We start from the raw sequence: 40531 nt of genomic DNA on the forward strand, positions 1-40531 counted from the left end.
GGGAGGGGGCACGGGGCCCTGTATCTGTGCGGATCCGCACCGTGATCTTTGCCGCTGTGTCATCAATCGCCACAGGATGTTTCCGCTCCCGAACAACAGTGTCAGGATGATTCGCATCACGTCGACACCGGCGAGAGATGCCCGTCACATTCCTAGGAGGAACCATGAACGTCCCCCAGTCAGGGCCCGGCACCAGACCGCCACGGACGATGTCGCGGCGTGACCTGTTCAAGGGCCTCGGTGGCCTCGGGGGTCTCAGCCTGCTCGGGCTGGCGGCCTCGGCAGCCGGGTGCGCGCGCCCGGCGGCGGTGTCGGTCGACGGTCTCCCGTCGCAGACCGTCTGGGCGACCTACCCCACGGGCACGGGGACGTACAACGACGTCGCCGCCATCGCGAACATGGTGACCAACCGCAGCGGCTCCAAGGTCCGCATCATGGCGGGGGACACCGGCATCGCCCGTATCGGCCCGTTGATCGCCGGGACGGCGCAGTACTCCCGGGCGGGCGACGAGTACTACTACGCCTTCGAGGGGGAGGACGAGTACACGTCGGAGAACTGGGGTCCGCAGCCGATCCGGCAGATCTGGGCGCCGCCGGGGAACTACGGCGTGCTGGTGCGCCGGGACTCGGGTATCGAGACCGTCAGTGACCTGCGCGGAAAACGTTTCCCCCGGCTGCTGGCGTCGACGTCGATGAACTACAAGCTGAAGGCGATCCTCGACTTCGGTGGACTGTCCCTCGATGATGTCCGGCTGGTCGACATCGCCTACAGCGAGCAGGCCGAGGCGGTGAAGGCGGGCCACCTGGACGTGATGTACCAGAACGTTGTGGGCGCCACCGTGGAGGAACTTGACTCCCAGTATCCCGTCCGGTGGCTCGACCTGTCCGGGGGCACACCCGAGCAGTACAGCACGTGGGAGGATCTCGCCCCCATGGTGCTGCTCGGTGAGGCCACGCGCGGCGCAGGGCTGGCGGAGGGGGAGTCGGTGGTCAACATGCAGTACTCGATCCCGCTCACCACCACCAGGGACCGTCCGGAGGAGGAGGTGCGCGCGATGCTGGACCTGATCCACGAGAACTTCGACGACTTCAAGGACTCCACGCCGGACGCCCCGGCCTTCGCCGCGGACAAGGTGCTGCTCGCGCCCACCGTCCCGTTCCACGAGGGCGCGGTCAGCTTCTTCCGGGACATCGGACGGTGGACCCCCGAGCTCCAGGAGCGCAATGAGGCGCTCGTCGAGCGCGAGAGGCTGATGGAGGAGCACTGGCCGGACTTCTGGGACGAGCATTCCGACGACGGGGACGTCGTCCGGCTGTGGAAGCGGTGGAAGTCGGAGAACCTCCCCGCCATCGCCCCCATCTCCGAGATCACCGACACCGAGAGGTCGTGACAGGAACCATGACGAGCCCACCCCTGGACCGTGAGTCCACCACCGACTCCACCGACTCCACCGACACCACCGATTCCACCCTCCCGACCCTGACCATCGACGAGACGGCAGGTGAGCCGGTGAACCCCCGGCTGACCCTGCCGTGGAAGGTCGTCGTGGTCGTGCTGACCCTCACCGGGATCGGCACGACGATGAACCAGGTGTTCTTCTGGAACCTCTTCGGCGTCGCGCTGCCGACCAACTCCTTCCTCTACCTGATCTCGGCGTGTTTCCTGCCGCTGGTCATCGTCTTCAGCCCCGCGGCGCCGCGGAAGGCGGCGAAGACACCGCCGGACGAGGTCCGTTGCGGGGTGCCGTGGTACGACGTTCTGCTCATCGCGGTGTTCATCGCCTGCGCCCTGTGGTTCTGCGCCCGCGGCACGCAGATCGCGGAGTACGGCTGGGCGCTCGTCGCCCCGACCTCGGCGTCCGTCCTGAGCTTTGTCTACTGGGCACTCGTCGTCGAGGTGCTGCGGCGGGCGGCCGGGCCGATCGTGGCGGGACTGGCCTTCGCCGTCTCCCTGTACCCGCTGGTCGCGGACGTCATCCCGGTCGGTTTCCTGCAGGGGATCACCTATGACCCGGTCACCCTGGCGCAGACGCACGTCATGGGGTCGGACTCCATCAACGGTCTGCCCCTGGACACCGCGGCGACGATCCTGGTGGGCTTCATGCTGTTCGGCATCGTCCTGCAGCACACCGGCGGTGCGGCGTTCTTCAACGACCTCGCGATGTCGATCTTCGGCAAGTACCGGGGCGGCTCGGCGAAGGTGTCCGTCGGCAGCTCCGCGGCGATGGGCATGATGTCCGGGTCCGCGGTCTCCAACGTGCTGACCACCGGGCCGATGACGATCCCGGCGATGATCAAGTCCGGCTTCAGCCCGAAGACCGCCGGTGCAGTGGAGGCGACCGCGTCGTCCGGCGGGTCCATCACCCCGCCGGTCATGGGCACCGCCGCGTTCCTGATGGTCTCCTTCATCGGTGTGCCCTACACCGAGGTGCTCATCGCCGCGGCGCTGCCGGCGTTCCTCTACTTCCTGGGTATCTTCCTCCAGGTCGACGGCTACGCGGCGCGGCGCAGGCTCACCGGCACGCCGAAGGACCAGCTGCCTCGGTTCGGCCGGGCGCTGGTCGAGGGGTGGCCGTACATCACCTCCATCGCGCTGCTGACCCTGATGCTGGTGCTCACCCCGTCCGAGGCGCAGGTCCCGTACTGGATCACGGCGCTGCTGATCGGGATCGCCGTCGTGCGGCCCTCGATCCCCTTCGGGCCGAGGCAGGTCGTCGCCATGGTGCTCGACGCCGGGAAGTCGCTGGGGCAGATCATCGGCATCATCGCCGGCGTGGGTCTGATCCTGGGCGGTCTGTCCGCCACCGGTGTGGCGTTGTCCCTGTCCCGCGACCTGATCGTGCTGGTGGGGGAGAACCTGCTGCCCATCCTCATCGCCGGCGCGCTGGCCTGCTTCATCCTGGGGATGGGGCTGACGATCTCCGCCGCGTACGTCTTCCTGGCGATCGTCATGGCGCCGGCGGTGACCGCGCTGGGTGTGGAGCCGATCGCGGCCCACCTGTTCATCATCTACTGGGCGTCGGTCTCCTACATCACCCCGCCGGTCGGTCTGGCGGCCTTCGCCGCGGCGAGTATCTCGAAGGCCTCGCCGATGGGCACGTGTGTCGAGGCGATGAAGTTCGGCGCCGTGAAGTACGTGGTCCCCTTCGGGTTCGTCCTGAACCCGGCGATCGTCGCCCAGGGCAGTGTCGCGGAGATCGCGGTGGCGGCGGTGACGTCGGTGGTGGCGGTGTTCGCCCTGTCCGCGGCATTCTCGGGGTACCTCCAGTTCGTGGAGGCCCGGGTGGCCGTCCCGTTCCGGGTGCTGCTGGGTGCGGGCGGGTTCCTGGTGTTCCTCCCGCAGTGGCCGGTCACGCTGGCGGGGCTGGCGGCCGTGGCGGTCGCGGTGGCCGGGACGAAGCTCCTGGCGCGGCGGCGTCCCGACGACAGCACAGACAACACAGACAACGAGGAAAAGGAGACCGTCCGATGAGTGACGACAACACCCTGGTGGTCAGGGAGGACCGGGACGGTACCGCGGTGCTCACCGTGAACCGTCCGCGACAGCACAACGCGCTCAACCGCGGGGTCCAGGACGCGCTGCGCGGTCACCTCGCGGACATCGCCGGGGACGCCGGCGTGGGTGCGGTGGTCGTCACCGGGGCGGGGGAGGACGCTTTCGTCGCCGGTGCGGACATCAACGAACTGGCGCAGCGGACGCCGGTGGACGGGCTCGCGGGCCCGCTGCAGCGACTGTTCGACACCGTCGCGGCGTTCCCGAAGCCGACGATCGCGGCCGTCAACGGCTACGCCTTCGGCGGCGGCCATGAACTTGCCCTGGCCTGTGATGTCAGGGTGGGTTCCACCGCCGCCCAGTTCGCCTTCCCGGAGACCGGGCTGGGCATCATCCCGTCCGCGGGCGGCACCCGTCGGCTCGCGGAGGTCGTCGGCCAGGGCGCGGCCCTGGACATGATCCTCACCGGCCGCAGGCTGACCGCGGAGGAGGCGCTGCGGATGAACCTGGTCACCTACCTGGTGGAGCCGTCGGAGCTGCTGGAGACCGCGCTGGCGGTGGCCCGCCGCATCCGGCGGAAGGGGCCCCTGGCCACGAGCCTGGTCCGGGACCTGGTCAGGCGCTCGGGTTCGGTGGACCGTGAGTCCGGGATGCTGCTGGAGCGCCTGGCGCAGGCGGTCATCTACTCCTCGGAGGAGAAGCGGGAGGGCACGCGGGCCTTCCAGGAGAAGCGCCGTCCCGACTTCGATTCCGTCCGCCACGACGCACAGACACCGCACAGACCAGACACCGAAGAAACAGAGGAGAGTCCTTCATGAGCACACCAGAGGTCAACCACGTCACCGTGATCGGTTCGGGCACCATGGGCGCCCAGATCGGCATGGTCGCCGCACTGTCCGGCTACCGCACGTCCATCGTGGACATCGCCCGGGAGTCCCTCGACCGGGCGCAGGAGATGCTCCACTCCCGGATGGACCGGGACGTGGAGAAGGGGCGGCGGACGGCGGACCAGGTGGCCGAGGCGTTCGGGCGGCTGGAGTTCTCCCTGGACCGCGACGCCGTCGTGGCGCAGACCGACCTGGTCATCGAGGCCGCGGTCGAGGACCTGGAGGTCAAGCAGCGGCTCTTCCGTGAGCTCGACGCGGTGGCGCCGGCGCACACGGTCCTCACCACGAACTCCTCCAACATCGTCTCGTCCCGCCTGGCCGGTGCGGTGGGGCGTCCCGGCAAGGTGTGCAACATGCACTTCTTCAACCCTGCCCTGGTCATGGAGTGCGTGGAGGTCGTGCCGCACGAGGGTACCGACCGGGAGACCGTGGACACCGTCGTCCGGGTCGCCGAGTCTCTCGGCAAGCAGCCGGTGCTGCTGAGGAAGGAGGTCCCGGGGTTCGTGGCCAACAGGCTGCTCAACGCCCTCCGGCGTGAGGCGGTGGCCCTGTACGAGGACGGTGTCGCCGACTTCAGGGACATCGACGTGGCCGCGAAGACGGCCCTGCGGCACCCCATGGGGCCGTTCGAGCTGATGGACATGACCGGCCTCGACGTGGTCTACATGATCCGCATGGCGGAGTACGAGCAGACCGGTGACCCGGAGTCCCTGCCGGCGCAGTCGGTGAAGGAGCTCTACGAGAAGGGCGACTACGGCAGGAAGACGGGCAGGGGCTGGTACGACTACAGCTGATCCCGGGGGTCCGGCAGCATCTCCCGGACGGTGGAGAGGACGGGCCGCAGCGCCGGGTTGCGGTTCGTCCGCTTCCAGATCAGCTTGACCTCCAGGCGGGCGTCGAGGCCGTGGATGGGCCGGAACGCCACATTGGGGGAGGTGACGTTGTTGCGCACCGAGTCGAGGGTGAGGGCGCAGCCCATCTCCGCGCCGACGAGGGCGATCTGGGTCCAGGAGTCCGGTGTCTCCTCGAGGACCCTGGGCACGAACCCGGCGGCCATGCTGACGGAGTTCAGCCTGTTGTGCAGGATGGAGCCCGCCCCGCCGGGCAGGACCAGCCAGGACTCGTCGGCCAGGTCCGCCATCGACACCTGGGGGAAGTCGCTCGCCGGGTGGGAGGCGGGGAGTGCGACGAGGAGTTCCTCGACCCCGACGACGATGGAGGCGATCTCGGGCGGCAGGAAGTCCCACCGTCCGATGTTGGCGTCGAGTGTGCCTTCCAGGACGCGGGCCAGACCCTGGTTGGAGAACTGGGAGGAGTGCAGCTGCAGGGAGACCCCGGGGCTGTTCCGGCGCACCCGGCGGGAGATCTCGCCGACGCTCTCGTGTGTCGAGGCGCCGGCGAAGCCCAGGTGCACGGTGCCGGTGGTGCCGTTGACGGTCTCCCGGACGACCCGACGCACCGACTCCGAGGCCTCGACGAGTTCGCGTGCCGGCCCGATGACCGCTTCGCCGGCCACGGTGAGGTCCACCCTGCGGGTGCTGCGTTCGAAGAGCTCGGTGTGCAGGGACTGTTCGATCTGCTTGATCATGCGGCTGAGGTGCGGCTGGGTCACCCTGAGCCGTTCGGCGGCCTGCCCGAAGTGCAGTTCCTCCGCCACCGCCAGGAACGCCCTGGCCTGCTGCACCTCCATGTGTGCCTACCTCCTGTGTCGCCGTGTGCCCACGTCCCGGATCAATGCCCCTGAGGAATGGATCTCCCGCCAATTAAGTATTGGACAGATCACAATGCCGCTGGTTTCATGATTTATACCACCGAGTATTTGTGAACGAAAGGTCATGCGTGTTTCCCCACCACAGTTCCGGCCCACTGGACGGCCTCGTCGTCGCCGACTTCTCCCGGGTGCTGGCCGGCCCCTACGCCACCATGCTGCTCGCCGACCTGGGCGCCACCGTGATCAAGGTGGAGTCGCCCCAGGGCGACGACACCCGCTACTGGACCCCGCCCAGCAGGGACGGGGTGAGCACCTACTACCTGTCGGTCAACCGCAACAAGGACTCCGTGGTGCTCGACCTGACGGACCCGACGGACCTCGACACCGCCTACCGGATCATCGACCGGGCCGACGTCTTCGTCGAGAACTTCAAGGTCGGCGGACTGGCGAAGTTCGGGCTCGACCCGGACTCGGTGGCACGCCGCTGGCCGGGGCTGATCCACGCCTCGATCACCGGCTTCGGGATGGACGGAGGGGCGGACATGCCCGGCTACGACCTGCTTGTCCAGGCCATGTCCGGGATGATGCACGTCACCGGCAGCCAGCACGGCCCCCCGCAGCGCACCGGCGTGGCGATCTTCGACGTGGTCACCGGGATGCACGCCACGGTGGGGATCCTGGCGGCGGTGCGTGAGCGGGACGTCTCCGGCCGTGGCCAGCACGTCGTCCTCGACCTCTTCTCCTCGGCGCTGTCCAGCCTGGTCAACCAGACGACCGGCTACGCGGCCTGCGGAAACGAGCCGATGCGCATGGGCAACGAGCACCCCAGTCTCTTCCCCTACGGCCCGTTCGCGGCCCGCGACCGTGACCTCGTCATCTGCTGCGGCAACAACACCCAGTTCGCCCGCCTGGTCACGGAACTGGGGGTGGAGTGGGCGGCGCACGACCCCCGCTTCGCCACGGTGCACGACCGCAACACCAACCGTGCACCGCTGCGCGCCCTCATCGAGGAACAGCTCGGGACGCGGGACGCCGAGGAGTGGTTCGACGTGCTCCAGGCCGTCAACGTCCCCTGCGCACCGATCCTCAGCATCGGCGAGGGCATCGAGTTCGCCGACGGCCTGGGACTCGACCCCGTCGTGCAGGTCGGTGAGGGGGACGACGCCGTCCCGCTGGTGAAGAACCCGATCTCCTACTCGCGCACCGGGGTGACCTACCGCAAGGCGCCGCCGGCCCTCGGCGACGACCAGCAGGCCGTGCTCGACTGGATCCGCCGCACACCCGCCCGGTCGGCGGCAGGGTCAGAGGCTGGCTCGGCGGCTGGCTCGGCGGCTGGCTCGGCGGCTGGCTCGGTGGTCGGGGGTGGTCACGGTGGGTGAGACCCCAGCGGTGTTCGTCACCGAGATGGAGTTCCGCTGGTCGGACCAGGACCCCAACGGCCACGTCAACAACGCCCGCGCCGTCACCCAGATGGAGGAGGCGCGGGTCCGGGCGACGCGCAGCTGGTTGGGTACAGGTACCGGCACAGGTACCGGCATGGTCCGGGTGGTCCGCTCCCTGGACGCCGTCTTCGACCGGGAGCTGGTCTACGGGCCGGTCACCGGCCGGGTCTGGATCTCCCGCATCGGGACGACCTCGTACACCGTCAGCCACGAACTCATCCAGGACGGCGAGGTGCGGGCGCACGGCGACACCACCATCGTCGTCCTCGACCCCCGGACCCGCCGTCCGGCACCCCTGGACGGGGCCGTCCGTACGGCGCTCGGACGGGCCCTCGTCACATCCCCCTGATGAAAGGACACACCATGGGCGCAGTAGACGCCGACGATTTCCGGGACATCCTCGAGGCGGTGCGCGACTTCGTGCACTCCCGTGTGATCCCCCTGGAGGAGCAGATCGAGCAGGACGACCGGATCCCCGACGACCTCATCGCCGACTCCCGGCAGATGGGCCTGTTCGGGTGGGCGATCCCCGAGGAGTACGGCGGGCTGGGCCTCGACGCGGTGCAGGACGTGGAACTGGCGATGGAGCTGGGCTACACCACCCCGGCCTTCCGGTCACTGTTCGGCACCAACAACGGCATCGCCGGGCAGGTGCTGGTCAACTACGGCACCGAGGAGCAGAAGCGGCGGTGGCTGCCCCGGCTCGCCTCCGGCGAGGTCGTCGCCTCGTTCGCACTGACCGAGGACGGCGCGGGGTCGGACCCCGGCGGGATGCGCACCACCGCGGTGAAGGAGGGGGACACCTACCGGATCAACGGGTCGAAGCGTTTCATCACCAACGCCCAGCTGTCGCAGCTGCTGGTGGTGTTCGCCCGGACGGACCCGTCGGCGTCGGGCACCAGGGGCATCTCGGCGTTCCTCGTGGACACCGACGCCCCCGGCGTGACCGTGGGCCCGCACGACCGGAAGATGGGCCAGGAGGGCGCCTGGACCAGCGAACTCTTCTTCGACGACGTGGTCGTCGGGGAGGACCGGCTGATCGGCGGGCAGGAGGAGGGGGGCTTCCGGGCGGCGATGGCGTCGCTGGCGAAGGGCCGGCTGCACATCTCCGCCATCTGTGTGGGACAGGCGCAGCGCATCCTCGACGAGTCCGTCCGGCATGCGGCGACCGCCACCCAGGGCGGCCAGCCCATCGGGACGTTCCAGCTGGTCCAGGGGATGATCGGTGAATCCTACGCAGAGCTCCGCGCCGCCCGCGCGCTCGCCCTGGACGCCGCGCGTGACTACCGTGACGGCACCGACCGGAAGCTCGGCCCGTCCGCCTCGAAGCTCTACGCCAGCGAGATGCTCGGCCGTGTGGCCGACCGGGGCGTCCAGATCCACGGGGGCATGGGCTACATGCGCTCGGTCCCGGTGGAGCGGTTCTACCGGGCCGCGCGCCTGTTCCGCATCTACGAGGGGACCAGTGAGGTGCAGAAGCTGGTGCTGGCCCGCCAGCTGCTCAAGACCGCCCAGTGACCGGACGTCCTCCACGCAGGACGGCGGTGACCTGAAGGTCGGCGTCCAGGGCGACGAGGTCGGCCCGTCCGCCGACATGCAGGCCGACGGTGGGGAAGCCGACGGTGCGCGCCGGGTTCACCGAGGTGTGCCGGACGGCCTGCAGCAGGGCGGCGTCTGACCCGATGCCGCCGTTGGCGACGGCGAAGCGGAAGAGCTGGTCCATCGTGGCGGTGCTGCCGGCGATGGTGTCGGTGCCCGCCACGTGCGCCACGCCGTCGGACACGTCCACCCCGAGGGTGCCGAGCCGGTAGCTGCCGTCGGGCATGCCGGCGGCGGCCATGGCGTCGGTGACGAGGGTGACGCGGTCGGGGCCGACGAGTTCACAGACACCCCGGTAGAGCGAGGGGTGCAGGTGCACGCCGTCGCCGATCATCTCCACGGTGACCCGCGGGTCCTCGACCAGTGCGGTGACGGGGCCGGGTTCGCGGTGGTGGACCGGGCGCATCGCGTTGAACAGGTGGGTCCCCACCCGCGCGCCGGCGTCGACGGCGGCGAGGGTCTGTTCGTAGGACGCGTCGGTGTGGCCGACGGCGGCGACCGCACCGGCGTCGACGACCTGCCGGACGGCGTCCAGGGCACCGTCGAGTTCCGGTGCGAGGGTGACCATGCGCACCGTGCCGCGGGCGGCGTCGAGGACCCGGGCGAGTTCCCCGGCGTCCGGGTGCCCGGGGTGGCGCAGGGCGGTGGGGTCGTGGGCGCCCTTCCTTGACGGCGCCAACCAGGGGCCTTCCAGGTGGATCCCGGCGACGAGCCCGTCGTGGACGTGCCCGGAGAGGACGTCGACCTCGCGGAGCAGCTCGTCCGGGTGCGCGGAGACCAGCGAGGCCATGATGGTGGTCGTCCCGTGGGCGGCGTGCATCGCCACGGCGGTGGCGGTCTCCTCGTCGGTGGCGACGGGGAAGGCGCCGCCGCCCCCGCCGTGGACGTGCATGTCCACGAATCCGGGGACGACGGTGGCCCCGTCCAGGACGAGGTCGCCGTCGGTGGTGGGCCGGGGCGGTTCGCCACCGCCGAGGGCGGTGACGGTGCCGTCGGTGATCTCCACCCAGCCGGGGCGCAGCACCTCGTCGCCGGTGACGAGGACGTCTGCGGTGACGAGCGTGCCGGTCGGACCGGTCGGGCCTGCCGCGCCCGTCACAGCCCCTGCCAGACGGGCTTGGCGGCGTAGGTCTGCCGGTAGTAGTTCGCCAGCTGGAGCCGTCCGGCGGCGGCCTCGTCGACCAGCACGGAGACGTGCGGGTGGTGCTGCAGGACCGTGGCGGGCCACAGGGCGCTCACCCCGCCCTCGGCCAGCTGGTGCACGGCCTCGGCCTTGTTCTGGCCGGTGGCGACCAGCACGATGTGGCGGGCCTCCATGATCGTCCCGAGCCCCTGGGTGAGGCACTGGGTGGGGACCTGGTCGAGGTCGTCGTCGAAGAAGCGGGCGTTGTCGATGCGGGTCTGGCGGGTGAGGGTCTTGATGCGCGTGCGGGAGGCCAGGGAGGAGCCGGGCTCGTTGAAGGCGATGTGGCCGTCGGTGCCGATGCCCAGGATCTGCAGGTCCACCCCGCCGGCGGCGCGGATGGCGTCCTCGTAGCCCTGGCAGGCGGCGGGGATGTCGGTCGCCAGCCCGTCGGGGCCCTGGACGGCGCCGGGCCGGAAGTCCACCCGTGAGGTGAACTCGCGGTGGATGACGTTGGCGTACCGCTCCGGGTGGGAGGCGTCGAGGCCGACGTACTCGTCGAGGGTGAAGGCGCGGGCCTCGGCGAAGGAGACCTCCCCGGCGGCGTGGCGGGCGGCGAGGTTGTCGTAGATCGGCAGGGGGGAGGAGCCGGTCGCCAGGCCGAGGACGGCGTCGGGCTTGCGGTCGAGCAGTGCGGCGACGGCGTCGCCGGCGAGTTCACCGGCGGCGTCGGCGTCCGGGAGGATGATGATTTCCATGGGGGTCCCTACTTCTTCGTGTTCTTCGAGTTCTTCGTGACGGTGAACAGCGGGCGCATCGTCGACACCGGTGCGGAGGGCTCGACGAGGGGATCGACGGTGGCGCCGCGGGCGTCCATGACCACCACGGGGACGACGGTGGGGTAGCCGGTGGCTGCGACGGCGGCGACGTCGTAGGTGATCACCGGCTGTCCCTGGACCACCCGGTCACCCTTGGCGACGTGGGCGGTGAAGCCCTCGCCCTTGAGCTTCACGGTGTCCAGGCCGAGGTGCACCAGCACGGCGGTCTTGTCGTCGGTCATGATGGCGTAGGCGTGCGGCAGCAGCTGCATGACCTTGCCGGACACCGGGGCGACGGCCTCGACGACACCGTCGGCGCCCCCGTCGGGCTCGACGGCCAGGCCTGGGCCGACGGAACCGGCGGCGAAGGTCTTGTCCGGGACCTCGGACAGGTCGACGGTGCGGCCCTGGACCGGGGCGCGGACCAGCGTGGGCTCGGGGAGCGCGTCAGCTGCTTCGGTGGCAGCCTGGGTGGCTGCATCGGCGTCGACCGGCGCGACGACAGGTTCGGTGACAGGGGCGGGGGCCGTGGCCGGGGCGGCGCCGGCGAGGGCGACCTTGATCTCCTCCTTGAGGACGTCGGACTGGGTGCCGAAGACGGCCTGGACGTTGTTGCCGACCTCCATGACACCGGCGGCGCCGAGGGCCTGGAGTGCGCCCTTGTTGACGGCACCCTTGTCGGTGACCTCCATGCGCAGGCGGGTGATGCAGGCGTCGACGCCGACGAGGTTGTCGCGTCCGCCGAAGGCGGCGATGAGCTGCTCGGCACGCTCGGAGCCCACGGCGCCGTCGGAGTTCTGGGCGGCCTGGGAGGCCTCGAACTCGTCGTCGGGCAGGCGGCCCGGCAGGCGCAGGTTCCAGCGGGTGATCGCGAAGCGGAACAGCAGGTAGTAGACCACGGCGAAGACCAGTCCCTGGCCCACCAGCAGCAGGATGTTGTGCGCGGCGGGGGCGCGGCCGTAGAGCAGCAGGTCCACGAGTCCGGCGGAGAAGGAGAAGCCGAGGTGGATGTCGAGCACGTTCGCGACCGCCAGGGACAGGCCGGTCAGCAGGGCGTGGATCACGTACAGGGGGAACGCCAGGAACATGAAGGCGAACTCGAGGGGCTCGGTGATGCCGGTGATGAAGGCGGTGAGTCCGGCGGCGCCGAAGATGCCGACGGCCACGGTGCGCTGCCGTGGCTTGGCCACGTGGATCATCGCCAGGGCGGCGGCGGGCAGGCCGAACATCAGCACCGGGTAGAAACCGGAGGTCAGTGTGCCGGCGGAGGGGTCGCCGGCGGCGAAGCGGGTGAGCTCACCGCTGACCAGGCCGTTGGCGCCCTCGTAGTCGCCGTAGATGAACCAGATGAAGGTGTTGAGGATGTGGTGCAGGCCCAGCGGGATCAGCATGCGGTTGGCGAAACCGTAGACGAAGGCGCCCAGTGCCCCGGAGCCGGCGATGAACTCACCGACGGAGGTCAGGCCGCTGTTGAACAGCGGGTAGACCCAGGACATGGCGAAGCTGACGAAGAGCACCGCAAGGGAGACCACGATGGGGACGAAGCGGCGTCCGCCGAAGAACCCGAGGTAGGGCGGGAGTTCGATGTCGTGGTACCGGTCGAACAGCCAGGCGGTGATGAGGCCGACGATGATGCCGCCGAAGACGCTGTAGTCGATCATCGCCTGGTCGCCGGCGGCGTCGGTCACGCCTTCCAGGACGACCGGTGACATCGACGTGAAGACGGAGGTCATCACCAGGTAGCCGGCGACGGCGGCGAGGGCGGTGGAGCCGTCGGCCTTCTTCGCGAAGCCGATGGCGACGCCCACGGCGAAGAGGAAGGCCAGGCTGCTGAAGAGCGAGTCGCCGGCGGCGCTCATCGAGTCGAAGAACGGGCCGATGACGGGGATGTCGGTGCCGCCGAGCATGTCGTCCTGCCCGAGGCGGAGCAGGATGCCGGCGGCGGGCAGCAGGGCGATGGGCAGCATGAGGCTCTTGCCGAGCCGCTGCAGTTGGGCGAACCCGGGGATGCGCAGTCCCCTGCGCTTCCCGTTCTTCTTTCCGGCGGCGTCCGCCGGGCCGGGGTCCTGGGTGGTGTGTGGGGTGGTCACGTGAGGCTCCTCGCGTCAGTGGGGCCCGTACCGGGCCGGTACGCACAATATTGGACTAGACCAATTAACTGTGTCAAGGGTCACGCCGGCCCGCCGATTGTTTGGTCTACACCAATACCGGTACGGTGTAGCCATGAAGGTGCCCAAGTATTACCTGGTCAAGAACCAGATCCTCGAGCTCACCGCAGGTCTCGAGCCCGGCACCGCCGTGCCCACCGAGCGGGAGCTCGCCGAACGTTTCGGCACCTCCCGGACCACCGTGCGGCAGGCGATCGCCGAACTCGTCGCGGACGGGCGTCTCGAGCGCACACAGGGCAGGGGCACCTTCGTGGCGGCGCCGAAGATGCTGCTGCTTCCGCAGGTCTCGTTCTCCAGCAACGCGGTGTCGCAGGGCTGGCGTCCCGGTCGCGTGGTCGTCTCCGCCCGCTGCGAGGAGGCGTCCGACGTGGTGCGTGAGAACCTCCGGCTGGAGGACGGTGCGCAGGTCACCCGCTTCGAGGTGCTGCGCACCGTGGACGGGGAGCCACTGGCGCATGAGACGGTGCACCTGCCCGGTGACCTCACCGAACTGACCGGACGGCTGGAGGCGCAGGACTCGCTGTACCGGATGCTGGCCGCGGAGTACGACATGGCCGTCCGTGAGGTCGAGGACGTCGTGGAGACGATCCCGTGCGACCCGGTGCGGGCGGACCTGCTGGGGGTCAGCACCGGGCTGCCGCTGCTCCTGGTCCACCGCACCGGTTTCGGCGGGGACGGGCGTCCGGTGGAGTGGACGGAGTCCGCCTTCCGCGGCGACCGCTACCGCTTCGTCTCTCGACGGCAGCTGTAGGCGGTCAGTTCTCCCGGGACATCCGGTTGACGCGGAGTTTGGCGAGGATGCCGACGACCATCAGCAGCAGCCCGGCGACGAGGAACCTGTCCGGCAGTACGTTCAGCACACCGAGGACGACGATGAGCAGGCCGAGAAGCTCGGAGGTCCAGGCGAGGGCGTTCATCCGTCCGGTGGTCACGGTGTTTCTCCTGAGGTGGTGGTGTGTGCGGTCCGCAGGCGCTGCAGCCACTCCTGGAACAGCCGGGTCTCGGCGGCGCCGAGTACTTCCGGGTGCGCGGCGGCGAGTTCCGAGGTCGTTGAGAGCGCGCGGTCGGTCGACGCGTTCTGCCGGGGGCTGGTGCCGGTGATGGCGCTGATCACGCCTTCACGGACCGCCGCGGACAGCTCCGGGTCCGGTTCGCCCCGGATGATCTGCCGCAGGGTCACGCCGATGTTGGTGGCCAGGATGTGGGCCTTGGCCTGTTCCGGGGGGACGACGAGACGTCCCTGGTCGGCGGCCTGCGTGGTCAGTCCGAGCAGGATCTCGTCGGGCCGGGACTGGGCGGCGGGGGCGTGGTCGGGCTGGACCTTGCCGTACATCATCGCGTAGAAGCCCGGGTTCTCCAGGCCGAAGTCGACGTGGGCGTCCCACCCGGTGCGGATGTCCTGGACCGGGTCGCCGGTCCACTCCATCGCCTGTTTCCGGGAGACGTACATGTCGAAACCGTGCTCGACCACGGCGTCGGCCAGCCCCTGTTTGGATCCGAAGAAGTGGTACGCGGTCGGCAGGGTGACGCCGACGGTCTCGCAGACCGCGCGCAGCGAGAAGTCCTCGCCGGGGGAGCGGGCGATCATGTCCGCTGCTGCGGCGATCAGCTTCTCCCTCGTTCCTGTCGACACGTCCCTGGCCATGCTGCTACGGTAGCGCACATATCACCGATATATGAACACATGTCGGTGATAATGAGAACTGTCAGACACCCACGCACCACAGGAGGAATCCATGACCACACACTCACTCGAAGGAAAGAACGTCCTGGTCGCCGGCGGCGGCAAGAACCTCGGCGGGCTGGTGGCACGCCAGTCCGCCGAGGCCGGCGCCAACGTGGTGATCCACTACAACTCGGACTCCAGTCTCGGGGACGCGCAGGAGACCCTCGCCGCGGTCGAGGCGCAGGGCGTCCGGGCGGCACTCGTCCAGGCCGACCTGACCGTCCCGGAGAACGTCGCGACCCTCTTCGCCGAGGCGGAGCAGGCCGTGGGGCGCATCGACGTCGCGGTCAACACCGTGGGCAAGGTGCTGCGGAAGCCGATCGTGGACACCACCGAGGACGAGTACGACTCGATGCTCGACATCAACGCCAAGGCCGCCTACTTCTTCCTCAAGGAGGCCGGACGGCACCTGGCCGACGACGGCAAGGTCATCACCGTGGTCACCGCACTGCTCGCCGCCTTCACCGACGGCTACTCCACCTACGCCGGAGGCAAGGCCCCGGTGGAGCACTTCACCCGCGCCGCGGCCAAGGAGTTCGCCGACCGCGGGATCTCGGTGAACGCCGTCGCCCCCGGCCCGATGGACACGCCGTTCTTCTACGGGCAGGAGACCCCGGAGCGGGTCGAGTTCCACAAGTCCCAGGCCATGGGCAACCAGCTCACGCAGATCGAGGACATCGCGCCGATCATCCGCTTCCTGGCCACCGACGGCTGGTGGATCACCGGGCAGACGATCTTCGCCAACGGCGGCTACACCACGCGCTGAGCGTGCTGAGCGCCGGGCCTGTCCCGTTGGCCGCCGGACCGTGGTTCGTGGATGATGAGGACCATGGCAGATGAGATCCCCGTGTCGGTGATTCGTGGCGGTACCAGCCGTGGGGTGTTCCTGCGCCTGAGTGACCTGCCGAGGGACGGCGACGCCCGCGACGCACTCTGCGTGGGCCTGACCGGAGCACCGGACCCCCTCGCCGTCGACGGGTTGGGTGGCGGCGCGTCATCGAACTCGAAGGTGATGGCGGTCGGTGTGCCGTCGGACCTCGCGGGCCTGCCGTGGGAGGGGGCATGCCCCCGGGACGTCGACCTGGTCACCGTCTTCGCCCAGCCGGCGATCACGTCCACCACCGTGGACTGGACCGGGAACTGCGGCAACCTCAGCGCGGCGGTCGGTGTCTTCGCGCTGGACGAGGGCCTGGTGGAAGGCTGCGGGGAGCATGCGACGCTGCGGGTGTGGAACGCCAACACCGGGGCGAACTTCGTGGTGGAGCACGCGTCGGAGGGCGGGAAGGTCCCCCGCGTCGACCTGAGCTTCCTCGCCCCCGGAGGCGAGACCACCGGTGCGGTGTTCCCGTCCGGTGCCGTGACCACACTGGCCGGTGGCGTGGAGGCGACCGTGGTGGACGTGACGAACCCCCTTGTCATCGTCGACGCCCGCCGGGTCGGGGTCGACGTGGGGCTCACCCGGGACGAGCTCAACGCCGACGCCGGGCTGCTGGAGCGGATCGAGCTGCTGCGCCGCGACGCGGCCCGGCGCATCGGGATGCCGGAGAGTGCCGTCGTCCCGAAGGTGGCGTGCGTGGCCCCGGGGACGGACGGGGCCGACGTGGACGTGCGTGTGACCTCGCTGGGGGTCTTCCACCACGCCGTCCCGGTGACGGTGGCCCTCGCCCTCGGCTCGGCGGCGGTGTTGACCGGCACGGTCATGGACGCCGTCCTGCCCGGCCCGCCCGAGCGGGAGACCACCCTCCGGCACCCCAAGGGGACGGTGACCGTCCTGGCGGAGACCTCCGGCGGGGAACTGCTCTCCGCCGGGGTGGCCCGGACGGCCCGGGTCGTGATGAAGGGCACGGCCTACCTGCCGTAGCCCCCTCGGCAGGCGGCGGAAAAGGGGCGGTGTCCCGGTTACTTCTTCACCGAGAACAGGCGCTTGTTGACGAACTCGTCCATGCCCAGCGGCCCGAGCTCCCGGCCGTACCCGGAGCGCTTCACCCCGCCGAAAGGCATCTCCTCGGTCTCCGGGGCGGACTGGTTGACGCCCACCATGCCCGCCTCGAGGCCGTCGGCGAACTTCTCGGCGCGGCCCTCCTCGGTGGCGAAGACGGTGGAGCCCAGCCCGTACTGTGTGTTGTTCGCCAGCTCCAGGGCCTCCTCGTCCGACGAGACCTTGTACACCTGTACCACCGGGCCGAAGAACTCCTCGTAGTAGATGTCGGACCCGACCTCGATGTCGGTGATCACCGCAGGGGAGACGTAGAAACCGTCGGCGTACCCGCCGCCGACACGCTCGCCCCCGGTACGCAGCGTGGCACCGGACTCCACCGCCGCGGCGATCTGCGAGACGATCTTGTCCGCCGCACCCTCCGAGGACATCGGGCCGAAGGACTCGAGCACGTTGTCGACCTTCGCCGGGTCGGACGGCGTCAGCGCACCGACGATGTGGACCACCTCGTCGACGAACTCGTCGTAGACGTCCTCGTGGACGATGATGCGCTTGTTGGAGTTGCACGCCTGGCCGGTGTTCTCCAGACGGACCTCCAGTGCGTTACGCGCGGCGGCGCGGATGTCGTAACTGGACAGGATCACGTAGGGGTCGGACCCGCCGAGCTCCAGCACGGCCTTCTTCAGGGCAGAACCCGCCTGCGCGGCGATCGCCGCACCGGCACGCTCGGACCCGGTGAGCGACACCCCCTGGACCCGCGGGTCCGCGATGACCGTGGAGATCTGGTCGTGGGTGGCGAAGATGTTGGTGTACACGCCCTCCGGCACACCGGCCTCGGCCATGATCTTCTCGATGGCCAGGGCGGACTCCGGGACGCTCTCGGCGTGCTTGAGCAGGATGGTGTTGCCCAGCATCAGGTTCGGGGCGGCGAACCGGGCGACCTGGTAGTAGGGGTAGTTCCACGGCATGATGCCCAGCAGCGCCCCGACGGGACGCCGCTGCACCACCGTCCGCGACTCGGCGGTGTCCTCGATGACGAGGTCCTCGGTGAGCTTCCCGGCGTTGTCAGCGTAGTAGCGGAAGATGTCCCCGCTGAACTCGGCCTCGCCGGGCGCCTCGGCGACGGGCTTGCCCATCTCGCGGGTGATGATAGTCCCGAGCTCGTCCTGACGCTCCGCGAACAGGTCGGCGACCCGGCGGACGATCTCCGCACGCTCCTCGACGCTGGTGGCGCCCCAGGTCGCCGCGGCACCGTGCGCGGCGTCGAGCGCGGCGCTGATCTCGGCGTCGGTGGCGTGGGCGTGCTCGGACAGGACGGCGCCGGTGGCGACGTCGATGCTGCGGTAGGTGGGGTTGGTGGACTCGGACATGGTGTTCTCCTTGAGAGTTCGGGGAAGTCAGTTCTTGTCGGTGTAGTCAGCTGTCGAGGAGTACGCGCATTCCCCGAGAACGTAGGTGGCAAGGACCTCAGCTCCGAGGACATCACGGGGATCGACGTCGAGGGGGTTGACGTCCATTTCGATGAAGTTCGCCCGGAACCCGGGCCGAATCTGACCGGTGCTGTCCATATGTCCAGCGTAGGCACCTCCGGCAGTGAGTGCAGTGAGCGCCTCAGCGGGGGTGAATGCGCGCTCCGGGTGGTACGGCGGCAGGGAAGGTGACAGGGAGGAACCACCGGTCAGAGCGATATACAGATTAGGAAGTGCCTCGTGGGGTGCCGTCGGAGCATCGGTTCCCAGTGTCATCGGGATACCTGCCTCACGGAACTTGTGCCACGGGAAGCCGCGCTCCTGTCGTTCGTCTCCGAGGACGGCCTTCCAGTTGTCCAATATCGCCGGATCGCTGTGCACCGGCTGCATGGAGGCGACGGCGCCGAGCTCAGCCATCCGACGGATCGTGTCATCGGTGACACTCTCGAGGTGTTCGATACGGTGGCGGCGCGACCTGATGTCACCCTGGTTCTCCGTGGCGCAGTGCTCAAGGACCTCGATCGCTATCTCGCTGGTGCGGTCACCGATGGCGTGCATGGCGATCTGAAGGCCAGCGGCGTCCACCGCTGCGGCAACCGGTTTCATCCGTTCGGCCTCCCAGATGGGGTCGGCGTTCGATCCATCGGCGTACGGGCAGCACATTGTTGCCGTCTTGGCGTCGATCACTCCGTCCATGATGAACTTCACGCCGGCGATCCTGAACCATTCGGATTCGCCGCTGGCCTCGAGTTCCTCCCGCAACGCGATGACCCGGTCGACCTGGTCCAGGTTCGCCTGGGGATCACTTTCGGCGATCATCAGGACGTGCCCGGTGATGGGGAACGGCAGACGGCCGTCACGTTCGATGATGGTGCGTAGCCCGGACACCTCAGGTTCCGTCAGCGCCATGTCGGTGATTCCCGTGACCCCGGATTCCAGGTACGCGGAGAACGCCAGACGCAGCGAGCGGATCCTGTCCTCGGTGGTGGTGACCCTGTCGAGGAAGTCCCAGGCGTACTTGCGCCCGGCAGTCTCGTAGAGAAGACCGGTTGCCTCGCCCGAGTCGTCGCGGGCGATCTCTCCGCCGACAGGATCAGGGGTGTCCCGGTCAATGCCGGCCTCCCGGAGAGCAGCCGTGTTCAGCCAGGTGGAGTGGAGGTCGTTGGCGTCGAGGTAGACGGGGATGTCGGGGAGGACGTCGTCGAGCATCGCAGCGGTGGGGTGCGAATCACCGATGGCGTCAAACAACCAACTGACCCCCAGGACCCGGGGAGCATCCGGATTCTCCCGGCGCCAGTCAAGAAGACGTTGCTGGATCTCCTCCAGCGACCGGCAGTCACGCAGCTGTGCCTTGCCTAGGGCCGTGCCGAAAGAGGCCAGGTGGGTGTGCGAGTCGATGACACCGGGGGCGACAAAGCTCCCGTTCAGGTCGATCTCCTCGACCGGCGTTGTTGAGTCGGCGGAAGCGGTACGGACGTCGTCAAGAGACCCCACCGCAATGAAACGCCCGTCGTCAACCGCAAAGGCGGCGGCGGTGTTGCCGTCAGCGTTTGCGGTGAAGATGGTGGTGTTGTGGTAGATCGTGGTCATGTTCTGCTCCTAGAGGGAAGTCGGGTATTCGGTGGAGGCCCTGCGGAAGAGAAAGAAGTAGACTCCGGCGCTGACGAAGATGCCGACAGGGATCGAGAGGTCCATCCCAGTGAGGCCGGACACCGGGCCGACGAAGACGTCGGTGTCGATGCACAGCAGCGCAGCTAATCCGCCGACGGAGACACTGGTCAGACCGTTCCAGTTCCATCCGTTGCGGTACCAGAAGGGGCTGCCCGGGGCATCGTCGAGTAACATTCGGCCGTCATAGCGGTTCCGTCGCAGGATCACATCGGTGGCGAAGACGGTGATCAATGGTCCGGAGGCGATGACAATCAGCTGCAGGAGCAGCGACACTGAGGTGGTGAAGTCATAGACGGCCACGGAGACGATCGTCAGAAGTGTGCCGATGACGGTGATAATAAGTGTGGACGGGATGCGCTTGAGCGGAATACCGAGGGCCTGCAGCGAAAGGCTGGCACTGTAGATCGTCATGCCGTTGAGACCGATTGCGGCCACGATGACACCCAGGGTAAAGATGGGGAAGAACCAGGCGGGCATGGCGGTCTCGAAAGCTCCCAGAGGATCACCGATCATGTCGAATCCCGCGCCGGTGGCGATGAGGGCGCCGACCATGGTGAAGATGATGCCCGCGGTCGCACCGCCGCACCCGGTTGCCGCGGCGGTCTTCCATTTCGGTGTTGAACTCGGCAGGTAGCGGGCCATGTCCGGACTGTTGAAGAACGAGAGCGGCGCGGAAGCGAGGATGGCGATGCCCACGGTCATAGTCGCTGCGAGGGATGTGCCGGTGAGCTGCTCCGTCGGCTGGTAGCTCAGGTCGAAGTGGGGGATCATGAATGCCGCGGCGACGAGAAAAACCACGGCCAGGCCGTTGGCGACATAAGGATAGAGCCGGGTGATCAGTCCGTGACCGTAGATTCCGACGAGGGCGGTGACCGCAGAGATGAGGATTACTACAGTTACGTCGACAACGGCATTCGACGGCACCCCGAGCCGGGAGAGCAGTCCTACGCCGTTGACGGACGCCGCTGACCAGGTCAGTGACAGGTAGACAGCGGAGAGCAGCCAACCGTAGAGACCGACAATGAGTTTGTTGCCTCTGATCCCGTACATGGCCCGGGTGATAACGGAACCAGACGTACCTGCCGCCGGTCCGCTGACTGCGAGAATGCCGACGAGGATCCATCCGAGATTGGCGATCACAGTGACAGCGAGGGCCTGCCACAAGCTGAGCCCGAGCCCTGCGACAAGTACAGCACCCAGGGTGATGGTGAGGAAGCTGATATTCGGGGTGGCCCACACCCAGAACAGGGAGCCCGGACGGCCGAGGCGTTTATCTTCGGAGATGAACTCGATGCCACGGGTTTCGGGGCCATGTTCTGAAACTTCGGAGTCGGGTTTTTTATTCGTCGACATTCCCGGTGGAGCGCCTTGCCCAGGCTTTGGGGCTAGTGCAGTCATAACACTGACCTTTCGGTGGTGGAAGTGGTGTGTGGTGGTGTGCGTCTGGTTCCGCCCGGTGCGGTTGCTTCGATGTCGGCCCCGAGCTGGAGCAGACGGTTGTCGTCCCAGGCCCGTCCGGCGACCGTCAGCCCCACCGGCATCCCGGTGTCGGTCACCGTCCCCATCGGCACGGTGACCGTGGGGATCCCGAGGTGTCTGGGCACCAGGTTGCCGTTGGCGACCCAGACGCCGTTGCGCCACGCGAGGTCGGCGGAGTCCGGGTCGGTGTCGGCGTCGGCGGGGCCCACGTCGGCCATGGCGGGGAAGACGACAGCGTCGAGCGCCAGGTCGTCCATCCAGTCCTCCAGGTCGCGCCGTCGGGTCTCCTCCAGCCCACGGAGCCCCTCCGGCAGCAGCCGGAACACCGGGCCACCGGTGAGGTCGGACGGGCCGGAGTACCCGGTCTCCGCGACGAGCGCCGGGTAGGTGGCGATGTCGTCGTCGAAACCGTCGTACCGGTCGGGCAGCGCCCCGTCCGGGTGGGGGAAGATCCGTGCCCCGTCGACGTCGGCGAGCGAGTGCAGCGACGGGTCACCGTTGGCCTGCAGGAAGTCCTCCCAGGACCAGGCGGCGAGCACGCCGACCTCCAGGTCGAGGTAGTCCGCGCTGACCAGCCCCCGGGTGGAGACGGTCGGCGCCCCGGGACGGTCGCCCTCGTAGTTGGTGACCACGGGGAAGTCCACCTCGACGACGGTCGCCCCGGCCGCCTCGAGGTCCTCCCGCAGGGACCGCCACAGTGCGACGACCCCCTCGGAGGTCTCGATCCGGCGGCCCATCGGCCCGCCGACACCGGTGTCCGCGGTGCGGTCTCCGCCGGTACCCGCCTCCCCGTCGGCGTTGACGTACATCGCGGGGACGCCGAGACGCACCCCGGCCAGTCCCGGGGTGTCGTCGAGCAACGTCCGGTAGGACGCCGGCCGCACCGCCGAGGACGCCGGAACGTCCACCCACGGCTGCATCCTCCAGAAGTCGCCGCGGGTGGTGTGGTCGTCCGCGACGACGACGTCGAGCACCTCGGCCATGTCGGCCATGGAGCGGGTGTGGGGGACGACGACGTCCATGGTCGGCACCAGCGGCCAGTTGCCGCGGGTGGAGATCACCCCCCGTGACGGGGTGTACGCGCACAGGGCGTTGCACGACGCCGGGGCGCGGCCGGACGACCACGTCTCCTCACCCAGGCCGAAGGCGGCGAACTCCGCGGTGGTCGCCGTACCGGAACCGTTCGACGACCCCGAGGCGAAGGCACTGGTCAGGTAACCGGGGTTGTAGGGGCTCTCGGCCCGGCCGTGGAGGCCGCGCTGCATCCCGCCGTTCGCCATCGGCGGCATGGTGGTCAGCCCGGTCAGGACCGCACCGCCGGCGCGGAGACGTTCGACGGTGAAGGCGTCCCGCTGCGCGACGAGGTCGGCGAAGGCCGGTGACCCCGCCGAGGCGGTCAGCCCGCGGACGAGGTAGGACTCCTTCGCGGTGTAGGGGATGCCGTCCAGGGGGCCCAGGGTGGAGCCGGCCCGCCGGCGCTCGTCTGAGGCGCGGGCCTCGTCCAGTGCGCGGGGGTTGTCGACGATGACCGCGTTGAGCGGGACGCCGCCGTCGGCGGCGAGTCCGTCGCCGCGGGCCGGGTCGGGCCGGTCGAAACGTGCGACCCGGGCGCGGTAGGCCTCCACCAGCTCCACGGAGGTGGTCGTCCCGTTCTCGAGGTCGGCGCGCAGGTCGGCGACGGACCTGCCCGTCACGTCGTAACGCTCAGCCACGGCCCACCTCCGGGGCGACCGCGGGCTGCTGCTGGGTGATGCAGTGGATCCCGCCGCCGAAGGCGAAGATGTCCCGGGCGTCGACGAGCTCGACCTCGCGTCCGGGGTAGGACGCCGCGAGGATCTCCCGTGCCCGCTCGTCGGCGTGCGCGTCGCCGAAGGCGCACAGGATGACCGCACCGTTGCAGACCAGGTGGTTGACGTAGGAGTAGTCCACCCAGCCCTCCCCGTCCCGCAGGATGCCGGGGGCGGGGAGGTCGACGACGGTCAGGGGTTCGCCGTCCGCGTCGACCGCACCCTCCAGCACCTCGCGGAGCTGGCGGGTGACCCCGTGGTCGGGGTGGGCCGGGTCGTCCTGCCGGTGCAGCAGCACATGGCCGGCCTCGGTGAACGTGGCCACGATGTCGACGTGTCCGCGGGTGCCGAAGCCGTCGTAGTCACGGGTGAGGCCGCGGGGCAGCCACACGGCGTGGCGGGTGCCCAGCCGGGCGTGGATCTCCTCCTCAACCCGGCCCCTCGTCCAGCCGGGGTTGCGGTCGGGGTCGAGTTGGACGGTGTCGGTGAGCAGCACGGTGCCGCGGCCGTCGACGTGCAGGCCCCCACCTTCGCAGACCAGCGGGGAGTCGTCGACGGGGACGCCGGCGGCACCGGCGGCACCGGCGACTGTGGTGGCGAGGCGGGCGTCGTCGTCCCAGGCGGCCCAGGACTGGGCTCCCCACCCGTTGAAGATCCAGTTCACCGCGCGCAGTGTGCCGTCGGCGGCGTGGACGAAGGTGGGGCCGGAGTCGCGGATCCAGGCGTCGTCCAGGGGAGCGGTCACCAGGGTGACACCGGCGCTGTCCGTGGTGCCGTCGAGCAGGTCCCCGGCGATGCGCAGGTCCCCGGGGTCGACGACCATGGTGACCGGCTCGTACCGGGCGACGGTGCGTGCGACGCGTGCCCAGGCGGCCCGCGCACGGTCAAGGGTGCCGGACCCCTCGGCGCCGAAGGTGTCGTTGGCGGTGGGGAAGGCCATCCAGGTCCGCTCGTGGGTGGCCCACTCGGCGGGCATCAGGGTGGGTGCCACGGTGGTCATTCGAGGACCTCCTGTCCGTCGCTGGTGGACTCGGTGACGGGCAGGGTCTCGCCGCGGAAGAACGCCGGGTGGAAGACCCTGGTCCACAGCATCAGCGCCACCCCGAGGAGCAGTACGCCGACGCCGAGGATGAAGACCATGCCCACACCGGCGACGGAGTTCCCGGACCCGTAGTCCGGGTCGAGGGAGTCCACGGCGGTCTGGAAGAACATGACCAGCAGCACGATCCCGCCGATCAGCGGGAAGAGGAAGCGGAAGACGATGCTGCGGGAGGAGACGAACAGCTCCCGGCGGAAGTACCAGACACAGGCCAGTGCGGTGATGCCGTAGTAGAAGCAGATCATCAGGCCCAGGGCGGTGATGGTGTCCCACAGGGCGTTCTCGCTGATCAGCCGGGTGACGGTGTAGAAGGCGCCGGCGGCGACCGCCGAGGTGACCGTCGCGACGGACGGGGTGCGGAACCGCGGGCTGATCCTGGCGAACACCGGCGGCAGGGCCTTGTAGTAGCCCATGGCCAGCAGGGTGCGGGACGGGGAGATCATCGTCGAGTTCAGGGAGGAGAAGGACGAGGTCAGCACCGTGATCGACATAAGGATCGCGAACGGTCCCATCACCGGTCCCGCCAGGGCGGCGAACAGGGACTCCTGGTTCTCCGGGTTGCCGGCCCCCAACCCCTCCGAACCGGTGCCCGCCCACGCCACCACGCCGACGGCGCACAGTGTGTAGAGCGCGATGATGATCAGCACGGTGATGGTGGACGCCCGGCTGGCGGTGGTCTTCGGGTCCTTGGTCTCCTCGTTCATGGTCAGGGTGGTGTCCCAGCCCCAGAACATGAAGATGGACAGGGAGATCCCGGCGGCGATGACGGAGAAGTTCTCGATGCCCGCCGGGTTGAACCAGTCGAGGCTGACCGGCGTGGGGTCGAAGGAGCTGCCGTTGTTCGCCTGCACGATCGCGGAGACCGCGAAGGCGGTGAGCACCACCAGCTGGACGGCCACGAGGATGTACTGCAGCATCTTCGTCGACCCCAGGCCGCGGTAGGAGATCCAGGCGGCGATCGCGATGAAGACGAGTGTGGTGGGGATGTTCACCCAGAGGTTCCGGGTGAGGTCGGCGATGTCCTGGTTGCCGAGGACCTGCCCGAGCAGGATGTAGAGGAAGTCCACGGCGACGGCCGCCAGGTTGGACAGCACGATCACGGTCGCGGCGATCAGCCCCCAGCCGCCCATCCAGCCGACCCACGGGGAGAAGGCCTTGGTGGCCCAGGTGAAGGACGTCCCGGAGTCGGGGAAGCGGGAGTTGAGTTCCCGGTAGCCGAAGGCCACCAGGAGCATCGGGAGGAACCCGAGGATGAGGATCGCGGGAACGTGGGCGCCGACCTCGGCGATGGTGGGGCCCAGCCCGGAGGTCAGCGTGTAGGCGGGGGCGATGCAGCCCACGCCGATGACGACGGTGCCGAGGACACCGATCTGCCCCTTGGCGAGGCCCTTGTCGTTCGGGGCCGTGGTGGGGGTGGTGCCTGTCGTGGGGGTGGTCATGGTGTTCAGACCTCCGGGTCGGGGTCGGTTGCCGGGTCGGTTGCCGGGTCGGCGTCCCGGAAGGTGTAGCCGGACGGGATGACGATCACCGGGACCGGCGCCACCCGCAGCATCTTCGTGGAGGTGGAGCCCAGGAACATCCGGCCGTGGCTGGCCAGGCGGGACGAGGCGACGAGGACGATCTCGTCGTCGTGCCAGGTCAGTTCGGCCATGGCGGAGGGGACGTCGCGTCCGGTGGCGATGTGTGTGGTGGCCCGGCCGGCCTCGACGAGCTCGGCGGCGTCCTCCGCCAGGCGGGTGGTGGCGTAGGTCTGGAGGTCCTCGAGGACCCCGCTGGTCACCCCGGACTCGTCGGCGGGCACCGCCCGGTCGCTGACGTCGAGGGTGACCAGTGAGACCAGGCGCAGCGGGATGCCGCGGTCGCGGGCGGTGATGATCGCCTCGCCGATGAGGTCGGTGACCCCGCGCCGGGGGCCGAACATGGCGGTGACGTGCCCGAGCGGGCCGGGGTGCTCGTAGCCGGCCGGTGCGAGGGCGACCGGGACGTGGGAGGCGTGGAGCAGGTGCGACGCCATGGTGCCCAGCCGGTGCCGGCGGAGCAGTCCGCCGGGGCGGGAACCGGTGACGATGAGGCCGCCGTCGAGCCGCCGGGTGGCCTCGAGGAGGCCTTCCGGTGCGGACTGGGCGGGGACGAGGTGGGTGGTGCAGGGGACGTCGTCGGGGATGCCCGTCGCGGCCTCGTCGAGCCAGGTCTGCAGCTGCCGGTCCCGGATCCGGCCGTAGCTCTGGTCGAAGGGCTGGGCCGCGGTAAAGACGTCGTCCTCGGGGGCGACCATCACCAGGTGCAGGTGGGCGTCACGGTTCCTCGCCACCGCGATGCCGAGGTGCAGGGCGTCGCGTCCGGTGGAGGTCGCGCTGTAGCCGACGACGATGCGCGCGGTACCCACGGCTCAGAGCCCCTCGACGATGGCCCGGGCCACGGCCTCGCCCTGCCGGACGGCGCCGTCGACGTGCTGGTAGCCCTCGGCGGCGATGTCGGAGCACGCGTAGTGGATCGGGCCGGTCGGCCGGTTCTGCAGGTGCCCCCAGCGGTGGAGTCCGCCGAGGTCGTAGCTGGTGGCGTAGGCGCCGCGGGTCCATTCCTCGGCGGCCATGTCGGACAGGTAGAAGGCGATCGGGTGCATGGTCTCCGGCCCGAGGTAGTCGGCCATCGCGGAGAGGATGGCCTCCCTGCGCTCGGCCTCCGGCAGGGCCCACATCTGCTCGGCGTAGACGTCGGACACGAACCCCACGAGTGTGCCGTTGGCGTCCTCGACCGGGTTGCCGTCGGCGTCCGCCTGCACGTTGGTGTTGTCGTAGACCTCCTGGACCAGGCGTCCCCCGCCGAAGGCGGTACCGGACAGTCCCTTGCCGCGCCAGAACGGGGTCTCGTAGACGGCGTGGACCTTGATGACCAGGCCCATGGAGATGTGCTGGTGGGCGATGTGCTGTTCGCGGGGCAGCGGCGGCACGAACTGGATGCGGTTGTACAGGTTCGGGGGTACGGCGAGCACCACGTTCCTGGCGTGCACGGTCACCTTGTCGGAGACCACGGTGACGGTCCCGGGTGCGCCGTTGTCCGGCACGCCGTCACGGACGTCGGCGGGGATGCCGTTGACCTCGTCGGCGGTGGTGGGGTCCACCTCGGCCCAGGTCAGTTCACGTGCGGGGGAGGACAGGACGATGTCGCCGCCGAGCTCGCGGATCCGGTCGGCGAGTGCCAGGGAGACGGACTGCATGCCGCCGACGACCCGCCTGTCGAGGATGAAGTCCTCGTCGACCAGGTTGGAGAACGAGCCGGCGGAGGCCGCCATGAGCACGGCCTGCAGCGTGGAGAAGGCGTAGGACGGCTTGGTGAGCATGCCGGAGGCGACGTAGATCGACACGTTGTCGATGGCCTCCCGGTCGTCGCTGTGCTGTGCGAGCCAGTCGCGGAAGGGCACGGTGTCGAGTTCGGCGGCGCGTTCGGCGGCCCAGGGGGCCTCGACGCCGACCTCTTCGGCGAGGTCGTCGAGCAGGGCGATGAGCTTGTCCATCTCGGCCTCGGTCTTCCCGGAGCAGGGGAGACGGTCGCCTTCGTAGGTGTGGCGGGAGCCGTCCGGTGAGACGTACACGGACTTGCCCTCGCGGTAGCGCTGGTAGGTCTGCAGTCCGAGTTCGTCGACCAGGTCGGTCAGGCGGGTCTGGTCGGGGGAGATCCACTGGCCGCCGATCTCGATGAAGTGGGGGTTGCCGTCGGCGTCGACGGTGGCGCCGTTCCAGGTGCGTCCGCCGACCCGGTCGCGTGCCTCCACGACGGTGACGGTCTTCCCTGCCTTGGCGAGCGTGTGTGCGGCGGTGAGGCCGGCGGGACCTGCGCCGATGACGACGACGTCGCGCTCGTGAGTGGTGGTGGTCATGTTCATGTCCTCCTTGTTAAATGAACCACATTCGTTTAGCGTGACCGTACATCCGCGACGGCGGGAACGCCAGGTTTCGGAACGAAAAATATTCCGCACCGGGCGCGCACCGGCCCCACCTGACCGACCGATGTAATGCACCACCTGCGACGATGTGGCCCAGGAAGCTCAGGTAAATTGTGTGTGACATCCGTGTCCGGGCGGCGCCGGGCCGGCCGGAACAGCACTCGGAGAGGCCTGGACAGTTATGACGGAGAGCCGAACGGACCACGGGACGGGACGTCGTGCGGGGCGGCCGACCGCGCCCGTGCTCGACCGCGGCCGCATCTCCGACGCCGCGCTCGCCCTGGTCACCGAGGAAGGGCAAGGGCGGCTCACCATGAAACGCCTGGCGTCCCGCCTGGGGGTGTCGGTGTCGGCCCTCTACAACCACATCGCCAACAAGGCCGACCTCCTGCTCCTGGTCGAGGACGCGGTGATGTCCCGCGTGGACGCGTCCGCGCTGGGCGACCTCGTGGACGCGGCGGACCCCCGCGCCGGGCTGCCCGGGGCGCTGCGGGCCTGGGGCCGGTCGTACCGCGACGTCTTCGCCGCCTACCCGGAGCTCGTCCCGCTCATCGCCACGATGCCGGTGTCCGGCGCGCCCGCCACCCGGCGGATGTACGAGACCGTCTCCGCCGGACTCGTGGCGGCCGGTGTGCCCCGGTCACAGGTGGTGACCGTGATCGTCTCCTTCGAGTCCTTCCTGTACGGCTCGGCGATGGACGCCAACGCGCCGACGGAGATCTTCTCCTCCGCGCCGGAGGAGTCGGACGCCCCGACGTTCCAGTCGGTCGTGCAGGCGTTCACCGCGCGGGTCACCGGCGCCCCGTCCGGAGCGGCCAACCCCTACGCCGACGACCCCTTCGAGTGGGGGCTGCAGGCCCTGGTCGACCGCGTCCTGCGGTGAGTGCCGCCGGCCCCGTCGGTTGAGCGGTCCCGGTCAGGCCTGCTGTCCGGCGCGGAGGTCGGCCATCAGCGTGATCAGATCATAGGCGATGTGGGACGCCGAGATGCCGGTGATTTCGGCGTGGTCGTAGGCGGGCGCAACTTCCACGACGTCTGCACCCACGATGTTGAGCCCGCGGAGTCTCCGTAGGATCTCGAGGATCTCCCGGCTGGTCATGCCGCCGGCCTCCGGTGTTCCTGTCCCGGGAGCATGCGCGGGATCGAGGACATCAATGTCGACCGAGATGTACAGGGGCCGGTCGCCGACGCGGTCGCGCAGGCGGTCGGCGATTTCGTCGACCCCCTGCCTGAAGACGTCCGAGCTGGTCAGGATGCCAAAGCCGAAACGCCTGTCGTCCTCCAGATCCTTGTGTCCGTAGAGAGGGCCGCGGGTTCCGACGTGGCAGATCGCCTCTGTGTCGATGACGCCTTCTTCGGCGGCGCGTCGGAAAGGGGTCCCGTGGGTGTAGTCGGCGCCGAAGTAGGTGTCCCACGTGTCCAGGTGAGCGTCGAAATGCAGGAAGGCGACCGGCTGTCCTGCGCGGCGGGTGGCTGCGCGAAGCAAGGGGAGGGCGATGGTGTGGTCGCCTCCGATCGTCATCAGTGAACTGCCGTCAGCGGTGAGTTCCAGGGCGTCGTGCTCGACGGACTCGATCGCTTCGTTGATGTTGAACGGATTGACCGCCATGTCACCGGCGTCAGCTACTTGGACCTGTGCGAACGGCGAGGTGTCGGTGGCGGGGTTGTAGGGGCGCAGCAGTCGGGACGACTGTCGGACGTGCCCTGAGCCGAAGCGTGCTCCTGAACGGTAGGACACGCCGGTGTCGAACGGGACCCCCACTACCTTGATCCCGGCGGTCTTGCCCTCGGCGGCCAGGTCTCTGAGACGGGGCAGCAATGCGAACGTGGATTCCCCGCTGTAGCGGGGGACGAGCGAGGAGTCGACCGGGCCGATGTTCCCGTTGTCGATTACTCGGGGCGTGTGCAGCATGAAAATGCCTTTCGTGATGTCGTCGTGGTGTCTTTCAGGTGGTTGCGAGGATCCAGAGCACCGTCGTCGGATCTGAACTCGGGTTACGCCAGGAGTGCGGTTCCGAGCCGGGGAGGGTCACGGTGTCGCCTGTGCGCATGTGTATCTCCTGGTCGGGAGTCTGGAGTACGAACTGGCCCGAGATCACGTGGACTGATTCGACGGTGCAGTCCATGGTGTAGAGCTCGTCCTCACCGGCCCCCTTCCCGTCTATGACAGCGTGGAGTATTCGCAGGTCCTGCCGTCCCCGCGGGGTGACAAGACGTTCTGTGATGCCTTCCCCGCCGAGATCGACGATCGGGGCCTCTCCGAGCGGAATGAGGTCGGTGTCAGGAGTGTCGAGGATCGCTCCAGGAGGCACCCCCAGCACTTCGCAGATCGTGACCAGCGATGCCACGGAAGGGCTGGTGACGTCGCGCTCCACCCGGGACAGGAATCCTTTGGAGAGGCCGGTGGCCTGGGACAGCTGGTCCAGCGTGATGCGGTTCTGCTGGCGCAGGGCACGGAGCCGGCGCCCCGGTTGCGAACTGTATCCGCCGGACTCGGCGGGGAGCGACTTCATGGAACCGCGCCTCCTGTTAACTGTTGGATAAAAAATGTTGCCTGGTGGACAACTACCGGTTAGTGTAGGCCGTCACACGCCACCAATCAAGAGATCCACACCACAACGGATGTGCATACGGGTCGCGACCGTGTATCCACGCCGTGGCTCCCTCGATTGGCTAATCCACTGACGGGAGAAGCTTGTGAACTGGTTAAACACTGTCATCATCGTGCTGTACCTGGCAGTCATGCTGTGGTTCGGCTGGTGGGGCCAGCGAAGGGTCAACAACCGTGCCGACTACCTTGTGGCGGGCCGGAGGCTCGGGCCGGTCTTCTACGCGGGCACCATGGCTGCCGTGGTGCTGGGTGGAGCTTCGGCTGTCGGAGGGATGGGGCTCGGCTACGAATTCGGGTTGTCGGGGTTCTGGCTGGTTACGGCCATCGGCGTCGGCGTCCTGATTCTGAGCCTCTGCTTCGCGCCCCTGCTGCAGCGGCTCAGGATCTACACCGTCACCCAGATGCTCGGCCTGCGCTACGGGGGAACGACGACTCGGGTGGCCTCGGTCGTCATGCTCGGCTACACGGTCATGCTCACGGTGACGTCGACCAGCGCCTACGCCTCCATCTTCACCGTTCTCTTCGGATGGGACCGGTGGCTGGCCCTCGTCGTCGGCGGGGGAATCGTGCTCTTCTACTCCACGACGGGCGGAATGCTGTCGATCACGCTTGCTGACATGGCTCAGATCATGGTCATCACAGTCGCAGTATTCTTCCTGATGCTGCCGTTGTCCTTCAGTGACGCCGGGGGCTGGTCGGGAATGCACGAACGACTCGGGTCCGAGTTCTTTGATATCGGCGGCATCGGACTGCAGTCGATCATCACTTACTTCGTGATCTACACTCTGGGGCTGCTGATCGGCCAGGACATTTGGCAGCGGGTCTTCACCGCCAGGTCTCCACAGGTTGCTCGGTGGGGAGGCGCCGGCGCGGCCGTCTACTGCATACTGTTCGCGATCGCCGGCGCGGTCATCGGGATGGCATCTGCGGTGCTTCTCCCGGGGATCGAGAACAGGGACGACGTCTATGCCCAGGTGGCGACGGAGATTCTCCCGGCCGGTCTCGGCGGTATCGCACTTGCCGGCGGCCTCGCCGCGATGATGTCCACCGCTTCTGGTGGGCTGATCGCTGCATCCACCGTCGCAAAGGAAGATGTCGTACCGCTCGTGCGCTCCCTGACGGGAAAGCCTGTGCCTGTGGCCGGAGCGACCTCGGACGAAGGTGGTGGCGGCGACGAGGTGAGAGGCAACCGCCTGTGGGTGCTGGGACTCGGTCTGCTCACGCTCGCGATCGCGATGGTCGTCCCCGATGTCGTAGCGGCGTTGACCATCGCATATGACCTGCTCGTCGGTGGCCTGCTCGTGGCCATCATCGGAGGGATCGTCTGGAAGCGCGGTACAGGTAAAGGGGCCATGTGGTCCATGGTCGCGGGCACTCTCGGCACGATCGTGACCATGGTCGTCCTCGAGATGAACGCGGACGAAAGGCTCGGAGGGATTCTCGCCAATGAGCCGATCTACGCGGGACTGCTGCTTTCGTTCGTAGTTTTCGTGGTTGTGTCTCTCATGACACCTCCGACTGCGCCGGAAGTACTGTCAGCGTGGAAGGTACGGATATCGGGGAAGAAGTCGAAGGTTAACCACAACAGCGAGGAGGAATGATGACCAACAAACAGGATTCTGGTACTGCCGACGGAGTGCGCATCGGCGGTGATGTGGTACTGGAAACTCTCCGCGCACTAGGGGCCCGCGGAGTGATCGGGCTTCCCGGACAGCATGCACTGGGACTGTTCGATGCCCTCAGGCGTTCCGATCTTCACTATCTCGGCGCACGGGTAGAGAACAACGCCGGTTTCATGGCGGATGGATTCTCGCGTGCAAGGGGAGTCGTGGCTCCTCTGTTGTTGTCGACCGGGCCGGGAGCCCTCACGTCCCTTGCGGCGCTGCAGGAGGCGGCGGCGTCCTCGATTCCTGTCCTCGCCTTGAGTGCGCAGGTCCCGGTGGCAGGGCTGGGCGGTGGGAGGCACGGCTACCTGCATGAGCTTCCCATGCAGTCCGATTCGTTCCGTGGAGTGGTCAAGCATGTGGTGACGGTTCGAAACCTGAGTCAGATTCCTACGGCCGTCGCCGATGCCTGGTGCATCGCGGCGACCGCCCCGAAGGGCCCTGTGCTGGTCGAGATTCCCCAGGACATCCTCCTGGAGGACGCGGGTGAAATCATCCCGCAGATCACCGGAAGTGACCTTGCGGACCGGGCTGCACCTCGACCTCTGGAACCGATCTCCGAGGTCGTTGACCGTGCAGTCGAGCTGCTCGACACCGCCAGGAAGCCGGTGATACTCGCCGGTGGCGGCGTGGTTCGGTCAGCTGCAGAACGTGAGTTGACGTCCCTCGCTGAACGTCTGGATGCACCGGTGGTGAGCACCATCGGCGGCAAGAGTGCATTGCCCTGGGCGCATCCCCTGTCTGCGAGGTCATGGATAGAGGACATCGCCACGACAGAGTTTCTCGAGGAAGCCGATGTACTGCTCATCGTCGGAAGTGGTGTAGGCGAGCTCTCAAGCAACTACCACACGTTTGCGCCGCAGGGAAAAGTCATACAGGTCGAGGCGGATCTGGGAAAGCTCGGTTCCAATCATCGCGGAATCGGAATACACGCGGATGCCCGACTAACGCTGGCCTTGTTCGACGACCTTCTTGAATCCCGTGGTCGGGTATCCGATCCGCATCGGCGCGCCGATGCTGTTCACAGGGTCAACTCTTTGCTGAAGGCGGTTTCCGAGAGAATCGCCGGCCAACCTCTTGACAAGGAACGACGGCTTATCGACGGTCTGCGTGAATCAGTACCGGATGATACTCGGGTCTACTGGGATATGACGGTACTGGCCTACTGGGCATGGTCCGCATGGGACGTTCGAAATGACGAGTTCGCCTCGGCACAGGGAGCAGGGGGACTCGGATACGGTTTTCCGGCGGCACTGGGATCAGCATTCGGTCGCCGTATCGAAGGAGAACACTCGTCGGTGCTGGCGGTCTCCGGGGACGGAGGGGCGCTGTACGGTATCGCCGAACTTGCTGTCGCGGCGCAGGAGAAACTTCCGGTGGTGTGGTTCATCGTCGATGATGGTGGATACGGCATTCTTCGTGAGTACATGGAGGGTGCCTTCGGTACTGCGACGGCGACGGAGCTCACGCGCCCCGATTATGTCCAGTTGGCGGAGTCCTTCGGCGTGAAGGCCGAGTCCACGACGATCGAAGACGCTCCGGCGGCAGTCGCGCGTGCGTTGGCTTCCGGAGAACCCCGTGTCGTTGTGCTTCGTGCGGTGCTGGACCTTTTCGCACCGACCCACCTCGACCGCGTCTCGCGGTGAGTGCCGCCGGCCCCGTCGGCTGAGCGGCCCCGGGAGGCCAAGGATCCCGCGTCTACCGCCGTGTCACCGACACCAGCAGCAGCTCGGCCCGCACCACCGGATCGTCCAGGTCCACCTCGCAGACCGCGGCGATGCGGTCCAGGCGTGCACGCACCGTGTGCCGGTGCACCCCCAGCGTGTCGGCGGTGGTCGCCACCCGGCATCCGCTGCGCAGCCAGGTCACCAGCGTGGCCTGCAGTTCGTCACCGGTGGAGGCCAGGCGGTCCACTGTCTCCGCGGCGCGCCGGTCCAGGGCGGACCGTACCTCGGGCTGCTCCAGCCAGTCCGTCCCCGCCTCGTACGGGCCCACGTGCCGGCCCGGTGTCAACGCCCGCGCCGCCGTCTCGAGACGCCGCACCCGCGCGGTGGTCACCCCGTCCCATGCCACCGGCTCCCCCACGGCGATCCGCACCCGGGCGGCGGCGTCGCCGAACTCCTCCGCGACCGCCGTGACGGTGCGTGAGCCCCGGAACAGGAACAGTGCACCCGCGGCGTCCGCACCCTCCCCGGGAAGGTCGGTGACGAAGAGGTGGCCCCCGGCACGGGCCGCCGAGTGGTCCGCGGCCGTGACCGCACGGTCCAGGTCGGTCCGACGGTCCGCGGCGACGACCACCGGGCGTACGTGCCCATCGCCGTCGGCGGCCTCGTCGAGCACCCGGCCCATCGACTTGTCGCCGCCGTCGAGTCCGAGCAGGAGCTGCAGTGCCAGGGAGTTCAGCCCGGTGCGGCTGCGACGCAGGTAGGCGGGGCGCTGCAGCAGGATGTCCGCCAGGCCGGCCGCGTGTTTGACCACGGACCGGTCGTGCGGGCTGAACGGGTGGTCGGCGACGACGGTGACCAGGTGGAACCTGTCGCCCTGCGGGGTCATGCGCTGGGTGAGCCGCCACCGGCCGTCGGTGTGGTCGGCGCCGCTGGCCCGCTGCCGTCGCGCCACGGCGACGGCGGAGCGGCCCGTCCGGTCGTGGTGCCCGTGCACCCGGCCGTCGCTGTCGGTCACGGCCACGGCGGCGTCAAGCTGGCGTGCGGTGGTGGTGATGAGGTCGTCCAGGCCACCGCGGACGGCGGCGGCGCTGAGCTTCTCCTGGGCGAGGACGAGGCCCTCCTGCTCCCGGCGGCCGCGCCGGGCGCGCTCCTCGGTCACGGTGTTGAGGATCGAGATGAACGCCGTGTGGCGGGGCACCTCGAACACGGCGATGCCGTGGCCGCGCGCAGCCCTCACCAGCGTGTCCGGGACGGCGGGGAAGAACAGGCCTGTCCCGACGCCGACCGCCGTCACCCCGGCCTCGGCGAGCCGGTCGACGTAGGCGGGGAAGGGGTCCTGTCCGTCGGCTCCGTCGGCGTGCTCCCGGCTCAGGGCCACCCCCACGGTCAGGACGACCGCGCGTGGCTGCAGGAACTCCCGTGGGTCGGTGAGCTCGGTCGGCTGGATCACGGAGAAGCCGGCCTCCGGGTCCGCCGGGGCCGCCAGCTGCCGCAGGTCCAGGGCGCGCTGGGCACGCAGCCACCGCAGGGGGATGTCGTCGGTCATGGCCCAACTGTACATAGAGGCGTCCGAGTTTCGCCGTACTGTCCATGTCGCCGAGGCCACGTCCCGCCGCATAATGGCACCCACGCACACCAGACGAGATCCGCCGAGAAGGACACGAAGGAGCCACCCGATGAAGGACCTCACCTACCGCCTCCCGCAGGAGCGCACCACCGTCACCTCCGGACCCGGGCCACGCAGCGCGGCCCTGGCCGCACGACGGGACGCCGTCGTCCCCCGTGCGGTGACCCCGAACCTGCCCCACTACATCGTCGACGCCGACGGCGGCGTCCTGGTCGACGCCGACGGGAACTCCTTCGTCGACTTCGCCTCCGGCATCGCCGTCACCACCGTCGGTGCGTCGAACCAGGCGGTGGTCGACGCGGTCAGCGACGCGGCCTCGCACTTCACCCACACCTGCTTCATGATCTCGCCGTACGAGTCCTACATCCGCGTCGCCGAGAAACTCGCCGAGATCACCCCGGGCGACCACGACAAGCGCACCGTGCTGTTCAACTCCGGCTCCGAGGCCGTGGAGAACGCCGTGAAGATCGCCCGCAGCCACACCGGACGCAACGGAGTCGCCGTCTTCGACCGCGCCTACCACGGCCGTACCAACCTGACCATGGCCATGACCGCGAAGAACATGCCCTACAAGTCCGGTTTCGGCCCCTTCGCCTCCGAGGTCTACCGCGCACCGGTGTCCTACCCGCTGCGCGACGGACTGACCGGCCCCGAGGCCGCCGAGCGCGCGATCACCACCCTCGAGCAGCAGGTCGGGGCATCCAACCTGGCCTGCGTGGTCATCGAGCCGATCCAGGGCGAAGGCGGGTTCATCGAGCCTGCCGAGGGCTTCCTCCCCGCCGTCGCCGACTGGTGCCGCGACAACGGCGTCGTCTTCGTCGCCGACGAGATCCAGGCCGGCATGTGCCGCACCGGCGACTGGTTCGCCTCCGACCACGAGAACGTGGTCCCCGACCTGGTCACCATCGCCAAGGGCGTGGCCGGCGGCATGCCGCTGTCCGCCGTCGTCGGACGTGCCGAGATCATGGACGCCCCGCACCCCGGCGGCCTGGGCGGCACCTACGGCGGCAACCCCGTGGCCTGTGCCGCGGCACTCGCCGCCGTCGACCAGATGGAGTCCCTCGACCTCAACGGCCGTGCCCGCGAGATCGAGGCCGTCGTCCGCGAGGTCCTCGAACCCCTCGTCGGCACGGACACCGGCCTCGCCGAGGTCCGGGGACGCGGCGCCATGATCGCCCTCGAGTTCACCGACACCGACGGCCGCCCCGACGCCGCGACCACGAAGGCCGTCGCCGACGCCTGCAAGGCACAGGGCGTGCTCATCCTCACCTGCGGCATGGACGGCAACGTCGTCCGCCTGCTCCCGCCGCTGGTGATCCCCGAGAACCTGCTCCGGGACGGCCTCGGCGTGCTCGCCGACGCGATCCGCGCACACAAGTAGACGAGAACACAGGAGGAACAACCGTCATGACCGACCGCACACTCCCGTCCGACCTGACCGACCTGCTCGCCGCCCAGGTGGGCGAGGTCGACAGCACCTTCGACGTCGAGGACCCCGCCACCGGCGAGGTGCTCGCGACCGTCCCCGACCGCTCCGCCGACGACGCCCTCGACGCCCTCGGCCGGGCCGTCGAGGCCCAGAAGATCTGGGAGAACGTCCCGCCCCAGCGCCGGTCCGACGTTCTCACCCGCGTCTTCGGCATCATCAACGACCGCGCCGAGGACTTCGCCATCACCATGACCCTGGAGATGGGCAAGCCGCTGGCCGAGGCCCGCGGGGAGGTCACCTACGGCAACAGCTACTTCCGCTGGTTCGCCGGCGAGGCCGTCCGCATCCCCGGACGCTTCGCCCAGGCGCCTGCCGGCAACGGGCACATCCTGGTGTCCCGGCACGCGGTGGGCCCCGTCCTCGCGATCACCCCGTGGAACTTCCCCCTGGCGATGGCCACCCGCAAGATCGCCCCGGCCCTGGCCGCCGGCTGCCCGGTCGTGGTGAAGCCGGCCAAGGAGACCCCGTTGACGATGATCCTCGTCGGTGAGGTCATCCGGCAGGCCCTCGACGAGGTCAGCGACGAGTTCGGGGACCTCTCCGGACTGGTCACCATCGTCCCGTCCACGCACTCCGGGGCGATCTCCGAGGCGCTCATGGCCGACGACCGCCTGCGCAAGGTCACCTTCACCGGGTCCACCCCGGTCGGCGCGACCCTGGTGCGGCAGTCCGCCGACCAGCTGCTGCGCACCTCCATGGAACTCGGCGGCAACGCCCCCTTCGTCGTCGCCGCGGACGCGGACCTGGACCTCGCCCTCAGCGGCGCGATGGCCGCGAAGATGCGCAACGGCGGGGAGGCCTGCATCGCGGCGAACCGTTTCCTCGTCGACTCGTCCGTCGCCGAGGAGTTCACCCGACGGCTCACCGAGTCGATGTCGCAGGTCACCATGGGCCACGGACTCGACGAGGGCACCACGCTGGGCCCGATGATCTCCGCGAAGCAGCGTGACGGCATCGCCGCGCTCGTCGACGAGGCCGTCGCCGCCGGCGCGACGGTCACCACCGGCGGCACCGTGCCGGAGGGGCCGGGGTACTTCTACCCGGCCACCGTCCTGAAGGACGTCCCGCAGGACGCCCGGATCCTGCGGGAGGAGATCTTCGGCCCCGTCGCGACCGTCACCACCTTCGACTCCCTGGAGGAGGGTGTGGCCATGGCCAACGACACCGAGTTCGGTCTGGCGGCCTACGGGTTCTCCGAGTCGATGGAGAACGCCCGGTACCTGGCGGCGAACCTCGACGCCGGCATGGTCGGCGTCAACCGGGGTGCGATCTCTGACGCGGCCGCGCCCTTCGGCGGGGTGAAGCAGTCCGGTTTCGGACGCGAGGGCGGCACCGAGGGCATCGAGGAGTACCTCGAGACGAAGTACATCGCCCTGAGTTAGGGGACCCGGGCTAAGGGCCCCGGCGTACCGAATCGAGCATGGCGGACGTGAACTGACCTTGTTCACGTCCGCCATGCTCATTTCGGTACACGCAGAGTTTTTTATGGAGGGTATTCCCATCATGCAGGAAGCGTGTTAATAAGTAATACCATCACACCGTCATAACCGAACAAGGAGACACCATGCCCACCCCTCCCATGTCCAAGCGGCTCTGGGCCGAGTTCCTCGGCACCTTCTGGCTGGTCTTCGGTGGCTGCGGCTCCGCCGTGCTCGCCGCGAAGGTCGTCGCGGACGACACCATCAACATGGGCATCGGCTTCGTCGGTGTCGCCCTCGCCTTCGGTCTGACGGTGGTCACCGCCGCCTACGCCGTCGGCCACATCTCCGGTGGCCACTTCAACCCGGCGGTCACGCTGGGCTGCGCGGTCGCGAAACGTGTCGAGTGGTCCGCCGTGGTGCCCTACTGGGTGACCCAGGTCGTCGGCGCCACGGTGGCCGGCGCGGTGCTGTGGGTCATCGCCGACGGGAAGGACGGCTTCAGCGCGTCGGGGTCCGGTTTCGCCACCAACGGCTACGGTGACCTGTCCCCGGACGGCTACTCCCTGGCCGCGGTCGCGCTCACGGAGGTCGTGCTGACCGCCGTGTTCCTGTGGGTGATCCTGGGTGTCACCTCGAAGAAGGCCCCGGCCGGGTTCGCGCCGCTGGCCATCGGCCTGACCCTCACCCTGATCCACCTGATCTCCATCCCGGTGTCCAACACCTCGGTGAACCCGGCCCGTTCCCTGGGCGTGGCGTGGTTCGCCGGTGGTGACGCACTGGCACAGGTGTGGCTGTTCATCCTGGCGCCGCTGGTCGGTGCCGCCGTCGCCGGTGTGAGCTACGCCTTCCTCACCGGCGACGAGGACGAGGCACCCTCCGAGGAGGAGGCCCGCGTCGGCGCCGGGGTCTGAGCACCGGTCAGAGCCGGCGCCGCAGCCAGGCGGAGAACTGGTCGACGAGGACGACCAGGACGAGCACCATGATGATGTAGGTGAACATCTCGTTGAACTGGAAGGTCTTGATCGACCGGTTGATCAGCAGGCCGATACCGCCGGCGCCGACGAGGCCCAGGACCAGTGAACTGCGGACGTTCACGTCGAACCGGTAGAGCAGCAGTCCGGTGATCTGCGGCAGCGACATCGGCACGGTGGCGTGCGTGAGCTGCTGCAGGCGGGATGCGCCGGCGGTGCGCAGCGCGGTCTGCGGGCCCTGGTCGGTGTCTTCCACGGCCTCGGCCCAGAGTTTTCCCATCACCCCGGTGTTGTGCAGGATCAGCGCCATCACCCCGGCGAAGGGGCCGAGGCCCACCGCGGTGACGAGGATCAGCGCGAAGACGATGTCGGGGACGGCGCGCAGGAACGACAGGATGCTGCGGCACATCTGGTAGATGACCCGGTTGGAGGTCACGGTGCGGGCCGCGCCCATCGCCAGGACCGCCGCGAAGGGGACGGAGAAGGTGGTGCCGAGCAGGCCGATCCACAGTGTGGTGAGCAGTCCGTCCAGTCCGGGCCGGATCACGGTGTCCCAGTCGAGGTCCGGCGGTACGGCGTCGGCGAAGAAGCTGACGATGTTCGACCAGCCGGCGGCGAGGCGTTCCAGGTAGAAGTCGGTGCTGTTGATCGCGAGCCAGTGCACGGCGACCAGGACGGTGAGCCCGACGGCCCAGCCGACGGTGCGGCGGGTGGTGTCCTGCCGGGGGAC

General features: G+C 68.8%; 34 protein-coding genes. 16 read left to right on the forward strand and 18 right to left on the reverse strand.

Features of this window, described 5'->3' with window-relative positions; translation table 11 throughout:
• Positions 1-164: 164 nt before the first annotated feature.
• The 4 genes from Q0A34_RS09110 to Q0A34_RS09125 are packed head-to-tail and all read left to right on the forward strand — an operon-like array spanning position 165 to position 5174.
• Complete coding sequence (locus Q0A34_RS09110; RefSeq protein WP_291479682.1) at positions 165-1391, forward strand: TAXI family TRAP transporter solute-binding subunit; 1227 nt, start codon at positions 165-167, stop codon at positions 1389-1391.
• A gap of 8 nt (positions 1392-1399) precedes the next feature.
• Entirely contained in the window at positions 1400-3472 is a 2073-nt protein-coding gene (locus tag Q0A34_RS09115; RefSeq protein WP_291479683.1) for a TRAP transporter permease, read from the forward strand.
• On the forward strand, positions 3469-4311 hold the full coding sequence (locus Q0A34_RS09120) for an enoyl-CoA hydratase-related protein (protein ID WP_291479684.1): 843 nt from the start codon (positions 3469-3471) through the stop codon (positions 4309-4311). The genes Q0A34_RS09115 and Q0A34_RS09120 overlap by 4 nt, the downstream gene beginning before the upstream one ends.
• Positions 4308-5174 carry a 3-hydroxyacyl-CoA dehydrogenase family protein gene (locus tag Q0A34_RS09125; protein WP_291479685.1) on the forward strand — a complete coding sequence of 289 codons (867 nt, stop codon included), beginning with the start codon at positions 4308-4310 and terminating at the stop codon, positions 5172-5174. Before Q0A34_RS09120 ends, Q0A34_RS09125 begins: the two co-directional genes overlap by 4 nt.
• On the opposite strand, the gene Q0A34_RS09130 is transcribed toward Q0A34_RS09125, so the two are convergent.
• Positions 5165-6070, reverse strand: a complete 906-nt coding sequence (locus Q0A34_RS09130) for a LysR family transcriptional regulator (protein ID WP_291479686.1) — start codon at positions 6068-6070, stop codon at positions 5165-5167. The two genes, Q0A34_RS09125 and Q0A34_RS09130, sit on opposite strands and share 10 nt — an antisense overlap.
• Before the next feature lie 149 nt (positions 6071-6219).
• Between Q0A34_RS09130 and Q0A34_RS09135 the strand changes: the two genes are divergently transcribed.
• Genes Q0A34_RS09135 through Q0A34_RS09145 form a run of 3 tightly spaced genes read left to right on the forward strand, consistent with a single transcriptional unit; the run spans position 6220 to position 9051 of the window.
• Positions 6220-7470 carry a CoA transferase gene (locus Q0A34_RS09135; protein ID WP_291479687.1) on the forward strand — a complete coding sequence of 417 codons (1251 nt, stop codon included), beginning with the start codon at positions 6220-6222 and terminating at the stop codon, positions 7468-7470.
• Positions 7463-7882 carry a thioesterase family protein gene (locus tag Q0A34_RS09140; protein ID WP_291479688.1) on the forward strand — a complete coding sequence of 140 codons (420 nt, stop codon included), beginning with the start codon at positions 7463-7465 and terminating at the stop codon, positions 7880-7882. Before Q0A34_RS09135 ends, Q0A34_RS09140 begins: the two co-directional genes overlap by 8 nt.
• A gap of 14 nt (positions 7883-7896) precedes the next feature.
• Positions 7897-9051, forward strand: coding sequence for an acyl-CoA dehydrogenase family protein (locus tag Q0A34_RS09145; protein WP_291479689.1), 1155 nt, complete (start codon positions 7897-7899; stop codon positions 9049-9051).
• On the opposite strand, the gene nagA is transcribed toward Q0A34_RS09145, so the two are convergent.
• The 3 genes from nagA to Q0A34_RS13730 are packed head-to-tail and all read right to left on the reverse strand — an operon-like array spanning position 9035 to position 13163.
• Complete coding sequence (gene nagA, locus Q0A34_RS09150; protein ID WP_291479690.1) at positions 9035-10231, reverse strand: N-acetylglucosamine-6-phosphate deacetylase; 1197 nt, start codon at positions 10229-10231, stop codon at positions 9035-9037. The genes Q0A34_RS09145 and nagA overlap by 17 nt on opposite strands.
• A complete protein-coding gene (nagB, locus tag Q0A34_RS09155) occupies positions 10228-11013 on the reverse strand; it encodes a glucosamine-6-phosphate deaminase (protein ID WP_291479691.1) in 786 nt (261 codons plus the stop codon). The genes nagA and nagB overlap by 4 nt, the downstream gene beginning before the upstream one ends.
• Positions 11014-11021: 8 nt before the next feature.
• Positions 11022-13163, reverse strand: a complete 2142-nt coding sequence (locus tag Q0A34_RS13730; RefSeq protein ID WP_363316442.1) for a glucose PTS transporter subunit IIA — start codon at positions 13161-13163, stop codon at positions 11022-11024.
• Positions 13164-13296: 133 nt separating this feature from the next.
• On the opposite strand from Q0A34_RS13730, the gene Q0A34_RS09175 reads away from it, so the two are divergent.
• Positions 13297-13992 carry a GntR family transcriptional regulator gene (locus tag Q0A34_RS09175; RefSeq protein ID WP_291479692.1) on the forward strand — a complete coding sequence of 232 codons (696 nt, stop codon included), beginning with the start codon at positions 13297-13299 and terminating at the stop codon, positions 13990-13992.
• Positions 13993-13996: 4 nt separating this feature from the next.
• On the opposite strand, the gene Q0A34_RS09180 is transcribed toward Q0A34_RS09175, so the two are convergent.
• A complete protein-coding gene (locus Q0A34_RS09180; protein ID WP_291479693.1) occupies positions 13997-14173 on the reverse strand; it encodes a hypothetical protein in 177 nt (58 codons plus the stop codon).
• On the reverse strand, positions 14170-14886 hold the full coding sequence (locus tag Q0A34_RS09185) for a TetR/AcrR family transcriptional regulator (RefSeq protein ID WP_291479694.1): 717 nt from the start codon (positions 14884-14886) through the stop codon (positions 14170-14172). The genes Q0A34_RS09180 and Q0A34_RS09185 overlap by 4 nt, the downstream gene beginning before the upstream one ends.
• 91 nt (positions 14887-14977) lie before the next feature.
• On the opposite strand from Q0A34_RS09185, the gene Q0A34_RS09190 reads away from it, so the two are divergent.
• The gene (locus Q0A34_RS09190) at positions 14978-15733 is read left to right on the forward strand and encodes an SDR family oxidoreductase (protein ID WP_291479695.1); all 756 of its coding nucleotides are present in this window, start codon (positions 14978-14980) and stop codon (positions 15731-15733) included.
• 63 nt (positions 15734-15796) lie between these two features.
• The gene (locus tag Q0A34_RS09195) at positions 15797-16828 is read left to right on the forward strand and encodes a PrpF domain-containing protein (protein ID WP_291479696.1); all 1032 of its coding nucleotides are present in this window, start codon (positions 15797-15799) and stop codon (positions 16826-16828) included.
• Positions 16829-16866: 38 nt separating this feature from the next.
• Here Q0A34_RS09195 and Q0A34_RS09200 read toward each other — a convergent pair whose 3' ends face one another.
• From Q0A34_RS09200 to Q0A34_RS09235, 8 genes are read right to left on the reverse strand one after another with little or no spacing between them, the layout of a single operon-like run.
• Positions 16867-18273 (reverse strand): aldehyde dehydrogenase family protein, encoded by a 1407-nt coding sequence (locus tag Q0A34_RS09200; RefSeq protein ID WP_291479697.1) that lies wholly within the window; start codon positions 18271-18273, stop codon positions 16867-16869.
• 27 nt (positions 18274-18300) lie between these two features.
• Complete coding sequence (locus Q0A34_RS09205; RefSeq protein WP_291479698.1) at positions 18301-19962, reverse strand: amidohydrolase; 1662 nt, start codon at positions 19960-19962, stop codon at positions 18301-18303.
• A gap of 9 nt (positions 19963-19971) precedes the next feature.
• Positions 19972-21396 carry a cytosine permease gene (locus Q0A34_RS09210; protein WP_291479699.1) on the reverse strand — a complete coding sequence of 475 codons (1425 nt, stop codon included), beginning with the start codon at positions 21394-21396 and terminating at the stop codon, positions 19972-19974.
• Between the two features lie 41 nt (positions 21397-21437).
• A complete protein-coding gene (locus tag Q0A34_RS09215) occupies positions 21438-23234 on the reverse strand; it encodes an amidase (protein WP_291479700.1) in 1797 nt (598 codons plus the stop codon).
• Complete coding sequence (locus tag Q0A34_RS09220; protein ID WP_291479701.1) at positions 23227-24309, reverse strand: agmatine deiminase family protein; 1083 nt, start codon at positions 24307-24309, stop codon at positions 23227-23229. Before Q0A34_RS09220 ends, Q0A34_RS09215 begins: the two co-directional genes overlap by 8 nt.
• Positions 24306-25847, reverse strand: coding sequence for an APC family permease (locus Q0A34_RS09225; protein WP_291479702.1), 1542 nt, complete (start codon positions 25845-25847; stop codon positions 24306-24308). Before Q0A34_RS09225 ends, Q0A34_RS09220 begins: the two co-directional genes overlap by 4 nt.
• 5 nt (positions 25848-25852) lie before the next feature.
• The gene (locus Q0A34_RS09230; protein ID WP_291479703.1) at positions 25853-26794 is read right to left on the reverse strand and encodes a universal stress protein; all 942 of its coding nucleotides are present in this window, start codon (positions 26792-26794) and stop codon (positions 25853-25855) included.
• Between the two features lie 3 nt (positions 26795-26797).
• The gene (locus tag Q0A34_RS09235) at positions 26798-28285 is read right to left on the reverse strand and encodes an NAD(P)/FAD-dependent oxidoreductase (protein ID WP_291479704.1); all 1488 of its coding nucleotides are present in this window, start codon (positions 28283-28285) and stop codon (positions 26798-26800) included.
• Positions 28286-28532: 247 nt separating this feature from the next.
• Between Q0A34_RS09235 and Q0A34_RS09240 the strand changes: the two genes are divergently transcribed.
• The gene (locus Q0A34_RS09240) at positions 28533-29234 is read left to right on the forward strand and encodes a TetR/AcrR family transcriptional regulator (RefSeq protein ID WP_291479705.1); all 702 of its coding nucleotides are present in this window, start codon (positions 28533-28535) and stop codon (positions 29232-29234) included.
• A 33-nt stretch (positions 29235-29267) separates the two neighbouring features.
• Here Q0A34_RS09240 and speB read toward each other — a convergent pair whose 3' ends face one another.
• Both speB and Q0A34_RS09250 read right to left on the reverse strand, forming a co-directional pair.
• Positions 29268-30263 (reverse strand): agmatinase, encoded by a 996-nt coding sequence (gene speB / locus Q0A34_RS09245; RefSeq protein WP_291479706.1) that lies wholly within the window; start codon positions 30261-30263, stop codon positions 29268-29270.
• Between the two features lie 34 nt (positions 30264-30297).
• Positions 30298-30864 carry an XRE family transcriptional regulator gene (locus Q0A34_RS09250; protein ID WP_291479707.1) on the reverse strand — a complete coding sequence of 189 codons (567 nt, stop codon included), beginning with the start codon at positions 30862-30864 and terminating at the stop codon, positions 30298-30300.
• Between the two features lie 229 nt (positions 30865-31093).
• Between Q0A34_RS09250 and Q0A34_RS09255 the strand changes: the two genes are divergently transcribed.
• Together Q0A34_RS09255 and Q0A34_RS09260 are read left to right on the forward strand one after the other, a co-directional pair.
• Entirely contained in the window at positions 31094-32563 is a 1470-nt protein-coding gene (locus Q0A34_RS09255; RefSeq protein WP_291479715.1) for a sodium:solute symporter, read from the forward strand.
• Complete coding sequence (locus Q0A34_RS09260; protein WP_291479708.1) at positions 32563-34272, forward strand: thiamine pyrophosphate-binding protein; 1710 nt, start codon at positions 32563-32565, stop codon at positions 34270-34272. Before Q0A34_RS09255 ends, Q0A34_RS09260 begins: the two co-directional genes overlap by 1 nt.
• A 52-nt stretch (positions 34273-34324) precedes the next feature.
• Here the strand turns inward: Q0A34_RS09260 and Q0A34_RS09265 are convergent, their stop codons facing one another.
• Positions 34325-35839, reverse strand: coding sequence for a PucR family transcriptional regulator (locus Q0A34_RS09265; RefSeq protein WP_291479709.1), 1515 nt, complete (start codon positions 35837-35839; stop codon positions 34325-34327).
• A gap of 130 nt (positions 35840-35969) precedes the next feature.
• On the opposite strand from Q0A34_RS09265, the gene gabT reads away from it, so the two are divergent.
• The 3 genes from gabT to aqpZ all read left to right on the forward strand — a co-directional run bounded on the left by gabT (position 35970) and on the right by aqpZ (position 39741).
• A complete protein-coding gene (gene gabT, locus Q0A34_RS09270) occupies positions 35970-37301 on the forward strand; it encodes a 4-aminobutyrate--2-oxoglutarate transaminase (RefSeq protein WP_291479710.1) in 1332 nt (443 codons plus the stop codon).
• Positions 37302-37327: 26 nt separating this feature from the next.
• A complete protein-coding gene (locus Q0A34_RS09275; protein WP_291479711.1) occupies positions 37328-38791 on the forward strand; it encodes an NAD-dependent succinate-semialdehyde dehydrogenase in 1464 nt (487 codons plus the stop codon).
• A gap of 182 nt (positions 38792-38973) precedes the next feature.
• Positions 38974-39741 (forward strand): aquaporin Z, encoded by a 768-nt coding sequence (gene aqpZ / locus Q0A34_RS09280; protein WP_291479712.1) that lies wholly within the window; start codon positions 38974-38976, stop codon positions 39739-39741.
• Positions 39742-39748: 7 nt separating this feature from the next.
• Here aqpZ and phnE read toward each other — a convergent pair.
• Positions 39749-40531: phosphonate ABC transporter, permease protein PhnE (gene phnE / locus Q0A34_RS09285; protein ID WP_291479713.1), on the reverse strand; the 783-nt coding region annotated here is incomplete at its 5' end.

The organism is Corynebacterium sp. (assembly GCF_022712195.1).
GTDB lineage: Bacteria > Actinomycetota > Actinomycetes > Mycobacteriales > Mycobacteriaceae > Corynebacterium.

Coding starts and splice junctions, on each gene's coding strand:
- Q0A34_RS09200 (WP_291479697.1), bottom strand. CDS start 18,273: ATGTCCGAGTCCACCAACCCCACCTACCGCAGCATCGACGTCGCCACC.
- Q0A34_RS09175 (WP_291479692.1), top strand. CDS start 13,297: ATGAAGGTGCCCAAGTATTACCTGGTCAAGAACCAGATCCTCGAGCTC.
- Q0A34_RS09205 (WP_291479698.1), bottom strand. CDS start 19,962: ATGACCACGATCTACCACAACACCACCATCTTCACCGCAAACGCTGAC.
- Q0A34_RS09250 (WP_291479707.1), bottom strand. CDS start 30,864: ATGAAGTCGCTCCCCGCCGAGTCCGGCGGATACAGTTCGCAACCGGGG.
- speB (WP_291479706.1), bottom strand. CDS start 30,263: ATGCTGCACACGCCCCGAGTAATCGACAACGGGAACATCGGCCCGGTC.
- Q0A34_RS09145 (WP_291479689.1), top strand. CDS start 7,897: ATGGGCGCAGTAGACGCCGACGATTTCCGGGACATCCTCGAGGCGGTG.
- Q0A34_RS09125 (WP_291479685.1), top strand. CDS start 4,308: ATGAGCACACCAGAGGTCAACCACGTCACCGTGATCGGTTCGGGCACC.
- Q0A34_RS09260 (WP_291479708.1), top strand. CDS start 32,563: ATGACCAACAAACAGGATTCTGGTACTGCCGACGGAGTGCGCATCGGC.
- gabT (WP_291479710.1), top strand. CDS start 35,970: ATGAAGGACCTCACCTACCGCCTCCCGCAGGAGCGCACCACCGTCACC.
- Q0A34_RS09190 (WP_291479695.1), top strand. CDS start 14,978: ATGACCACACACTCACTCGAAGGAAAGAACGTCCTGGTCGCCGGCGGC.
- aqpZ (WP_291479712.1), top strand. CDS start 38,974: ATGCCCACCCCTCCCATGTCCAAGCGGCTCTGGGCCGAGTTCCTCGGC.
- Q0A34_RS09255 (WP_291479715.1), top strand. CDS start 31,094: ATGCTGTGGTTCGGCTGGTGGGGCCAGCGAAGGGTCAACAACCGTGCC.
- Q0A34_RS09220 (WP_291479701.1), bottom strand. CDS start 24,309: ATGACCACCGTGGCACCCACCCTGATGCCCGCCGAGTGGGCCACCCAC.
- Q0A34_RS09275 (WP_291479711.1), top strand. CDS start 37,328: ATGACCGACCGCACACTCCCGTCCGACCTGACCGACCTGCTCGCCGCC.
- Q0A34_RS09235 (WP_291479704.1), bottom strand. CDS start 28,285: ATGACCACCACCACTCACGAGCGCGACGTCGTCGTCATCGGCGCAGGT.
- Q0A34_RS09115 (WP_291479683.1), top strand. CDS start 1,400: ATGACGAGCCCACCCCTGGACCGTGAGTCCACCACCGACTCCACCGAC.
- Q0A34_RS09240 (WP_291479705.1), top strand. CDS start 28,533: ATGACGGAGAGCCGAACGGACCACGGGACGGGACGTCGTGCGGGGCGG.
- Q0A34_RS09130 (WP_291479686.1), bottom strand. CDS start 6,070: ATGGAGGTGCAGCAGGCCAGGGCGTTCCTGGCGGTGGCGGAGGAACTG.
- Q0A34_RS09110 (WP_291479682.1), top strand. CDS start 165: ATGAACGTCCCCCAGTCAGGGCCCGGCACCAGACCGCCACGGACGATG.
- Q0A34_RS09210 (WP_291479699.1), bottom strand. CDS start 21,396: ATGTCGACGAATAAAAAACCCGACTCCGAAGTTTCAGAACATGGCCCC.
- Q0A34_RS09120 (WP_291479684.1), top strand. CDS start 3,469: ATGAGTGACGACAACACCCTGGTGGTCAGGGAGGACCGGGACGGTACC.
- Q0A34_RS09265 (WP_291479709.1), bottom strand. CDS start 35,839: ATGACCGACGACATCCCCCTGCGGTGGCTGCGTGCCCAGCGCGCCCTG.
- nagB (WP_291479691.1), bottom strand. CDS start 11,013: ATGGAAATCATCATCCTCCCGGACGCCGACGCCGCCGGTGAACTCGCC.
- Q0A34_RS09185 (WP_291479694.1), bottom strand. CDS start 14,886: ATGGCCAGGGACGTGTCGACAGGAACGAGGGAGAAGCTGATCGCCGCA.
- Q0A34_RS09225 (WP_291479702.1), bottom strand. CDS start 25,847: ATGACCACCCCCACGACAGGCACCACCCCCACCACGGCCCCGAACGAC.
- Q0A34_RS09195 (WP_291479696.1), top strand. CDS start 15,797: ATGGCAGATGAGATCCCCGTGTCGGTGATTCGTGGCGGTACCAGCCGT.